Origin of the sequence: Shewanella sp. SP1S2-4, assembly GCF_031932075.1 — a bacterium.
Lineage (GTDB): Bacteria > Pseudomonadota > Gammaproteobacteria > Enterobacterales > Shewanellaceae > Shewanella > Shewanella baltica.
In genome coordinates this window covers 1-41,729 of record NZ_JAUOET010000037.1, presented here as the reverse complement: position 1 = coordinate 41,729, position 41,729 = coordinate 1, and the positions used below count along the sequence as shown (strand labels likewise).

The following is a 41,729-nucleotide window of genomic DNA, read 5'->3' as shown; positions in this document are numbered from 1 at the left end:
CAGCCAGAGTGCTAACCCGTATTCGTATATTTTGAATAACCCGATGAGTGGGACTGACCCGACTGGGTATAGTGCTGTTCGAAGTGGCAATGCATCTGCTTGGCGCACGAATGAGTTGATGGGAGAGTTTGCTGGTACTCCTTTTCCATCAGAGGACAAAATGAGAAGGATAAATGAGATGTTTAAAGGAACATCTCATCTTTTTTCTGCTTCAAATGGGCAAACAAATGATGAGAATTCCACTGGGAATAACTCTGGTGAGGATGACAAAGAAGGAGTTGGCATTGCCGTTTCAGAAATCGCAACTGCTGCGGGGGCGGGAAGTGTAGCACTTAGCGCTATTGAACATATAACAAAAGACAAAGCTCTTGTACCTCCAGCAGGAGATTATAAATCAACAAGCCAATCCAGAGGGCTAGGTAAGTTAGAAAAGGTTAAATGGGGTAAGGCAAATCAAATTCCACTAAAAAATATCACTTCATTTTCTTCGAGAACTGGAGGTCTTTTAGGGGTTGCTGCTGCATTTGCATCTGCAATGGCAAATAAAAATGCTCTCATTAGCGGTGATATTACGGAAACAGAATATGATGGAAAACTTATCTCTGATTCTGTAATGGCACTTGTTTCTATTAGGGGTGGGAGTGGTGGTGCTTTAGCAGGAGCTGCATATTTTGTGGCTGATTATGTTTTTTCAAAAGATGATGTGAATGGTTGGATCATGATTAAAAGAGGTGGATTTCAAGCAATGGAAAATACCCAATTAAATTTTCAAGAACTGGGGCGCGGCATGAAAGGTATTAGGCAAGAGTATTATAATAACCCGAGAGGGCTAATTAATAATGCTTTAGGTGTTAAAGATATAAAACCTAAAGGAAACTGATTATGTGGTTTTTCCGAAGTTTTATTATTGGTGGCTATGCATATTATAGAAATAAAAAATTCGAACATGGCAATGCAGTTACAATGCTAATACTACCATCTTTTGGATTGCCAGCATTGATTATAGGAGGGGTATGTCTTTATTTATGCCCCGACGCATCATTGTTCTTTGATAAATATGCGCTCGAGTTAATATTGATTTTTTTGGTTTTTGGTTTAACTTTAATTTATAAGTTAGATAGATATTTAGAAATTTATAATAATGATGGAAAATTAGCTGATTTAAGGAAAGATATTCGAGTTCACAGTGTCACTGTCTATTTATTACTTATTGTAAATTTTTGTATTTGGTACTTCCTAAGGTAAATGCTAAATGAGAAAATGTTCTAAATTAGACACTAATTATTAAATGCTGTGGAGTGAAAAAATAACTAGGTATAAGTCCAAAAAATACCCAAGCTACTATTCAATATGTTAAAAATGACATAAAATGTATTAGGCGAGAATATGACAGAGATCTAAATGGATTTCTTCATAAATTATTAAGTGTTCAATATATCAGCATTGGTGGGGGGGGGTGATCATGGAGTTTTTTCGAAGTTTTATAGTTGGTGGGTACGCATATTATAGAAAAAAAGGCTTTGGCCATTCTGGAACAGTGTCAATGTTGCTTTTTTCATCATTGGGTTTTGTTTTAATTATTTTTCATGGAATATTGAACTCTAATGGCTTTAGTTTTTTCTCAAACATTAACTATTATGGTTATGTTTTTTTAGTCTTTTTATGTTTTTTATGGTTGTACATTAATGCTCGGCTTTGTAAATTTTTAAAAAAATATGAAATTGATTTTGATTCTAGTATAGGTGCTAAGGAAATAAAATTTCATAGCTATATAACTTATTTTTTAATTGCAATATTTATTTTTGTTCGGGTGTTCATTTAACCTGCTTTTAGTAGACCATGCAAAAAGCGGGGACAGCCACATCTTTTTGTGTTTTTCAGTTCCTTCTACTAGGCTTTAAATTATCCTGATTTTGTCTGTGTGGAGTTTGTGATGACCTCGGCCAGAAGACAGTTAATTGATGCCAATGCGACGCCTTTTTATCATGTGATAAACCGCTGTGTTCGTAGGGCTTTTTTGTGTGGTGAAGATAAGCTCACTGGTCGCAGTTACGAGCATCGACGTGGCTGGATTGTCGATAAAATCAAAGCCTTGTCCGCGATATTTTGTATCGATATTTGTGCCTATGCGGTGATGAGTAATCACTATCATTTAGTGCTTAAAATTGATGTCGACAAGGCCAAATCGCTAACGCAAAAAGATATTATTCGTCGCTGGTGTCAAATTACTAAAGGCCATGCTGTCGCGACTAAGTATATGAATGGTGATGCTTTAATCGACGGTGAAGTGATATTACTTGATCGCTTACTTGCAGAGTGGCATGAACGATTAAGTAGTATCAGTTGGTTTATGCGCTGTTTAAATGAACAAATTGCCCGCAAGGCCAATCGTGAAGATGAGTGTAAAGGCGCCTTTTGGGAAGGCCGTTTTAAGTCGCAAGCGCTGTTAGATGAGCAAGCCCTGCTCGCGTGTATGATGTATGTGGATTTAAATCCAATCAGAGCAGGCATTGCCGATTCTTTGCAATCCTCTGATTTTACATCGATTCAGGAGCGAATTAACTCGCTAAACACCCCAAATCATCCATTAACCCTCCCTGTGCCACAAACTGACTTCTCAACTAATGAAGCTCATATTCCCCACAAGTCTCTCGTCCAATTCGATGGCGCAGCTCACCTGAATCAGCAAGTGGGTATTCCCTTTCACTTTGCCGATTATCTCGAACTGATTGATTGGACAGGCCGCGCCATCCGCCTTGATAAGAAAGGCTATATCGATAATCAACGACCGAAACTACTCAATGAATTAGGTATAGCGCCCGATGCGTGGCTCACATCAGCCAAAGAGTTTCGTCGTCAATACAGTGGCATAAGTGGTCGATGGGATAGCATGTGTGCATTTAAAAAGCAGCATAACAGCGGCAAATGGTGTAAAGGTAAAGCCTCAAGCCAAACGTTACATCCTTAAGTTGCTCACGACTCAGCGTTTAGGATTATTTTTGTTTATCCGAAATGGAGAGAATTTCGCGCAAAACATAGCACGCTTTTGTCCGAAAGCTTGCTAGGTATCTCCTTCATACAGACTGGTTACACTAGTGCCCAAAAGGTGAGCCATGGTGATTTGCGAGACGACCGTCCGCCCCATGGACGGGTCGGTCGAGCATCCACGGATGGACTTGCTGCGCGTCGACGGGTCAATGCCATGGCAAGCCTATATGCATGGATTTCAGCCAATGCTAACCCACTAAAAAATAAAACTAAAAATGCAGGTCCTACGGCACTACTTTCCAACAGATTTCAGTCCCCAAAATATGTTGCGTATATATTTTCAATCCACGGTTCCGCTAATGCTAGAAAGTTGAGCTAATGCTATGGCACGCCTATCAAGACTGCTATCTCAACAGCTATCAGCAGTCATTGCACAAAAAAATAGCGATAAACCCTGTGAGTTTATCGCTATTTTATTATCTTGTTATGGCTGCATTCAAAGAGCGCTACATCACGCTTAAATGCTGATAATCCAGCCATTATAGGCCGCACCATTGCTGATGCGGCAATGGCTTACTTAACTATTTCCATCTCGGCTAATAGATTGTCGGCATGATCTAAATACTTCATTACCCACAACATATAGCGGCTATCCACTTGGATTGAACGGTTGATGTTATCGTCATATGCCCAGTCGCCGATAATACTTTCATACACACCATCGAACAGCAGACCGACTAATTCAGCGCGGCCGTTTAGGGTGGGTGAACCTGAGTTACCGCCCGTGGTGTCTAACGTCGACAGGAAGTTAACCGGTACAGAATCGATGGCTTTCACATAGAAATCACCGTATTGCTTCTGCTTAATCAGCTCTAACTCTTTTTTCGGTGCATCGAATGGGTCAACACCTGTGTCTTTTTGCACTATGCCTTCAAGGCGAGTGAATGGCACAGCCACTAAACCGTCTTTTGGCGAGTAGCCTTTCACATGACCCACAGTGACACGCAGGCTTGAGTTTGCATCGGCATACACAGGTTTACCTTGCTCAAGATTGTAGGCAATGATGGCATCCATGTACTGCGGGCGCACTTTCATCAGCTCGCCATCCAGTTCTTTTTCTTTCTTTTCTTCTGCCATATCTGTGTCATACATAGCCACGGCGAATTGAATGAAAGGATCTTTAGAGGCTTTAAAATCGGCAACGGATTTATCCATCCACGCCAGACGCACGTCTTTTTTGCCTAACTCAGTTTTGGCGTACATTTTGTCTAAGGTTTTCGAAAGCTTAGCTTCGCTGAACTTTTTATCGATACCAAAGGCTTTATCCAATGCAGGTAGACGTTTGTCCTCTGGCAGTGCGGCGTAACGTTTCAGCATATCGAATAACACGGCTTTATCGACGCTTGGCGCATAACGACGATCGATACGCTCCATGCTTGCTTTGAGGCGAGTCATATCACGTTCTTGGAAGCCAGGTTCACGCTGCATATCCGGCAGTTGTTTCTCGTTCGCTAAGCGATACAAGCTGCGCGCCGTTGGCAACATAGTCGTGCTACCAATGTAGCTTAAGATCATGTCACGCTCTTGATGCGCTTTACTCTTGGCAATTAACGCATCTAATTCCGCTAAGGTTTTACCGTATTTTGCATCACGGCTGCTGTCTTTAGCGATCCACGCTGCAAGCTCAGCTTCGCGGGCTTTACGGTCCGCCAGCATGGTGGATTTGCCATAAAACTCGATCATTGAGGTGAAGTTTTTCGCGTAGTTTGCAAGGCCAGCAATTTGACTCTCGTACTTAATACGTTCGTCACTGCCCTCTGGCGCGGTATCTTTAATGATCTCAATAAAGCGCTCGCGCAATAACTTACCTTCTGGATAAGCCCACTCGAACTGATTTTGTACTTCATTGGCGGTGCGATATCGGTTGGTGCGACCTGGGTAGCCAGCGACCATGACAAAATCGCCATCGCTCACGCCTTTAGCCGATACTTTTAAGAAGCTTTTGGGCTCGTATGGCACGTTATCGCTACTAAAATCGGCAGGTTTGCCCGCTTTCGACACATAGGCGCGGTAGAAAGAAAAATCGCCGGTGTGACGTGGCCACATCCAGTTATCGACGTCGCCGCCGTATTTACCCACGCTAGCGGCTGGGTTATAGACTAAGCGTACGTCGCGGATTTCCAGTTGTTTAACCAGATAATATTCAAGACCGCCGTGGAAGCTATAAACTTGGCAACGGTAGCCGTCTTCTTTTTCGCATTCAGCTACTAAGGCTTTTTCTTGGCTTTCAACGCCTTGATAGAAGTCACTGCCTATTTTGCCTTCAAGCCCGCCTTTAACGCGCTCAGTCACATTGGTCACATCTTCGGTCACGTACACACGTGAACCCGGTGTGGCAGGTAATTCATCGGCGAAGGTCTTAGCTAAAAAACCATCTTGTAGCAGGTTTTTTTCTGGGGTGGAGTTGTATTGAATCGCACCATAGGCACAGTGATGGTTAGTGACCACCAAGCCTTTTGGCGATACGAATGACGCGGTACAGCCACCAAGGCTGATCACTGCGTTCATTGGGAATTCGGTGAGTTTTGAAATCGATTTTGCATCAATTTCTAGCCCTTTTGCTTTAAGCTCATCGGCCATAGCGGGCAGCTGATGGGGCTGCCACATACCTTCGTCAGCCTGAGCGCCAAAACTGGCGGCCACGGCAACTGTGAGTAACCATTTTTTCATTGTGTTAAGTCCGTTTTATGTGAATGAAGCCACGCGCAAGCTGGGCCATGTTCTCGTTTTAATCGTGTTGTTTTTATCTTAAGTCACTGTATTAAAACCCAGCATCACTCGCTTTAAAACCTAAAAAGCAAAAAGTCAGGCCGGGGCCTGACTTTATCACATCGGATACACTCTATAACAGACTCAGAAAAATTCGCTTACAAAGCAAATACATTCCATCAGCTACATTCCATCAGCGTTACCCCGCGGCGTTCGCTACAATGCTGACGCTAGCCGCGAATTAAATACCAAGCCGTTAGATTGCAACAAATAGCTGGGCGCCCACAATCACAGCGCCTAACAAACCTGCCATCACTAAGCCCGCAGAACCACCCGACACTTGATAACCGCCCGGTTGTGTTTGGCGTTGACGCAATGCCATCACAATTGGCAAGAAGATGATCATCACCACCAATGGCACAGCTGCGAATCCCAGTACCGCCACAAAGCCTTCTGGCAGATACAGAGCACATAATACTGGCGGAATGAAGGTTAACAACCAGGTCTGCATACGGCCGGCAAGCGTCTCTTTTGCACGGGTTAATTCGGCGACAAAGTCATACAGGCTTAAGGTCACCCCGAGGAATGAGGTCACTAGGGCTAAATCGGCGAATAACGAAATGCATTTGCTGATCCAAGGCGTATGGGCAATTTCCTGTAATGCCGTCACTAGTGACGGTAATGAACCTTCGAAACCACTGACTTCATAGCCGCCTACTGTGCCTAAGGTCACTAACAACCAAAGCACATAACAAGCGAGTGGAATCGTCGAACCGATTAACAATACCTTGCGCAGTGAAACTGCATCGCCATCCAGATAACGCACTAAAGTGGCAATACAAACGTGGAAACCAAAAGAGGTAAACACTACGGGAATCGCCGCCATCCAACTGCTGGTCATCGACTCGGCAATCGCGCCCGTTGCCATGCTGGCAATACTGACTTCAGGCAGGAGAAATAACACCACAACCACCAGCAGTAAAATCATTAACGAAAACAGGAAGCGGGACACTTTATCGACCCAAGCCACACCGAGCGCCGCAAATCCGCCGAGCACTAGGGTAAACAACAATACGGCGACTTGATTATCGAGCACGATATCAAACATGTTCTTCGCTTTAAGCACTAATAGCGATGACCCACCGGTGAGATAAGCGGCGGTCAAAGCAAATAATAAACTTAAGAAAGAAGCGCCTTGAATTATCTGGCCTTTTTTACCCAGCAATTTACCCGTAATGACATGCAGATTATCACCCACGCCAGTGCGTAAGTTAATTTCGAGCATCAGTAATGAGGTATAGGCAGATACGCCCCAAATAACGACGAGTAACACTAACGCCGGAATAATACCTAAAGCCGCGGTAGCTAAAGGTAAGGCTAACATACCTGCGCCAATGGCCGTCCCGGCAACGATGGCGATCGAGCCTAACATTTTTGAATTCACACAATAGTCCTGTTCAATGATTAATTATTATTTTATTTGAGTAAGATTTGAACCGATAAAGCCTTGCGTCTTAAATCGAAATAAGCAACACATCACTTAAAGCAGCTTCAAAAAGCATCCAATCGGATCTCATTCCTGCAGATCAATTGGCCCCAATAGCTTTTGAATATTTCAACCCAGTAGCCATTGAGGCTAACTAAATCGGTTGCATAAAAGTGGCATGACTTTCAATTGTGATAATCCTAATAACAACATAGGTAAAATAGATAGTTTGGGACATTAACAGAGCCAAACCCAGTGGGCAAGCCAGTTGTGAACAAAGATAAGTCGCGCACTGTACGGTAACAACTTAATAGCGCTGTGATAAACGAAAACATACAAGCCAACAAAATCGCTACCTTTGTTGGAAATACGTGGGGTTCAGCATTGTGGGGGAATCGAGGTAAAACGTGTACTTTGACTGTTGCTAGCGCGCTAAATATGGGCTTAAACATATTCGCTGTGTTTAAGCCCAATCACATCATGTTGAGAATCGATTAACTCAAGATGCTAATTTACAGCTCAGTCCACGCCATAGTCCAAGAAGCGCCAAAACCTGGCTCAAATCCTGTGGCAGAAGCCGACCACTGCATGCAATAGCCGCTATAGGGGAATGGCTTACATTGATACACTTTGCCATTTTTAGGCTGTAACACTGTAGTGCCCGCAACGTAACCTTTGACTCCTTCAGGGAAGGCAAAATCCGCTTCTGGCGCTGGTGCTTGATCCTTTAAGAAAAGATCAAAGTTCTGCTGAATAACATCACCTTGTTTAGGCTCAGCTTTAACCTGCAAGTGATAATGCCCTGCTTTAGGCGCAACCACGTCTAACACTAAGCTCGCGCTGGTATTGTTAACGGTTTGACTGACAAAACCCGCAGCCGTACCATCGTGGCTAAACAAATACGCTGACACTAACATTTCAGCATTGCTGGTGACGTCAAAACGAACCTGCGCCGCGCCGTCGATAATTTGATAATCGTCAGCAAGTGAAGTGACTTCTAAGCTGTTGCCCGGTGCGGGCGCCAGATCAAATCCCACTTCAACACGCTCAATACCTGAAGTCGTCGCAGTAAAAATGTCGTTTTTGCCATACACAGGCTCAATCACACCTGATGCATTTTTTTGTCCCGCTTTTAACTGAGACTGCTGGGCATTAATCGCGCTAGCTAATAGGAAAGGCCAGTTTTGTTTATCACCTTGAGTCGCATCGCTAATGGTAATCACTGTTTGCTTAGCCGGTTGCTCACCATTGGCATCGAACACTCGAGTCATCACTTTATCGCCAGCTTTGAGATCGAGTGACGGATTGATGTCGCCCACATCGAACCATTCACCCGGTACGACGGGACCCGAATCCAAGTTCACATCGATAGCATTGTAGAAACTGTTAGTGGTATCACCCACTTCCCACACGGCTAGAATCACTTGATAACCGCTGCGACCTTCTGGCACATAACAGTCATGGGTCACTAACTTAGGCGGCTGCACCATGCCACCATCGACTACGCAGAATGGCGCTAAGTCAAAGCTCGCACGGCTTAAAGCTTGGTTTTGATTCCAATCTTGGCGAGTTAAATAATAACGCCAATTGCGGGTGACATGATTGGCAGTGAACTGCCAACTGAACTTATTCCAGCCCGCTTTGATATCCGTCTTTGACCAACGGCTGGGACTCTGTTCATCTAAAGGCGAGAAAGCACCATTACCCGCACTCGCCAGTTTGCCATCAGCAGGACCTGACTCAGGAAAACCCGATGGTCCTTCAACGCTTTGCGGTTCCCATTGCACCGCGCCACAGTTGGCATTGTTGCCGGTTTTACAGGCATAGGAACGTGACTCTGGCGCCACAACATAACCGTGTGCCTGTGCAGAAATACTCACAAATGTATTTGCCGCCATCACTGCGGCGGCCAATAAACTTAATTTAGAAACAGGGGAAAAAACAGTAGGATTTGCCACTTTAATGCACTCCATTTGCACCCATCTTTGCCAGTATTGGCTTGGGCTTAGGTATAAAAGTGGTATTTGGGCAAACAACAGCATTAAACAGCAGTCGTTTATCTTTCACAGAAATCGAATTCTGCGGCAACTCCGCTATCTTAGTTCACTAAAAAATCCATTTACAACCTTAGACCGGAAGCTTTGCGTCCTAACTTTTCAATTAGTTTGCCAAATACGGTAGGTGTCATCGAATCACTACGAGTTAATAGTATGTAATCAAGTAGAAATGACCTGGCTAAATTAGCAACAAAAGACAACGCTGTCAAAAAATTAACCCATTTATATTCATATAATTACAGAATGTTGCGCGGTATTTTTCTGACACCTGTCAAACATCTATTCGTGTCTACTGCGATAAACTGGTGCTTGAAACCGAAGTTCACTTAGGTATAATGCCCACCTCGCTTCGGGGGAGTAGCTAACTGGATTTCGAGCCATCGTCATCTAGGGTGAACATCAACATACTTGGCCACACGCCATGGTGTTCACAGCAAATCATCGATTTGCCCAGCAAGACCTGAGCACAATGACTGCACCTAGGGGTGGACGGTTTATTGTGCTTATGTCTTAACCACCCCTAAAGGATCACACTTGGAAGCCCTACTTGCCTCAACCTTTACGGTTGCTATTGCCGAAATTGGCGATAAAACTCAATTGCTTGCACTTATTCTCGCCGCAAGATTTAAACATAAAACCGCCATTATTTTAGGCATTTTTCTGTCAACGTTATTCAACCATTTTGCCGCCGCTTGGATTGGCCAATGGGCGATTAACTGGGTCAGCCCAGATCTTGCCCGCTATTTAGTTGCCGCGTCGTTCTTCGCGATTGCCCTTTGGGTGTTAATCCCAGATAAAGTCGATGCTGAAGAGAGCCGTTTCTATAAAATGGGCCCCTTCCTCGCCACCTTTATCCTGTTTTTCATCGCCGAGATGGGGGATAAAACGCAAATCGCAACGGTAGTGTTAGCCGCAAAATACGATTCATTAACTATGGTGGTTGCAGGCACAACCTTAGGCATGCTGCTTGCCAATGTACCTGTGGTGATCGCAGGCCATTTCAGCGCCGAAAAATTACCTATGTTGTGGATACACCGCGGCTGCGCCGTATTGTTCGCACTGTTAGGCGTAGCAACACTACTGTTCTAGATCATTGATCATATTAAATTAAGGCAACAAAAAGGCCAGTGATAAACATCACTGGCCTTTCTACTTACAACGGTTGTATTGAGATAAACAGTGTCGACTTAGAAACGCAGTTTATAAGCCTAATGCCGTTTTAATCCGTTGACCGTAATCCGCATCTGCTTGAGTAAAATGCGCCACCATACGTTGCTGCACATCTAAACTCGCTTGACTTAATGAACCTGAAATCGTTGCCACTAGGCGCGCTTTCTCCGCTTCAGAGAAGATGCGATACAAATTACCCGCTTGGGTATAATCGTCTTGGTTATAACGACTGTAACGCGTCGCTTCACCTTCTAAACGCAATGGTGGTTCGCTAAAGTTTACTGGCTCAACCAAAGCATCAGCAGTGCTGTTCGGGCCATAGTTTGCCGAAGCGTCGCCACCCGTTTGGCTACCATGGTAAGGGCATTGCGTGCCCGCCATCGCACCTGCACGTTGATGATGATTTGCCTTAGCGGCATGCGGGCAGTTCACTGGCAATTGGTTGTAGTTAGCACCAATGCGGTAACGCTGGGCATCGGCATAGGCAAATAAACGTGCTTGCAACATCTTGTCGGGTGAAGCGCCGACGCCAGGAACCAAATTGCTCGGTGCCAATGCCACTTGCTCAACTTCGGCAAAATAGTTTTGTGGCAGACGATTCAGTTCTAATACACCAATCTCAAGTAATGGATAGTCGCTATGCGGCCAAACCTTAGTTAAATCAAATGGATTGATATGGTAAGTATTGGCATCTGCCTCAGGCATAATCTGCACATTAACCGTCCAACGCGGGAAGTTACCATCAGTAATCGCCACCACCATATCGCGCTGGGATGAATCGGGATCGATCCCTTTTAATTTATCAGCCTGTTCATTGGTTAAGTTGACCACACCTTGCTGGGATTTAAAGTGGAACTTCACCCAGAAACGCTCGCCCTTGGCATTCCACAGCGAGAAAGTATGTGAACCATAACCGTGCATTTGACGGTAGTTGGCTGGAATACCGCGATCCGACATCAAAATGGTCACTTGATGCATGGCTTCAGGATTCAATGACCAAAAGTCCCACATAGCCTGCGGATCTTTTAAGTTTGTCTTAGGATTACGCTTTTGCGTATGGATAAAGTCTGGAAACTTAATCCCATCTCGTAAGAAAAAGGTCGGCGTGTTGTTACCCACGATATCGTGATTACCACGGGCAGTATAAAAACGTAAACCAAAACCGCGTGGATCGCGCTCAGCATCGGCAGAACCCATTTCGCCACCGACGGTTGAGAAACGAATAAAGGTTTCGGTTTGCTTACCAACGCCATTGAAATGGTCGGCAATAGTGTAATCGCTTAAATCTTTAGTGAGGGTAAATGTGCCGTAAACGCCAGTACCTTTGGCATGCACGATACGCTCAGGGATACGCTCACGGTTGAAATGGGCTAACTTTTCAATTAAATGCCAATCCTGTAATAGCAAAGGACCGCGTTCACCCGCCGACAGTGAGTTTTGATCGTCGGCCACTGGGGCGCCGTTTTGGCTCGTTAAGTACTGACTTGTTTGATGTTGTTGACTCATGCCCTGCTCCTTAGTCTTGATTGCTGGTTAACCAGGTTTCAATTAAATCGTAAATGGTGGCCATGGTTTATCTCCTTGGCTGGCGACGTGTTGTCGATGGAGCAAGAATAGAGAATCGCCAACAAAGAATAAAACGATTAAACTAGATTCGTGCAATCTATAAAAAAGATTAAAAGAAAAATATCAAAGTCGATAAACGATTGCGCGGACTCACAGCCAATGGTCCGCTCACATCACTAAGGTGTGGCTGAAAAACCAAATGGCTGCTCGCAGGGATGAAGCAGATTACTGTAAAGCTGAGTGCGGTACAAAAAAGCAGAGAAAGATAATGCGCTGCCATTAACTGGCGGGTGAGCCGGCTTCGCGGTAAAGCTTAACCAGATAATAAGTGTCTATCAGTACGATAAAAAAGTTAACTAAGGCAACAGGATAAGCCCCAATTGCCACGCCGTAGGCCACAAATAATGCCGCACCGATAAGATTCCACCAGCGCAGTTTTTTGATGTTTGACATCATCAGTGATATTGCAACGACCACAGACGCTAAATAACCAACCCATTCCCAAATTGTCGCGTTATCCATATCCAATCCCTATTCATATATTATTTAAATCAAACGATTGATACGCCATTCACACCACAGGTAATAAGCTGGCTCATTGCATTTAGCGTTTAACGACAGCCGCCGTCATCCGTGAAATACAGGTCAGTTCACCGGCGCTGTTATGGATTAACACTTCCCATACAGAGCTGCGTTTTCCTAAATGAATAGGCTTAGCCGTAGCGGTTAATAGCCCATTACGGGAAGCCCGTAAGTGGTTAGCGTTAATTTCTTGACCGACACAATAGTACTGCTCAAAATCCACCGCAAAATTTGCCGCATAACTGGCAACGGTTTCAGCAAGCGCAACATTCGCGCCGCCATGGACTATCCCCAAAGGGTTATGCACCGCAGGGCTCGCTGGCATAGTGGCCTTCATGTAATCGTCGCCAATTTCACTGATCTCAATCCCTAAGGTCTGCATCAAGGTGCCTTTACCGCCCATACCGGCATCTAAACGCGCGCAATCCTCTAACGTGACAGCTCTAAACCAAATACTCATTGCAACTTCCTAGTCAATAAAACCAATCAGCAGTTTACTGCGAAGTGGATGAAGTTCAACTAGTTTGCGCTAAGCCAGTCCCGTCAATCTCGGCAAAAATAAGACTCAAACTAACCATTGTTTAGTAACACTCAGCCGACTAAACCAGACGAGAAACAATCCCCAGAACACCACCACACTCGGCATGATTAATGCGTCAGCTCCTAGCACCACAGCCGCTTGTTGAATGCAAAACACATAGCTCATTTGCAACAAAACCGCGATAAGTGAGGCAACCAGCACTTTATAGGCAAGGGATTTTCGCAATAACAACAATAGGCAGCCCAGAACGCCCGACACCACAGCAAAGCCAAATACCGCATCAACTAAAGCCGGCGTGGTCTCATAGAGTTTGATTTGATCTGGGCTCATTTGCGCCAAGGCATCCGGCGTCATGGTCATTTGGATCACAAAGGCCATCAGCCCCATGATATTCCACAATAAACTGAGCGTTGCGACAAAGTAAAACCACAGTGGCGCCTTCGCTTTAATGGTTTTCAGCGGATTTGAGACTGTATCCATACTCACTCCTAATAAAAACTGAAAAAAACAACTAAAAAAGGGATGGCGAACCATCCCTTCGTTTCAGTCTAGCTCACAAATAACACTTGTGAGTTCACCCGTTACACAGGTTAACGGCGACGACGTTGTAAACCAAACAAAGACATCAGTGCTAAACCTAAATAACCCAAAGCACCGCCATCATCTTTAGGCGTAGGCTCAGGTTTTGGTGGCACAACTGGCGCAGGGTAGCTTAAGGCAACGATCACAGGATCGTGGTCCGATGCAGAGAACGCATTTTCAGATTTAGCCAGATCACCAGAGAACTTCTTACCGTATTCAAACAGGTTAGATTCCACTGAGTTGATGTGCCAGTCTTCAATATCCACTAAACGTTTAGCTAAGCTAGCATTGGCTAAGGCATGGTCTAAGTTGCCTAGCTCGCCGTTATAGCTATAAGAGAAAGTGCCTGCACCGTGGGCTTTTGTGTTCAAGTTGATCAGGCCATAACCTTTTTCAATCTTGCTGCCTTGGCGTTCAAATACTTTGCCATCGAGCGTCGTCCACGAAGCGGTCATGATGTCACGATCTGACTTGCTCGCATCAAAGTCAGTCAGTACGCGGATAGGATCTTCCATGCCGTAGGCATTCATATCACCGATGATCAGTAAGTCGCCCTTCACGTCTTTTAGCGTTTCACCCAAGACTTTGGCGGCAGATACGCGGAAAGCATTACACTTGCCCTGTTGATCGGCAGGATCAACTGACTCTTCGAAGTTAGCCCAATCTTCTAAACAGCCTGAGCCTTTAGATTTCAAATGGTTAACGACTACGGTCAGCGACTCATCATGGATTTTAAAGGTTTGCGCTAAGCTGTGACGTTGGTAAGCATCGTTACCTGGATTTGTCTCAGTTTTGCCATCTTTAGTACGAGTCACGCTGCCAGCACTGGCATGTTGCTCAGGAGTATCGATAGCTTGAGCAGCACCTGCTAAGGTCACTTTGCCGCCACGGTATAACATGCCCACAGTGATAGCATCCGTGCCAAAGTACTTGCCGTCATACTTGTCAGCGTCGGTGATTTCAACAAAGCTATAAGCGTTTTCAGGCGTTTGCTTCTCGTTCAGTGCATCGACTAAGTTTTTAATCGCACTCTTCTCACCAAAACCGTTGTTGGCAATTTCCATCAGACCGACGATATCGGCGTTCATGGCAGTAATAGCGCTAACTATTTTAGTACGTTGTAGCACCATTTCTTCAAGCGTTAGGGCGCCACGGTTACTACCTGATGGATTGGTATCACCACCATCAACATCGTTAAAGAAGTTCAACACGTTAAAGCTAGCCACGCGCAGATCGCCCTTAGTGGCGACGCTTGGGGCTTCGGTTCTGTCATCACCACGGATAAAATCACCCGCTGTAATAGTGTTAGTTGCCACTAAACGATAAGCGCCGTAGCTGTAACCAATCACACCTTGCAGGTTAGTCAGTTGGTCGCCCACACGGATATAGCCCGTTTCCACATTGAAATCAGGGAAGTATGGAATTACACCGTCGGCAGGTTTGTAATCAGATTCGATAAAGAGTTGGTTTTCCAGGTTAGATTTAACTAACGCAGTCGCTTCAGCAGAAAGCGCGGGATAAAGCTGTGTCGACTTCATTAGCGGTTCTTTATAAGACACTAACATGTTGTTGCGACGGCCAGCGTAATCATAGCTGAAGGTACGGCTGATCTTAAGATCGCTGCCCGCATCTAAGACCACATTCATGCCTTCATAACGCTCTAATGCTTGCGCTAAGGTTTCGCCATCGGCGACATAGAAAGGCGCGGCAACTGGGACTTCACCCTTAGCGCCAACTTCAAATTTCTTATCGGCTTTAATATCGATTTGAGTTAAGCCAAAGTATTCTTTCACTTTACCCTGCACACACACTTCAACCCCAGGTTGAATTGCTTCAGGCGCCGCTTCACCTAAGAATACAAACACACCATCAGAGGTATACGGTGAGTTATCACCTTTCACTTCTTGCAGATAAAAACCTTTAAACAAGCTTTCGCCACGGGCAGTCACAACACCGCGCACTGTCACTTCGCTTTCAGACTCAAATGCACCTTCTGGTACAAATGGGCTAGACTCGCCCGCACCTTGTACTTGATAAATCGGCACTATTTTAGCGCCGCTGCAGCTAAAGAGCGGCACTTCTGGCTCAGCTGGAGCTTCTAGATAACCTAAACCTGAGAAGGTATCTTTAGGTAATTGTTCCCACTGGGCGGCATTAAATACCGTATTCGCCACTAACGCATCTAATTTACGTTTTAAGGTAACGTCTAATCCCCAACCCGCAGGAGTAGGCACATCGCCAATAATATCGACAACCGCATCATCTTTAACGAGTGCGACCGCATCACCACCATTAAAACTTAAACTGCCAGAGTAACTGTCAACACCTTGGTCAAGCGTGATCACAGCGCTAGAATTTAAAATCACTTTAGTCGTTTTAGGCGCAATGGATTGGCCATCTAATGCCACCATATCTGACGCAACAGTTGCACCATCTTTATAACGAACCAGTTTATAACCCGCGAGATCAATTGCCGTATCGCCGCCGTTATAGAGTTCAATCGCTTTATTGTTTGAGCTACCTTCAACATATTCGGTAATCATCACATCTGCGCTTGCCATCATAGGCAAAGCTGCTGCGACAGCTAAAGAAATCGCCGTTAACTTATTAACATTATCCATATCATCAACCCCATTATTATAATATTGCCGCTAACTTCTATTAACGTGCGGGCGGATTATTTCAGAGTTGAATGCTTAAAAAAAGAGGGCAAGATCGCACATTGCCAATGTAACACATTGATGAGTAAATGATTATGGACATGACACTGTTCACCTAGCAGAACAAGGTGATAATTCGAAAGTATTAGCCAAATAAAAACAAACAGTAAGAGTAATACACATATGCTCAGCCAAAGCATTAGCGCGAACAAATAATAACCAATATTTTAATGTGATATTTTGATGATATTTTTCGGTATGGTATACCCAATAAAATATAAAGAACGCGGCGCTTTAACAGATGACTGATATCATTAAAACGTAATTTAGCCTTCATCATTTTGAAATAAATCCAACGCTAAAACGAACTAGATTTAATGATTAATATCATCCATTGGCATAGCCGATAGATATTGATGGTTGCTATAAAAAACTAAACATGAGTTAAGGCTGCAAACCTTGTATAGCACGGCAATAAATTAAGCATTAAAACAATAATGTGATTTTTACAGACAAAAAAATACCGCTCATTTAGGAGCGGTATTTCACTTACTGCGTAATAAACGCGGCAGTTAATTCATTACTTTTTAGCTGCTGGTTCAGCGGCTGGCGCTGCAGATGCTTTCTCAACTGATTTCAATTCAACTTCAAAAATCAGTGTGGAATTGGGTGGAATAGTACCAGTGTCACGCTCGCCGTAGGCTAAGTTTGCAGGAATAACAAACTTGTACTTAGCGCCAACTGGCATTAATTGTACGCCTTCGGTCCAACCTGGGATCACGCGATTCAGTGGGAACTTAGCCGTTTGACCACGTTTGTATGAACTGTCGAACTCAGTACCGTCGATTAACGTACCTACATAATCCACTTCTACAGTGTCTTCAGCAGCAGGTTTTTCGCCAGTACCAGGTGTTAATACTTCGTATTGCAAGCCTGATTCAGTGGTCACTACGCCAGTCTTAGCTTTGTTTTCTTCAAGGAATTTTTTACCATCTTCGATATTCTTAGCAGAAATCGCAGCGGCTTGTTCCTGACGTTTATCGTTTAACTTTTTATCTAGACCTTGAAGAATGGTTTGCATTTCTTCTTCGGTTAATTTTAATTGGTCATTCAGACCATTAGTGAAACCAGTGACAATCAGAGTGCGATCAACTGGCAGGCCTAATTCTTCTTGCTCTTTGATATGGCCTGACATGTAACGACCGATTGAAGCGCCTACACTGTAAGCTTCTTTTTGAGCTTCTGTCGTTAATTCAACACTTGTACTCGCAGCAGCTGCTTTTTCTTCTTGATTACAAGCAGATAGGCCAATAACGGCCAATGCAACTAACGATAATTTATAAATCGATTTCATTAAAGCTTCCTCAGCATCCTCAAGCGGTTACAATAACCTAAGCGTGACAACTTTATACTAGTTATCTCGGTTATACCAACTAGATTCTTTATGGGTTAACAGTGATTAATGTCACTTGATCAAGTCTAAAGACAGCAACTTAGGGAGCAAGTTCATGAAGAAAAATCTACTGCTGGTAATTTGCACAATTTTTCTGACAGCTTGCCATCCTAAAGCGGAAGACATTAGCGTTCTCACCACGGAACCTAGCTATAGCGCGAGTCTATCGAGCAATGGACAATTCGCCTTAGTCGCCACCCAAAGTAGTGGAGTCCAATGCTGGGATCTCAGCACTCATACACTTAAATACCAATGGATACATGGCGATATCAATACTGGCGTCACAGGTACAGCGATTTCGCCCAACGGACTATTTGCAGCATCGTTAAGCCGAGATTCAGTTGCCATGTGGAGAATAGCCGACGGAAAATCCCTGGGTTGGTGGTCCTTGCCATCATCCGGTGAAAGCGTGGCGGTAGCCGATAATGGCGCGCTACTCATTGGTTTAAATGATGGCTCCGTCATGTCACTCAATGCCGCCCAAAGTGCCTTAATCAAATTTCTGGGACATAAAGATCGCGTCAATAGCGTTTCACTCTCCGCGGATGGCCGTTTAGCATTAACGGGGTCGAATGATATGCAGGCGATTCTTTGGCAGGCGCAAACCGGTCAGCCGCTTCATATTTGGACCTTAGGCAGCCGTATCACTAAAGTGGCGCTTAACGACAGTGGCACGCTAAGTTTTACCAATGGCAGCACAAATGAAGCAAAGATCTGGGATAACACTAGCGGTAAACTGTTAAATCAGTTAGATATTACCCGTCGTCAGATGAACTTTTCCGCGGTGAGGTTTATCAAACAAGACAGCCAGATATTAACGGGAACGCCGGCGCGGGAAGTCATATTGTGGCAACGCGACTCGGGTAAAGAAATCGAAAAATGGCAAGTTGCACTCACTAAAAACAGCCAAAATCGAGGAGCCGTTGTATACTCTGTGGCAATTCGAGATACCAATAAAGTCGTTAGTATCAGTAGCCAAGGCTTAGTTGAGACTTGGCAGCAATAGAGGTTAGTCATGCAAGGCGTACAAGCACAGATTGAAGATCTAGAAACCAAATTGGCTTTTCAAGAGCTCACAGTCGAAGAGTTAAACCAAGAAGTGATCAAATTAAATCGACTTGTGGCTCACCAGCAACACCAAATTCACATGTTAATTGGTAAGTTGCAGGATATGGAACCGAGTAATATGGCGACTCAGGCTGAAGAAACACCGCCGCCACATTACTAAATACTGACGCTTTAAAATAAGACTTTGATTAAAAGACGGTTACCGCAAAATATCCAGGGAATGCGATGTTTAAACATTTGATGCCAAAACAAACCCCGCCAGTATTACCTATAGCGTTAGTGGGTGAAGCTATCTTAGGGCAGACTGCTATTGCAGTGCAGCATTTTAATGCCGAACTTGCGCACCTTGCAGAGCAAATGTCTGCCAGCATGGAAGCCGCCAATGGCGTTGGCATCGCGGCGCCACAGGTTCACAGTCCCTTAGCCTTATTTATTATGGCTTCTCGCCCAAATGAGCGTTATCCCGATGCGCCCAATATGGCGCCTGTAGTCGTGGTTAATCCGCAAATCATTAATGTATCAAGCGAGTTGGTCAGCGGAGAAGAAGGCTGCCTATCCGTTCCCGGTAAAAGATTTAACATACTAAGACATCAAGCCATTGAAGTGCGCTACCAGAATTTACAAGGCGAGTGGCAGCAAACCGAATTAACGGGCTTTATTGCGCGGATTTTTCAACACGAATTTGATCATCTGCAAGGGATCACCTTACTCGAGCGTTCACTTATGCCAGAACAGGCTCAGTCGATCTCAGCCCAGTCCATCGAACAAGGTGAAGCGCAATAATGAAACTGTCTTTGGTTACACCTTTATCTCGCGCGTTTATCGCACCCGCTTTGGCAATGGGGTTGGTGCTAGGTCTATCTGGCTGCGCCTACAACAGTATTTTCATTAATTACCCTTCACAGATTGAACCGCTCAAACAAGAGTTGAATAGTGCAACGCCCTTGGCCGATATCGACAAACTTGCCAGCAATATCAATGGCAACGATGGCCTACTCTATGCTCAAGAAGCGGGCCGTATTGCTCAAATCGCCGGCGATTTTGCGGCCAGTAAAAAGTACTACCAACAAGCGGTCGATGCTTACACCGCCTTTGATGATAAGGCCAAAGTCAGCGTCAGTGATATTAGTGCCACAGCCAGCAGCTTAGTGTTAAACGACAATGCGATTCCGTACCGTGGTCCTGGGTATGAACGCATCATGCTGCACCAATACCAAGCCCTTAACTATTTGTTTAGTGGCGATTACCAAGGTGCTTTAGTCGAAGTTCGTCGCAGTAACGAGTTACAAAGCAGCGAGCAAGAGCGCTATCAAAAATCGCAAAAGTCGGTACAAGCCATGGCGAACGGGACTATCGATGCCGAGGTCAACAAGCTAGGCCAAGCCGCAGGCACTGTGACGAGTTCTTTCTTAAACGCTTACAGCTATTACACCACTGGCGTATTACATGAAGTGCTGGGTGAGCCGAACGATGCCTATATCGATTATCGTAAAGCGGCGCAAATCACCCCAGACAACACCTATTTACAGCAAGATCTGGTGCGTCTCGCCAAGCAACTCGGCATGCCGCAATATGATGAGTTTAAACGTCGTTGGGGCGATGCTAAGCTGCCGAATCCCAAAGATGGCCAAGTGATTTTGATGGTCGAGCGCGGTTTTGTGCCCGCTAAGCAAGCCCTTACCGTACCTTTTACTATCCATGGCAATTGGCAAACTGTATCGCTAGCCACTTACATGCCAAACAATACTTTTGTGCCAGAGACGCAAGTGCAAGGTTTAGGTACAGTGCTGAAAACTGAACCTATTGCCAATATCGATGCCTTAGCCATCACAGCACTCAAAGAAGATCTGCCCGCAACCTTGGTTCGCCAAGTCGCACGTGTCTATGCCAAATCTGAGATGGCCTATCAGGTTGGAAAGAGTGGCAGCCCCGGAAACAATGCCGCCGATATTGGCAGCATAGCGATGCAGATTTTTAACGTAGTAACAGAGCAAGCGGATCGTCGTAGTTGGCTGACGCTGCCTAAACAAGCACAGATCGGGCGGCGTTATTTGAGTGCGGGTGAATACACTTTGCAGTTAGATAAAGCGCCACCGGCAAAAATTGACGTTGCAGCAGGCAAAACCACCTTAGTCTGGGCAATTGATACTGGTAATTACACCCGAATTTATTCAATAATCATTTAGCCTAGCGGTTGTGGTATTTGAATAAGACGTGTGTCATTAAGTTTATACAATCACAAAATGGAACTGACTATGAAACAATTTAAACTGATTTTTGTGCTGGCTGCCGTTATGGGTCTGGCTGCATGTCAATCTAAAGTCGAATATGGCGATGCCACCGAAGTTGAAACCGTCAATGAGAATTTTGGCTCAACGGATCTACAAGCTATTGCAGCCAAGATGGTGGATAGCATGATGACTTTCCCTCCTATCGTGGCCATGACAGCCAATAGCCGTCCGATTTTATTTGTCGACAGCATCAAGAACAAAACCTCAGAGCATATTGATACTGAGTCTGTTACTGACTCTATCAGCAACAAACTATTGCACTCAGGCAAGTTCCGTTTTATCGATATGACTAAAGTAGATTCAGTCCGTAAGCAATTGGATTACCAAAACAACACTGGCATGGTTGATCCATCAACCGCCATCAAGTTTGGTCGTCAAATCGGCGCGCAATACATGTTATACGGCAATTTATCTAGCATAGTTAAGCAAGACGGTAGCACTAAAGACGTGTACTACAAGATGACAATGCGTTTAATGGATTTAGAAACAGGCCTGATCGAATGGTCTGATGAAAAAGAAATCCGTAAGATGAAGTCTAAGTCTTTCTTAGGCATGTAATTGTCTCAGGCGCTGACTGTCGCCAAACAGAAATCCCAAGAAGCCAGCTTAAACGCTGGCTTTTTTTTTACATTTTTAACATTGGTTATCCTAGGCAAATAAGGTAGTGTACTCGGCCAAAATACACTGCAATGATGCTGCTTCAAATCGGCGCTGGCACGAGGGATCATTTGCCACTCAGGCAGCCCCAAACATCCGATATTGAAAGTAAATATCCAAGCAGAAAACAAAACAAATTGTTGAAGGATTCAGTTGTGAACTTGTTTAAAGCCAGTTTTGTTGCCCTTGCCTGCGGCGCATTGATGTCGTGTGCCACCCAAAGCACTCTTAATACGGGTCCACGTGACGCCAGTGCTTACATTAGCCAATATCAGGCCGCGCTGCGCTCGCAGGTTATTTCCGATGTTCGCTATGAATTAGATTTTCAGCTCACTGGGGAAGCCGAGTTTTCCGCCACCTCCAAAGTGACCTTTCAATTAAGTGAAATACCAAAACAACTGAGCTTAGATTTAAACAAGGCACAGATAAAACGCTTTATCATCAACGGTACCGCCGTATATCCAAACTATAATGGCACTTACATTAGCTTAAATACGCGTCTGCTGACCTCGGGTGAAAACACGGTTGAAGTGCAGTTTACTCGCCCTCACAGCACCAATGGCGAAGGTTTGCACCGTTTTAAAGATCCGGTCGATGGCAAGGTCTACCTCTATTCGCATTTTGAACCCGCCGCCGCGCAGCAAATGTTTGCCGTATTCGACCAACCGGATATCAAAGCCAACTATCAGATTACGGTCACAGCGCCCAAAGATTGGCAAGTGATTAGCACTATGCGTGAAAGCCAAATCACTCCAGCAGGCGCATACAATCGTTGGACCTTCCCTGATACGCCAAAACTCAGTCCGTATAACTTTTCTATGCATGCGGGCCCTTACCACATGTGGCAGGACAGCTCGGGCCGCTATCCGATGCGCCTGTTCGCCCGTGAATCTGTGGCGAATCAAGTCACACCGCAGGATTGGTTTAACTATACCAAACAAGGGTTAACCTTCTTCGATAACTACTTTGGCATTCCATATCCCTTTAAGAAATATGATCAAATTCTGGTGCCTGATTTCCTCTATGGCGCCATGGAAAACGCGGGGGCTGTGACCTTTGCCGAAGATCATTTCCTCTATAAAGCAGCCATGACGGCAGATCAAAAACAAAGCCTAGCCGGCGTTATCATGCATGAAATGGCGCATCAATGGTTTGGCGATCTCGTGACCATGAAATGGTGGAATGGCCTGTGGCTCAATGAAAGCTTTGCCTCCTTTATGGGCACGCTTGCGACTCAGGAGGCGACCGAATTCACCAATGCTTGGCGCACTTTTTACGCTAAAGGCAAACAAAGAGCTTATGAGCAGGACAGCTTAGTCACTACGCATCCAATTGAAGTGCCTGTGGCAACAACCCAAAACGCCTTCGACAATATCGATGCGATCACTTATCAAAAAGGCGCATCGACACTGAAACAACTGCGCCACTTGCTGGGCGACATGGTGTTTCGCCGTGGCGTCAGCAATTATTTAAAACAATATAGTTATCAAAATGCCGAATTAGACGATTTTATCAATAGCCTAGGCAAAGCCGCGGGTCGTGATTTAAGCGCTTGGACTCAAGAATGGCTCTACAGCGCGGGCGTTAACACCATCAAGACGGAATATCGCTGTGAAGCTAACCGCATTAGTGACTTTAGTCTGCTACAGCTCCCTGCAAGCACTGAACTACCAACATTACGCGAACAAAAAGTCCAAGTGGCCCTCTTTACCCAAGGCCGCTACGATTTACGCCATGACGTTACTGTGCCTGTCACGTACAAGGGTGAGCGTACCGAAGTCAAACAACTGATTGGTGAGCGCTGCCCTGACTTAGTCTATCCAAACTTTGATGATTGGGGTTTTGTGAAAGTCGAGCTCGATGACAAATCCTTTAACACTGCAAAACAGCAGTTGAGTAATGTGTCAGATCCACTGCTGCGCTCTATGCTGTGGCAAAGTCTGTGGGACAGCGTTCGTGAAGGTAAATTGAGCTTAGATCAATACCTAAGCACAGTATTTGTTAACGCGCCTGCTGAGACGGACTACACGATTGTCGGTCAGATCATCGATAGCATGTTGCGCTCGAAGCAGTATCTCGCACAAATCGCACCTATTCAGCAAAACTACGCTGAGAATGCAGTCAAAGGCTTAAGCCAGATGAGCCTTAGAAAAGCGATGGAAAGCAAAGGCGATAATGACTTCCAACGTATTTGGTTCGATGCGTATGTCAGTTTAGCCAGCGACAGGGATTCACTGCGCCATCTAGCACAACTCGTTGACGGCGAGACAAAAATTAAGGGGTTAACCTTAGATCAAGATTTGCGCTGGGCGATCATCACCCAGCTCAATCGCTATGATTTCCCTAACGCGCAGCAACGTTTAACCAAAGAAGCGGCCAAGGATAATTCGGACTCAGGCGAGAAAGCAGCGCTTGCGGCGCAAGTGATCCGCCCTGAGGCCGCGGCAAAACGTCGCTGGCTAAGTAAGGTTCATCGAGACAGCCTGCCTTTCTCTAAGCAACGTATTATTATGCAAAATCTTTATCCTGCTGAGCAGAAACTATTGAGCGCGGCTACGGCGGAAGAACGTTTGGCGAGCTTAATGGATATGGACAAAAAAGGTCCCGTATTTATGCGTAACTACAGCCACTTCCTCGTTCCAACCGATTGTAATTACAATAGTATAGCAGCGCTAGACAAGGTGCTTGATCGTCAAACGGGATTATCAAATATCACTCGCCGCAATCTATTAGAAACCCGTCAAATGGAACAACGCTGCGTGTTGATCAAAAGTAAAATGACCCAATGATATTTAAGCCATTTTAGAATTAAAAAGGAGCTTCTAGAAGCTCCTTTTTTGTGCGGTAATAGATGGAAGCTAAGCTCGAAACATAACAAAAAGTAACGCAAACAACTTAACGTTAAATAAACAAGCTAGCATTCTGAATCAATTAATCGCAATCGAAAAACGGTAACATAGTTAATTATATCGTTAGCGAGAATCGGTATGTTTTAATGGCTTAGTGACGGTAAATAATGATATTCGTCATCTGTAAAATATTATTTTCTCTTCGATTCAGTCTTCTCAGTTTATCGAGTAAGCATTAATAACAAATGGCTTACCTAATCGTTATTTGCATAAAAATCATGCCATTATAAAGCGACTGATTTATGGGCGTCATGTCTAAATTTATTACTATAATTTCTCAATGCTTTAATGTTTTGTCTCTTACAGCCGCTATACTAAAACAACGTTAGAGCGCTAACGGAATATAAAGGAATAGATTATGCGATCGACACTCAAAACACGACTGCTGTTTAGCAGCCTCTCCGCGGTACTGATCACTATTGCTGTACTCGTAAGTATCTCTAGTTATTTCATTAGAAATAATGCGTTAGAAAACACTCAACATGAAATTGATCAACTGGCGAATACCTTTTCATCCGGTATTGGTCAATGGATGCAAGACAGAAAAATGGCCATTACCAGCCTAAAACAAGCCATTGAAGCCGATCCGAGCAAAAACGTCACCCCTCACTTGCTGCAAGCGCATACGGCGGTGGACTTTGCCCTCACCTATTATGGCGACGAGCAAGGCAACATGTATCGCCAAGATCCGTCTCTAAATACCGCGAATTACGATCCCCGCGTCCGCCCTTGGTATATGGACGCTAAAGCCGCCGGTAAAATGATCATGACGGCGCCCTACGTCAGCGCCACACTGAAAAAACAAGTCGTGACCATTGCCGAGCCTGTGATGGGATCAGGACAGCTGATAGGCGTGGCCGCAGCGAACTTAACCATAGATCAATTAACCGATGCTGTGCAGCGCCTCGAAGTGCCGGGCGAAGGTTATACCTTGATGGTCGATACTGCGGGACTCATCATCAGTCATCCCAATAGCCAGTTCAATACCCAGCAACTCACAAAAATTGATAGTAATTTTAGCAATAGCTGGTTATCACAGCGCACCAATGCCAATACCATGGAAGAACGTACCCTAGATGGCACCACTAAGTTAGTTTATGTCGCGGCGATACCTTCGACGGACTGGGCGTTGATTTTCGTGATGGATAAAAAAGAAATTATGTCTCAGGCAACCGATCTTGCCTGGTGGATGTCGGCCGTAGGTGTCGCCCTATTAGTACTCTTTGGTTTGATTTTAATCGCCATTTTCAAAATCCAATTCAAAGATCTCGAACGCGTTGCCCAAGCACTCAATGATATTGCCGAAGGTGATGGTGACCTAACAGTGCGCATTCATACTGCCAACAGTCACGACGAAATTGGTATGTTAGCTTCGGGCTTTAACCGCTTTGTGGAACGTCTCCATGGCATGATTTCCCGTATGCACAAGATTGCTGGTCAACTTGAACATCAGGCCCAAGGCAGCAGCGCTTCGGCCACGGACAACAGCCAACGCATTGAAGTCCAACAAGATGAAGTGACTATGGTCGCCACGGCTGTCACCGAAATGGCCAGTGCCACCGAAGAGATTGCCAGCAATGCCGAGCACACAGCACAAACTGCGCAAAATGCTGTCGGGCTTTCGAATCATGGCCACAAACAAGTCGCCCAGAGTCAGCAATCTATCCGTAATTTAGCCAGTGAAGTTGAAACTGCCGGCCGAATTATCGGTGAGCTGAATGAGCACTCACAGAAGATCAACAGTATTCTGTTAACGATCAGTGGCATCGCCGAACAAACCAACTTACTCGCACTTAACGCGGCCATTGAAGCCGCACGAGCGGGTGAACAAGGCCGCGGTTTTGCTGTGGTTGCCGACGAAGTGCGTGTACTGTCACAACGCACTCATTCATCGACCCAAGAAATTCAAGCGATGATCGAAACCCTCCAACAAACCGCCGGCAAAGCTGTTAAATCTATGACTCAGAGTCATGAAATGGCAGAAACCAGTGTGGCCGATGCTAATTCCGCCAGCGAAAGTTTGTTGCTGATCAGTAAAGCCATTAATGACATTTCAGATATGGCGAGCCAAATTGCCACGGCAGCTGAAGAGCAAACTTCAGTCACCAGCGAAATTAACCGCAATACCGAGTCGATTCGTGAAGTGTCGGAGAATCTCTCGATTGAAGCGCAAACCTCTATGGTGCAAGCGCAGGAACTCGCCCACTTAGCCGCGTCATTACAGCAAGAAGTGAATCGCTTCAAACTGTAGAGTCATCACGGACTCTATACCGTGATACGGTAAAACCGCTACATACAATAATGCCCGCGAATGTCACTGACATTCGCGGGCATTTCTTTACACATTCCAGTAATTCAAACTCTTGCGCTTGAACGTCTCAATCAAACTCACACTATCTTAGTCGCCTTGTTTTCAAGGTTATTTAACTCGCTGTCTTCTAACTCAGTGTCTTTTAACTCAGCGCTCTTTAACTCAGGAGCCGCAGTCAGAGGATCTGCATGCAGGTTTCTCAGCCCTTGATAGCCCATTTCAATGCGATTGCCCCCATTCTTCTTGGCCTTATACATGGCTGCATCCGCACAGGAAAGTAACTGTTTTTCGTCCGTGCCGTGCTCTGGATACAGGGCAATACCGATACTCGGCAGAATATGGATTTGCTGATCGGTAAGCTCAAAGGGTTGATTGAGGACTTGTAATATTTTTTGCGCTGCCAACAGGGTATTTTGTGCCGAATCAACGCGCTCGAGTAAGATGACAAACTCGTCGCCCCCAAAACGCGCTACGGTATCTGAGCCCCTTACACAGCTGACAATACGTTGCGCTGTCACTTGCAGCAATAAATCGCCCACACTATGACCAAAGTTATCGTTCACCCACTTAAACTTATCTAAGTCTAAATAAAGTAAAGAGAAATAACTTGATTCCCTATGGGCTCTGGATAGCGCCTTTTGAAACCTGTCGTAAAAAAGCTCACGATTGGGCAACAGGGTTAGCTGATCATACAGCGCAATATGCTCTAATCGCGCAAGCATTTGTCGGCGTTCAATCGCAAAGGCAATTTGCGTAGAAACAAACTCCAATAGCTCACGGTCTTGGTGCGTATAAGAAGCCGAAGTGGGCAAGCTATGCATCATCAAGGCACCGATAACACCTTTTTGCAGCTTTAGCGGCACACCCAACCAACTTAAATTGCCATTACCCAGCTCTTCACGAATGGCTTGGGGATACTCAGATAAGGTCACGGGACACAGGAGTAAAGACTCTGCACTGTGGATCACTTGTTCGGTGAACAGGCTGAAACTTGCGATATCGACCAGTGAATTATCACCCGCAGCGGCTTTATAGGGGAAACTGAGTTCATTTAAATCTTGATCGTACAATGCGATGGCAAAGTTTGCCGCGGGCAGCAATTTTGCAATGATTTCATGGATGCGGCGATATAGGGCTAGCAAGTCCTCAGCGACATGCACAGCTTCAGAAATCTCATACAGTGCAGCTTGTCTGCGTTCGGCGTTTTTACTCTTAGAGATATCTCTGGCGACCGCGACGCGTTGTTGGTAAGCATCGGACCAGCGTGCGGACCACAAAATATCGACAATGACGCCGTCTTTACGCACATAACGGTTTTCGAAATCGACCTTATAGCGGCCAGTCATAATCTCATTGGCGGTTGCGAGTGTGCGCTCTCTATCCTCAGGAATAACAAGATCGAGCATCTGCATGCCAATCATTTCTTCTGGGGTATAGCCAAAAATGCGTTCTGCCCCGGCACTGACAAATTCAAACCGCCCAGCTTTATCGACGACGCAAATAGCATCCAAGAGAAGGTCGATAAAATTGCTTAGGGAAGTGTAGCCATCATTATTCACGCAGTTCTCCAATAAACGTCTGTCTTTGGCTAAGTCTTAAACTCGATCATAAGCATAAAAATAGTAATAACGCACTATTAGAGTAGGTTAATTTTCAATGTCATTCCAGAGTTGGCCAAGTTAAGTCCGGCTTTTACAGGATTAAATGCACAACAAAATCAAATACAATACCTCAAGCCATCAGCGGCTCGATTTGACTCTAGACTATTAGTATCGGCACAATGCCCCCAAACCCTAGCCTACATAAGGCTAGGGTTTGGGGGCAAATGTGAATAAAATTTAAGGAATTTAGTTTTGGATGAGTTGCGTTCTGGGTTAGATAAACCCAGCCATTTTCGCCTTGGCCTAGCCATGTGGTCACACTCGAATTGGCAAGAGAGTGTCTATGGCCATGGGATTAAACAAGCGGAGCGACTCGCCCGTTACGCCACGATATTCAACACTGTCGAAGGTAATACCAGCTTCTACGCGACGCCTGCACAGCAAACCGTGATGAACTGGCACAGTGCCACGCCCAATGATTTTCGCTTTACCTTCAAGCTGCCGCAAACCATTACTCACCAAAGACTATTGCAACACTGCGGCCAAGAATTGAAGGATTTCTTCCAAGTAATGGCGCCATTAATCGATAAAACGGGGATCTGGAAAATTCAACTTCCCGCCCATTTCGGCCCAGAAAACTTACCTGTGTTAGCACAATTTCTCAATCAAGTCCCCCAAGGATTAACCTATGGCGTTGAAGTCAGGCATGCAGCGTTTTTTGCGAAGGGAGACGCCGAGCGCGCACTCAATCGATTACTTATCGATAAAAAAGTAAATCGCATCATCATGGATAGCAGGCCCTTGTTTGCCCTGCCGCCCAGCAACGCCGCCATTATCGACGCCCATAAGAAAAAGCCGCGGGTGCCAGTGCATGCGATTGCCACCGCCAATAATCCTGTGGTGCGCTTTATCGGCCAACCAGACGATGCCGTAGCACAACTCGCGCAGCAAGGTGTTAGCGCTTTGCCTAAGAATAACGATGCCTTTTTTGATAATTGGCTCGCACAGCTCCCGCTGTGGCTCGCAGAAGGTCGAGAGCCCTATCTGTTTATTCATACTCCCGATAATGAAACCGCGCCTGAACTGGCCATCCGTCTCTATCAAACCTTGCGCAGCCAAATTGCAGCGCAGATTCAACTCGCCGAGCTAAGCCGACTTGAGAAGATACCTGAGGAGACAAGTACGCAGATGGGACTTGCTTGGTAAAAGGGCGCGAGGTAAAACAGACGTAAGAAGAAACCCACGGCAAGCTCGCCGTGGGTATATACCCAAACAACCTGAAGATGCAGGATTCAGCGGGAGTTTAACGCACTTTAGGCAAGGCGGTTATTTGCGGACCTAGTGGGCTAAGTTAAAAATAACCAACACGGCATAAAGTGCGTTAAAACCCGCCGGGACGGAGCGCCTAGGGCACTCCACTTCCGTGTTGCATCAATTCAAAAGGTAGCCGACATTCTGTCATTGATGCGCCTTGAATTGAAGCACCCTAGGCGCTCTGAAACTCGTATCTTCAGGTAGCTTGGGTATAGATTAAAAACAGCTTGAACTCGGGATAAATAAGTTATTCATTTGTTCAAAATCAAGGGCAATGACTTTATATATGAAGCCATTATCAGCGGCAATAACCGCATCTTTTGGCTGTTGCTGAAACGGCTTTGCCTTAATTGAATTTAACAAAATTGGATTGAGCAAAGTGCCATAGGCTCGTAAAAATGAAGCTGGACCAGTGGAAAAACGCTGCACACCTGCTGTAAATAACTCGTCGATATCCATCTGCTCATTCAATAGCATAAAATTCAGTGGCATATCCACAGCGGTAGACAAGCGCTTGGCGGTCTCGACCTTGGTCGCGCCAGGGATAAAGCCGCCATCCGCGCCAGCAGCCTGATATTGAGTTAATCTATCGATAGTCATAGCGACCGCGGCATCACCACTGGCTAAGCCCAGTAAATACACATCGGTTCGCGCATTAATAAATAATCCTTGGCAACGAGGATGGGCGCGAATAGCTTTAATTTTTACCACCATCTCAGCAACACCTGCACTGCCATCCTCAATATTAATCCCTGCTACGCCAAGCTCAGCGAGCTGCGCAACAAAAGCAGCAACCTCATCGGGATCTTGGCTATAACCAGATTCAATATCTATCGTCACGGGCACTCGGCTCAGCCGTAGGATATTGTTCACTGCGTCCAATAAAGCCGCCTTAGGTAGCGCTTGGCCATCGGGATAACCGAGCGACCAAGCCAATGCCGCGCTACTGGTCGCAATCGCACGGGCGCCCGATGCTTGGATGATGGCCGCACTGGCAGCATCCCAAACATTGGTTAATATCAGCGGCTCTGATTGTTGGTGTAGTGCTTTGAAAAGTATTCGAGATTGCTCAGCCATCTTATGTCCTTGTTAGTGTTGAAGACTCAACTCTAACAAGATGGCTTAGGTCATTATCGCGGGAAACGGCACTGAACCTAAAAGCCAAGCGCTCAAGGCTTGGCTATGTGAGCATTCCGCTTGAGTATTCTTGGCTAACCCCAAAGTGCATTGGCAAGGATAAACACGCACGCAGAGAGCAACATAGTAATAGGAAGCGTCAGCAGCCAAGCGAGCATGATTTGCTTAATTGTTTGGATCTGAAGCCCCGAACGATTAGCCACCATAGTGCCCGCAACGGCGGAAGATAGAATATGAGTCGTCGACACTGGCATGCCCGTCATACTGGCAATCCCAATCGATACGGCAGCGGTGACCTGTGCGGCAATGCCTTGGCTGTAGGTCATACTCGATGAACCAATTTTCTCCCCCACGGTATACACAATCCGTCGCCAGCCCACTAGCGTGCCGCAGCCCAACGCAGTCGCAATGGCAATAATCACCCAAAGAGGCGCATATTCAGTGGTGCGGGTGAGATCCTTGCGCCACTTAGCCAATAAAGTCAGATCTTTCGCGGGGAGCTCTAACTTCGCCACTTGGCGAGCAGTATCATCGATACACAGGAGTAATCGACGCACCTCGCGCCGCTCTTGTACATCCATGTCTTTGTAAGTCGAGACTTTTGCCAAGCGGCGGTCAAGTAGCGACATCGCAGGTAATACATTTTCAGATGAGCAATGGGCCAGCATATATTCGGGGACGTTTGCTGAAGCGCTAAAGTCGATCACATCAGCGATCACGGCTTGGTTACGATCGTAAATCGCCATAATGCGCCGATTGGCATCTTGAGTTCGTTCCAAATCATAGGGTTGACTGCCCATGTCCAAGGCAAAATACGCCGGAGCCATACAGATCAGCACTAGCATCACTAGGCCTATGCCCTTCTGCCCATCGTTCGAACCATGGGCAAAACTCACCCCCATAGCAGAGACAATTAAACTCGCCCTTGCCCAAAATGGCGGGTGTTTTTTGCCATTAATCTGCATCTGCTCATCGGGAGTGCGGTGAATTTTATGTTTCTGCCAGACGTATTTCATGATGAGTAGAAAAATCCCCGCCATCACAAAACCTAAAGTCGGCGAAATGATTAAGGACAACATGATCTGCGAGGCCTTAGAGACATTAATGCCCTGCAAGATAGGCTGATGATTCATCCAAGCGAACGCGCCGCCCACACCCATTATCGAACCTATCAAGGTATGGGAACTCGATGCCGGAATACCGAAATACCAAGTGCCTAAGTTCCAGATAATTGCCGAAAACAGCAAAGAAAAGACCATCAATAAACCTTGGGTCGAATCCATGCCGAGCAAGGAATCTACGGGCAACAAATGCACTATCGCATAGGCCACACCTAAGCCACCTAGTAGCACACCCGCAAAGTTAAAGAGCGCAGAGGTAACGACCGCAAGATTGGCTGGCATAGCCTTGGTATAAATAACCGTCGCCACCGCATTGGCCGTATCGTGGAAGCCATTAATGAATTCGTATGCCAATACAAACAGTATCGCAAGCACTAAACCCACAGACCAAGCAAAGCCTAACGTTGTGAACATTTCAAACATAAAATACTGACCCATGGCGAGAACGCCCACAGATTACGCCCAAGTTTGGCCTCTTTTACAGTGAAAAATTATTTAGATTGTCAAAAAGTGAATTAGTCCTCAATAACTCAGTAGCATGCTTGCAATTAACACTGGCTTGATTTTATTCGGCCAAATGAATATCTGTGCCGCGAAAAGGGGCAAAACATTGATTCAATGTTAAATAATTCAACTAAAAGCAGTATTAAACGTCATAAATCGTAACAGGATTATATCCCATGATCGCCTAACCGAAATCGCTGTGGCGTCATCCCAAAACGCCCCTTGAAAGCTTTAATATAGGATGAATCATTTTGATAACCAATTTGGTGGGCCACATTCTGTATTGATAGGTCAGTGGCCAATAACGACAGCGAATAGATCAGTCGCAAATGTTGACGCCATAATACGAATGAGGAACCAAACTCCCTCACAAATAGCCTCGACAATGTTCGTTCCGATGCCCCAACCATCTCCCCCCATTTCACCAAAGAGAAATCTAAAGCTGGCGTTTGGGTTAAATGCTCAAAAATCAATTTTAGGCGTCTATCTTTGGGTATCAGTAACTTAAAAGTCTGTCCTCCCGCACTATTAATTTGATCGTATAGCACCTCAAGCAAACGCAGTATTGGCGCCTGAACCATTGGCTCAACATTTATTGGGGTATTAAAAGCACATTGTTTTCTGAGTGTTAACACTAACTCCCTTAGAAAAGCACTCATAGCGACAGGTTTAATCATGGCACCATAATCTCGACCATACATAGGATTCAGATAGACGCCAATAAAGCAGGTATCAGTAATCGCAACAGACTCATGTATCACCCCTGCTGGCACAAAAAGCGCTGTGGTATGGGGAACTAAAAACAGTGCGCCATCTGCCTCTGTCTGTAACAGGCCTTGAAGTGGAAAAATAAGCTGATGCCAACAGTGCTGGTGTAAAACATCCACATAACCCTTCTGCATCTCAATCGTTTTTACAAAAGAAGGCATATTAGGCGCTTGCTCAATAATGGCGTTAATCGAATCGAGTTGGCGACTTAGCATTATTACTTGTCCATATAACGTTATTCAGCCAAATAAAAAGGATTGTAGCATAGCGTTATCCCATAAATGACACAGGAAAACTCAATGCAGATTCATTGCATTATCCATGAAAGCTATGAAGGTCCAGGCTATTTTAGCGATTGGGCCGCAAGTAAAAACTACAAAATGAGCTTTAGCAGAGTCTATCTAGGTGAAGCTTTACCCGAAAATAGTGATGGTTTTGATCTGTTAATTATCCTCGGTGGCCCCCAGTCTCCCGCAACATGCCAAAGTGATTGTCCATATTTTGATAGTCAAGCAGAACAAAGACTTATCAGGCAAGCTATCCAGACAAATAAAGCCGTTGTGGGGGTTTGTCTTGGGGCACAGTTAATCGGCGAAGCATTAGGTGCCCGTTATCAAAAGAGTCCACATGCCGAGATTGGTTACTTCCCCATTGAACTGACTGCGGCAGGAAGAGGTGATATTAGCCTTAAGACATTTTCGACAACTGAAGTGGTCGGCCACTGGCATAACGATATGCCGGGCCTCACTCCCGATTGCGAAGTGCTCGCCACAAGTGAAGCTTGTCCGCGGCAAATTGTACGTTACACACATTTAGTTTTTGGATTTCAATGCCATCTTGAATTTATCAGTAGCCAATTAACGCCATTAATAGCCCAAGAACATGCTTTTTCCAGTACACAAAAAATGCCATATATTCAAAGCCCAGAGTTCATCTTGAGACAATCAACGACTCGAATGAATCAGTTGCTGGGGCATTTTTTAGATAATCTAGTCTTAACCTATCAAGCCGTATAAATCCAAAAACTGAAGATGCAGGATTTAGCGGGCTCAGCCAAAACAAAAACGCCAGCTAAGTTAGCTGGCGTTTTAGATTAATGACTCACGAATCGCTTATTGCAGATGACCCGCATTGTGCAATTCACGATCATCCTTAGCAGGCGGATTCCACTGATACATCCAAGTTTCAGACAATGGCTGGCCATCGACTTCTAAATAGACTCTCAGGTTAATCGGCTCAGTGCCGTCTCCGGGTGGCACTACGTCAAACATAGCGCGGTAACCATTAATCGAAGCTAACGGACGGGCAGATTCAATTTCGACTTTACCTTCAGATGCAGTGATCACAGCTTTAACTTGGGTATCTTTGCCTATCATAGGCAAAGTGCCGCCGGCGAAATCCACCACAAAACGCTTACTGTAGTATTTGCGTTTCTGGCCAACTACGCCACCAATCCCAGTGAAAGTATCGACAACACGAGCACGGGGTGATTGAACTGGTGGAATGCCGCCCCAATACATGTTGTAGCTATACAGCAGCTCTTGACCCGGCACAATCGGCTCAGCAGGATTCCAGAAAGCCACTATGTTATCGAAGGTTTCATCCAGTGTTGGGATTTCAACTAACTGCACTGAACCTTTACCCCAACTGCTTGTTGGTTCAATCCACAGGCTTGGGCGTTTATCATAAAACACGCCGTCATCCTGATAGTGATCGAAGTTGCGGTCACGTTGCAGTAAACCAAAACCTTTTGGATTTTCATCGCTATAGGCGTTGAATCGTAGGTTTTCTGGATTACCTAGCGGACGCCAAATCCATTCACCATTACCCGTATGCATGGCTAAGCCATCGGTATCATGGATTTCTGGACGCCAGTCGTAACCGGTGCGGCGATCGTTCTCACCCACCATAAACATACTGGTCAGTGGCGCTACGCCTAAACGTTCAATCGCTTTACGTGGATAAACAGCCACATCCACTTTCATTTTTAAACGCTCACCCGGTTCGATATCGAAACGGTAAGCACCTGTCACACTCGGAGAGTCTAACAAGGCATACACAGTCGTGATGTTCGATCCTGGTTTAGGTTTTTCTAACCAGAAGTCGGTGAACATTGGAAACTCTTCAGGTTTTGGCAGCGCAGTATCCACCGCTAAACCACGAGCCGACAAGCCGTATTGCATCTCATGACCCACAGCGCGGAAATAGCTGGCGCCAAGGAAAGCGACAACGTCACGTTCCCAATCGGTATTGAACTGCATACGGAAACCCGCAAAGCCAAGATCCTTAGGCAACTGACTGCCTTTCACCTTTGACTTACCGTAATCGAACATAGAAGGCGAATAGTCGATTAACTTAGCCTTGCCTTCATTCAATTCATAAATGTGAATTGGCGTGTCGAAATACAGCCCTAGGTGGAACAGCTCGGCGCGGAACTCAGAGTCCTGATCGCGCCACAGTGCAGCTTTCTTCTTAAAGTGGAATTGCTGGTAATCATCCCAGCTCATGCCTTGAAGGCTTTTAGGCAATTCACCTTTATGGCTTTCGTAGGGTTGCGCAGCCATAGTTCGGGCATAGCCCTTAAGCCAAGCGTAACTGAACTCTTCACCTTCTTGTGGTGACGCCTGCTTACCCGCCGCACACGCCGAAAGACTCAGCAATACGCTACAGGTTAACAATACGCTGCCAACCATGCGCTGCAAACGGCCGCGACGAGAGGAAGATTGGGCTTCAATCGAAGGTACTGTCACCATCGATTGTTGGTAAACGTTTCTTTGTTCGGGAAATAAATTGGGTTGCATAAGCAGACTCTGAATTGGTGTAACTTCCTGACACTTCCCTGCAAATCTAACTAAATTTGCAGCGATGGCCCTGTGGAGAACTGTTGATGACAGAGGTAACAATACAGCGATCAGCAACAATTCGCCAGAATCTAACATACTTTCTGTCGAATGGAATATCGCATGCTAGCTATTTTCAATCTTGAAGCCTATTTATGAAAATATGATTAAAAAATTCCGTTATTTACTGAATTAATGCTCATAAAATCCTTACAGCTAACAGGGTAAAGTACTGTTCTAATAACATTGGGTACCGCATAGCATCAGCCTATGGTCTTAAAATCATGCAAGTCGCCGTAGCGGTGGCCAGTAATTTTCCATCCTGCGTTTTTAGCGTGCCTTCCGAAATTCCTAAGGACTTAGACAGATTAATCACTCTGCCCTCGGCCACTAACACTTGATGCTTAGGCACAGGTCGAATCATTTTAATATTCAAATCGATAGTACCGTAACCCACACCCGCTTCAAGCAAAGTGTGCACAGCGCAGCCAGTAACAGAATCCAGTACAGTGGCAGCGAAACCACCATGAACGCCGCCTAGCGGATTCAGATGCTTATCATCGGCTGTCGCATTAAACAGCACAGAGCCTTCTTCGGCTCGAATCAATGACATGGGCATAGTCTGGGTGATAGAAGGAGCAGGCAGTTCACCCTTTGCCATTGCCTGTAAAATAGCTAAACCCGACATTTGCTGAATGTTCATATCCCTACCCTAAATTGATAAACGCCGTTACAGATTAATAAAAATGATCGCGTAACCAGTGAGAGTTAGGCGATCATTTGACTGAAAAATCCACTTAAGCACTAGACTAACCTTCAAGACGACAAGGCTTAAATCGGGCCCATTTGTCACTTAGATAAGACTTACAAACTAAAGCTAAACTCAGCGCAGCTCAAACCTGTCTAAGTTCATTACCTTAGTCCAAGCCGCGATAAAGTCATCGATAAAGCGCAGCTGCGCATCGCTGCTCGCGTATACTTCTGCAAGTGCACGCAGCTGCGAGTTAGAGCCAAAAATCAAATCAACCCGCGACGCCGTCCATTTTTGCTGGCCGCTAACGCGATCAACACCTACAAACCTATCCTCCGCTTTGGAAGTGGGTTTCCATGTCGTCCCCATATCCAGCAAGTTAACGAAAAAGTCGTTGGTTAAAAACTCTGGGCGCGTGGTCAATACACCCGTTTTAGATTGATCGGCGTTCGTATCTAACACTCGCAAGCCACCGATGAGCACTGTCATTTCCGGCGCGGTTAATGTCAGTAACTGTGCCCTATCGACCAATAACTCCTCCGCCGATAGCGAAAACTGGGTGGGATGATAATTTCTAAAGCCGTCAGCTACAGGCTCAAGTACCGCGAAATATTCCACATCCGTTTGCGCTTGCGTGGCATCCATACGACCCGGCGTAAATGGAATCGTCACTTCAACCCCCGCATTTCTGGCCGCTTGATCGATACCAACACAACCTGCCAGCACAATTAAGTCAGCAAGGGAGATTTTTTTACCGCTTTTGTTGAACTCAGACTGAATAGTTTCAAGTACTTTCAGTACTTTAGCGAGTTGCTCAGGCTGATTCACTGGCCAATCTTTTTGCGGCGCGAGGCGAATTCGGGCCCCGTTCGCACCACCGCGCATATCAGAACCGCGATAGGTCGAAGCAGAGGCCCAAGCGGTTGCTACGACTTCTGAAATCGTTAATCCTGAACCAATAATCTTACTTTTAAGATCCATGACATCCTGCTCATCAACCAAGGGATGGTCAACCGCAGGGATGGGATCTTGCCAAAGAAACGCTTCGGCTGGCACTTCAGGACCCAAATAGCGTGTGCATGGCCCCATGTCTCTGTGTGTCAGCTTGTACCAAGCCTTTGCAAAGATCTCAGCAAACTCATCAGGATTTTCAAAGAGCCGACGCGATATTTTCTCGTAATCAGGGTCGAAGATCAGTGCAAGGTCAGTGGTTAACATGGCCGGCACATGGCGTTTTGAAGCGTCGTGCGCATCCGGAATCACCCCTTTACCCGCGCCATTTTTAGGTATCCACTGATGCGCGCCAGCTGGGCTCTTAGTCAGTTCCCATTCATAACCGAATAGATTTTCAAAGAAATTATTACTCCATTGGGTTGGCGTTGAGGTCCAAGTCACTTCAAGACCACTGGAAATAGCATCGCCACCTTTACCGCTTTTGTAGCTACTCTTCCAGCCTAGCCCTTGCTGCTCAATACTAGCGGCTTCAGGCTCAGGCCCGACTAATGCAGCATCACCAGCCCCATGGGTTTTACCGAAAGTATGGCCACCGGCAATCAGCGCCACAGTTTCTTCATCATTCATCGCCATGCGGGCAAAGGTTTCGCGAATATCGACAGCGGCAGCGAAAGGATCGGGGTCGCCATTCGGTCCTTCAGGATTAACATAAATCAGCCCCATTTGTACTGCAGCAAGAGGATCTTCAAGATCCCGCTCACCAGAATAACGCTTATCGTCTAACCACTTATCTTCGGTACCCCAGTAGACATCGACTTCTGGCTCCCAAATATCCACCCGCCCACCGGCAAAACCTAAGGTTTTGAATCCCATAGATTCCAGCGCGACATTGCCCGTGAGGATTATCAAATCGGCCCAGGAGATTTTATTGCCATATTTTTGCTTTATTGGCCAGATAAGCCTGCGGGCTTTATCGAGGCTGACGTTGTCAGGCCAGCTATTTAACGGCGCGAAACGTTGATTACCGCTGCCCGCTCCGCCGCGTCCATCACCAGTGCGATAGGTGCCAGCGCTGTGCCAAGCCATACGAATAAATAGTGGTCCATAGTGGCCAAAGTCCGCTGGCCACCAGTCCTGTGAATCAGTCATTAATGCGAGGAGGTCTTGCTTTACCGCGGCCAAATCGAGGGATTTAAAGGCTTCAGCATAATTGAAGTCATCACCCATAGGATTCGACAAGGAAGAGTGCTGATGCAGAATATCGAGCCGCAGCTGTTTAGGCCACCAATCTCGATTCGTGGTGCCACCAGCAGAATGATGCATAGGACATTTGTTCTCAGACATAACGTGCTCTCCTTCTGTTCGCAAAAAATATTCAAGTAAATAAAAACTAAATGACTTTTGCTGCATGTTTGTACTGCATAACGTTCTCTATCACCGACTAATCGTTTCAATAGAGAAACAAAAACCAGTCTAACGACCTTACCTTACCTCTAGATGAAACGCGATGAATCATCCCATTAAATAATGTTCAGCAAACATTCCCCTTTATAAATTAAGATATTAAAGGATAGTCAAGTTACTGCGGATCATAAAAAAAACAAGGGCTGCAAAATGCAGCCCTTGTGTCTAAATGGTCAAACTTGGTGTAACGGACTAGTTGACGTCTGCCACCGGTTTGCGTCGGTTGTGCGCAATAATCAGCACGACTAAACAGATAACCCCAACTGCGATACCCACAGGCTGGCTCAAAGGTTGGGGTAAACCCAGACCAATACCCGCTGTCATAATGTAAGAAACTGTGACACTAGTACCGCCAATCGCTGGTAAGCTAACAATCCAATGGAAGGTCCCGCGATCAAACAAATACTTAGTCGCTAACCACAACACACTGGTTGATAGCAGCATATTTGAGAAGGCAAAGTAACGCCAAATCAAAGAGAAATCGATCTTCGTCATAAAATACGCAATGGTCAGAATAGGCACAGCAACCAATAAACGATTACGCATACTTTGCGGAATATGGAAGGCGTCGATAATCGTCAGTCGCAGCGAACGGAACGCAGTATCACCAGAGGTGATCGGGAAGATAGCCACGGCCACAATCGCCATAATGCCGCCCATCACACCGAGATACGTAGTCGCCACTTGGTTAACTACTAAACCTGGACCACCTTGGTCGAGCAAACTCTTAAGCTCAACATAACCACCAGGGAAAGCCGCGATACCCGCAGTAGCCCATACACAAGCAACAATACCTTCAGCAACCATAGCGCCATAATACACAGGACGCACATACTTCTCGTTGGTCAAACAACGGGCCATGATGGGCGCTTGCGTCGAGTGGAAACCACTGATCGCACCACAGGTAATAGTCACAAACAACAGTGGCCATACCGGCAATCCGTCTGGATTTGGCTCAAGTAACTCGTTGTTGTAGTGACTGTGATCGAAATAAGCAAACACATCACCCATTTCAGGTAACTGCGGTGCATTGAGCATCAGGGCAACCGCAATAGAAACCGTCATCACTATCATCAACAAACCAAATGCGGGATACAATTTAGTGATGATTTTATCGATCGGCAGCATAGTCGCCAAAAAGTAATAGGCTAAAATCACAAGCACCCAAAAGGTGTTATTGCCAAAGATAGTATCTTTGAAATAATCGAGATTACTCAGCAAACCTGCAGGGCTCATGATGAAGACCACGCCCACAAAAAACAGCAGCATGGCGGTAAACAGCAACATCACGCCTTTAAAGTAGATATTAAAGTAATGACCAGCTATCTCAGGCAAACTCTTACCGTCTTCTTTAATGCTGAGCACGCCAGAAAAATAATCATGCACCGCACCGCCTATAATGTTTCCCAGCACAATCCACACCAAGGCAATAGGACCGTATAAAGCACCGAGGATCGGACCAAAAATAGGCCCCACACCCGCAACATTGAGGAATTGGATCAGAAACGCTTTAGCTGGATGAACAGGCACATAATCAACACCATCTTCGAATTTTGCCTGTGGCGTCTTAGCTTTAGGATCGATACCCGCTTGACGTTCAACAAAGGGGCTATAGAACTTGTATGCAAGCACTAAGAGTGCGATACAAATAAAGAAAATTAACATTATTTAATTATCCATACTTTAGTAGGAGGTGATTTAATGGAGAGTTTCATTGAGTTAGTGACTGAGGTCAAGCAACACCCTATTAGACTAATGTCGGGTTGATTATCTGAAACTGCCACAGGAGTGGGCATAGGTGAATAAATGCGTTTAAAAATAGTTCATCGTACTGTTTATAACGTCAGTGATGTAGCCTGCTATTTTGGCATTCACTGATTGCCGCGTCTTAACCCCCTCACCCTAGGTCTTCCCGTAAATATTCTCTACCAATAATGAAATTAACACAGCCAATATCGTGTATAACTGGTGACGGGATGCCCGCAGCTTGGCGAGTATTTCCTGACATCCCAATATGAAACTCCAAGTTAAAACCACAATCGACACTCACAAACTAAACCCGCAATCTACAGTACAATCGATAGCCACACCTGAAACTCACTTGCCACTTGATGATGTTCATCTAACCTATTTTTAGGTTACTAATGGTTCGACTCTAGCAAGCATCATTTTTAGCTATTTTAGA

General features: G+C 45.6%; 29 protein-coding genes and 1 riboswitch. Of the genes, 12 read left to right on the top strand and 17 right to left on the bottom strand.

Annotation, left to right across the window (positions count from 1 at the left end):
• Positions 1–880, top strand: an 880-nt coding sequence (locus Q4Q52_RS20845) for a hypothetical protein (RefSeq protein WP_311991562.1), incomplete at its 5' end; no start/stop codon positions are given.
• A 1,053-nt stretch (positions 881–1,933) separates the two neighbouring features.
• A complete protein-coding gene (locus Q4Q52_RS20840) occupies positions 1,934–2,968 on the top strand; it encodes a transposase (RefSeq protein ID WP_311991561.1) in 1,035 nt (344 codons plus the stop codon).
• Positions 2,969–3,561: 593 nt separating this feature from the next.
• On the opposite strand, the gene Q4Q52_RS20835 is transcribed toward Q4Q52_RS20840, so the two are convergent.
• From Q4Q52_RS20835 to gbpA, 3 genes are all read right to left on the bottom strand, one after another.
• Positions 3,562–5,718, bottom strand: a complete 2,157-nt coding sequence (locus Q4Q52_RS20835) for a S46 family peptidase (protein WP_311991560.1) — start codon at positions 5,716–5,718, stop codon at positions 3,562–3,564.
• A gap of 295 nt (positions 5,719–6,013) precedes the next feature.
• Complete coding sequence (locus Q4Q52_RS20830; RefSeq protein ID WP_311991564.1) at positions 6,014–7,189, bottom strand: aromatic amino acid transport family protein; 1,176 nt, start codon at positions 7,187–7,189, stop codon at positions 6,014–6,016.
• Between the two features lie 566 nt (positions 7,190–7,755).
• On the bottom strand, positions 7,756–9,201 hold the full coding sequence (gene gbpA, locus Q4Q52_RS20825; protein ID WP_311991559.1) for an N-acetylglucosamine-binding protein GbpA: 1,446 nt from the start codon (positions 9,199–9,201) through the stop codon (positions 7,756–7,758).
• A gap of 122 nt (positions 9,202–9,323) precedes the next feature.
• Positions 9,324–9,423: riboswitch (cyclic di-GMP riboswitch) on the bottom strand.
• A 411-nt stretch (positions 9,424–9,834) separates the two neighbouring features.
• On the opposite strand from gbpA, the gene Q4Q52_RS20820 reads away from it, so the two are divergent.
• Complete coding sequence (locus Q4Q52_RS20820) at positions 9,835–10,389, top strand: TMEM165/GDT1 family protein (protein ID WP_311991558.1); 555 nt, start codon at positions 9,835–9,837, stop codon at positions 10,387–10,389.
• 111 nt (positions 10,390–10,500) lie between these two features.
• Here Q4Q52_RS20820 and katB read toward each other — a convergent pair whose 3' ends face one another.
• The 6 genes from katB to fkpA form a co-directional block, all read right to left on the bottom strand.
• A complete protein-coding gene (gene katB / locus Q4Q52_RS20815) occupies positions 10,501–11,976 on the bottom strand; it encodes a catalase KatB (RefSeq protein WP_311991557.1) in 1,476 nt (491 codons plus the stop codon).
• 339 nt (positions 11,977–12,315) lie between these two features.
• The gene (locus Q4Q52_RS20810; RefSeq protein ID WP_311991556.1) at positions 12,316–12,558 is read right to left on the bottom strand and encodes a YgjV family protein; all 243 of its coding nucleotides are present in this window, start codon (positions 12,556–12,558) and stop codon (positions 12,316–12,318) included.
• Between the two features lie 82 nt (positions 12,559–12,640).
• On the bottom strand, positions 12,641–13,078 hold the full coding sequence (locus Q4Q52_RS20805; RefSeq protein ID WP_006080418.1) for a PaaI family thioesterase: 438 nt from the start codon (positions 13,076–13,078) through the stop codon (positions 12,641–12,643).
• Positions 13,079–13,183: 105 nt separating this feature from the next.
• Entirely contained in the window at positions 13,184–13,639 is a 456-nt protein-coding gene (locus Q4Q52_RS20800; protein ID WP_063884117.1) for a hypothetical protein, read from the bottom strand.
• 110 nt (positions 13,640–13,749) lie between these two features.
• The gene (gene exeM, locus Q4Q52_RS20795) at positions 13,750–16,362 is read right to left on the bottom strand and encodes an extracellular exonuclease ExeM (RefSeq protein ID WP_311991555.1); all 2,613 of its coding nucleotides are present in this window, start codon (positions 16,360–16,362) and stop codon (positions 13,750–13,752) included.
• A gap of 619 nt (positions 16,363–16,981) precedes the next feature.
• Entirely contained in the window at positions 16,982–17,755 is a 774-nt protein-coding gene (gene fkpA / locus Q4Q52_RS20790; RefSeq protein WP_300480982.1) for an FKBP-type peptidyl-prolyl cis-trans isomerase, read from the bottom strand.
• A gap of 154 nt (positions 17,756–17,909) precedes the next feature.
• On the opposite strand from fkpA, the gene Q4Q52_RS20785 reads away from it, so the two are divergent.
• From Q4Q52_RS20785 to Q4Q52_RS20755, 7 genes are all read left to right on the top strand, one after another.
• Positions 17,910–18,860, top strand: a complete 951-nt coding sequence (locus tag Q4Q52_RS20785) for a hypothetical protein (protein ID WP_311991554.1) — start codon at positions 17,910–17,912, stop codon at positions 18,858–18,860.
• A 9-nt stretch (positions 18,861–18,869) separates the two neighbouring features.
• A complete protein-coding gene (locus tag Q4Q52_RS20780; RefSeq protein WP_006080410.1) occupies positions 18,870–19,082 on the top strand; it encodes a SlyX family protein in 213 nt (70 codons plus the stop codon).
• Positions 19,083–19,147: 65 nt separating this feature from the next.
• A complete protein-coding gene (gene def / locus Q4Q52_RS20775) occupies positions 19,148–19,705 on the top strand; it encodes a peptide deformylase (protein WP_311991553.1) in 558 nt (185 codons plus the stop codon).
• Positions 19,705–21,108: a hypothetical protein gene (locus tag Q4Q52_RS20770; RefSeq protein WP_311991552.1), complete on the top strand. Its 1,404-nt coding sequence runs from the start codon at positions 19,705–19,707 to the stop codon at positions 21,106–21,108. The genes def and Q4Q52_RS20770 overlap by 1 nt, the downstream gene beginning before the upstream one ends.
• Before the next feature lie 69 nt (positions 21,109–21,177).
• A complete protein-coding gene (lpoB, locus tag Q4Q52_RS20765) occupies positions 21,178–21,771 on the top strand; it encodes a penicillin-binding protein activator LpoB (protein ID WP_311991551.1) in 594 nt (197 codons plus the stop codon).
• A 254-nt stretch (positions 21,772–22,025) separates the two neighbouring features.
• Positions 22,026–24,659 (top strand): aminopeptidase N, encoded by a 2,634-nt coding sequence (gene pepN / locus Q4Q52_RS20760; RefSeq protein ID WP_311991550.1) that lies wholly within the window; start codon positions 22,026–22,028, stop codon positions 24,657–24,659.
• A gap of 478 nt (positions 24,660–25,137) precedes the next feature.
• Positions 25,138–27,030: a methyl-accepting chemotaxis protein gene (locus Q4Q52_RS20755; RefSeq protein WP_259509496.1), complete on the top strand. Its 1,893-nt coding sequence runs from the start codon at positions 25,138–25,140 to the stop codon at positions 27,028–27,030.
• Between the two features lie 137 nt (positions 27,031–27,167).
• Here Q4Q52_RS20755 and Q4Q52_RS20750 read toward each other — a convergent pair whose 3' ends face one another.
• Positions 27,168–28,649: a diguanylate cyclase domain-containing protein gene (locus Q4Q52_RS20750; protein WP_311991549.1), complete on the bottom strand. Its 1,482-nt coding sequence runs from the start codon at positions 28,647–28,649 to the stop codon at positions 27,168–27,170.
• Between the two features lie 294 nt (positions 28,650–28,943).
• Between Q4Q52_RS20750 and Q4Q52_RS20745 the strand changes: the two genes are divergently transcribed.
• Positions 28,944–29,897, top strand: coding sequence for a DUF72 domain-containing protein (locus tag Q4Q52_RS20745; RefSeq protein WP_311991548.1), 954 nt, complete (start codon positions 28,944–28,946; stop codon positions 29,895–29,897).
• A gap of 324 nt (positions 29,898–30,221) precedes the next feature.
• Here the strand turns inward: Q4Q52_RS20745 and Q4Q52_RS20740 are convergent, their stop codons facing one another.
• The 3 genes from Q4Q52_RS20740 to Q4Q52_RS20730 form a co-directional block, all read right to left on the bottom strand.
• The gene (locus tag Q4Q52_RS20740; protein WP_311991547.1) at positions 30,222–31,082 is read right to left on the bottom strand and encodes an isocitrate lyase/phosphoenolpyruvate mutase family protein; all 861 of its coding nucleotides are present in this window, start codon (positions 31,080–31,082) and stop codon (positions 30,222–30,224) included.
• Between the two features lie 134 nt (positions 31,083–31,216).
• On the bottom strand, positions 31,217–32,686 hold the full coding sequence (locus tag Q4Q52_RS20735; RefSeq protein WP_311991563.1) for an inorganic phosphate transporter: 1,470 nt from the start codon (positions 32,684–32,686) through the stop codon (positions 31,217–31,219).
• 248 nt (positions 32,687–32,934) lie between these two features.
• On the bottom strand, positions 32,935–33,750 hold the full coding sequence (locus Q4Q52_RS20730; protein WP_311991546.1) for a helix-turn-helix transcriptional regulator: 816 nt from the start codon (positions 33,748–33,750) through the stop codon (positions 32,935–32,937).
• Between the two features lie 84 nt (positions 33,751–33,834).
• On the opposite strand from Q4Q52_RS20730, the gene Q4Q52_RS20725 reads away from it, so the two are divergent.
• Positions 33,835–34,551, top strand: a complete 717-nt coding sequence (locus Q4Q52_RS20725; RefSeq protein ID WP_311991545.1) for a type 1 glutamine amidotransferase — start codon at positions 33,835–33,837, stop codon at positions 34,549–34,551.
• Between the two features lie 96 nt (positions 34,552–34,647).
• Here Q4Q52_RS20725 and Q4Q52_RS20720 read toward each other — a convergent pair whose 3' ends face one another.
• The 4 genes from Q4Q52_RS20720 to Q4Q52_RS20705 all read right to left on the bottom strand — a co-directional run bounded on the left by Q4Q52_RS20720 (position 34,648) and on the right by Q4Q52_RS20705 (position 41,209).
• Positions 34,648–36,336, bottom strand: coding sequence for a glucan biosynthesis protein (locus Q4Q52_RS20720; protein ID WP_006083981.1), 1,689 nt, complete (start codon positions 36,334–36,336; stop codon positions 34,648–34,650).
• 307 nt (positions 36,337–36,643) lie between these two features.
• Positions 36,644–37,078, bottom strand: a complete 435-nt coding sequence (locus Q4Q52_RS20715) for a PaaI family thioesterase (RefSeq protein ID WP_106651469.1) — start codon at positions 37,076–37,078, stop codon at positions 36,644–36,646.
• 180 nt (positions 37,079–37,258) lie between these two features.
• The gene (gene katG / locus Q4Q52_RS20710; RefSeq protein WP_311991544.1) at positions 37,259–39,424 is read right to left on the bottom strand and encodes a catalase/peroxidase HPI; all 2,166 of its coding nucleotides are present in this window, start codon (positions 39,422–39,424) and stop codon (positions 37,259–37,261) included.
• Positions 39,425–39,736: 312 nt separating this feature from the next.
• Positions 39,737–41,209 carry a carbon starvation CstA family protein gene (locus tag Q4Q52_RS20705; protein ID WP_311905189.1) on the bottom strand — a complete coding sequence of 491 codons (1,473 nt, stop codon included), beginning with the start codon at positions 41,207–41,209 and terminating at the stop codon, positions 39,737–39,739.
• Between the last annotated feature and the right edge of the window lie 520 nt (positions 41,210–41,729).

Excerpts from the sequence above, each read along its gene's own strand:
- Q4Q52_RS20840 (WP_311991561.1), top strand. The coding sequence starts at position 1,934 with ATGACCTCGGCCAGAAGACAGTTAATTGATGCCAATGCGACGCCTTTT.
- Q4Q52_RS20835 (WP_311991560.1), bottom strand. The coding sequence starts at position 5,718 with ATGAAAAAATGGTTACTCACAGTTGCCGTGGCCGCCAGTTTTGGCGCT.
- Q4Q52_RS20830 (WP_311991564.1), bottom strand. The coding sequence starts at position 7,189 with ATGTTAGGCTCGATCGCCATCGTTGCCGGGACGGCCATTGGCGCAGGT.
- katB (WP_311991557.1), bottom strand. The coding sequence starts at position 11,976 with ATGAGTCAACAACATCAAACAAGTCAGTACTTAACGAGCCAAAACGGC.
- Q4Q52_RS20810 (WP_311991556.1), bottom strand. The coding sequence starts at position 12,558 with ATGGATAACGCGACAATTTGGGAATGGGTTGGTTATTTAGCGTCTGTG.
- Q4Q52_RS20805 (WP_006080418.1), bottom strand. The coding sequence starts at position 13,078 with ATGAGTATTTGGTTTAGAGCTGTCACGTTAGAGGATTGCGCGCGTTTA.
- Q4Q52_RS20800 (WP_063884117.1), bottom strand. The coding sequence starts at position 13,639 with ATGGATACAGTCTCAAATCCGCTGAAAACCATTAAAGCGAAGGCGCCA.
- exeM (WP_311991555.1), bottom strand. The coding sequence starts at position 16,362 with ATGGATAATGTTAATAAGTTAACGGCGATTTCTTTAGCTGTCGCAGCA.
- fkpA (WP_300480982.1), bottom strand. The coding sequence starts at position 17,755 with ATGAAATCGATTTATAAATTATCGTTAGTTGCATTGGCCGTTATTGGC.
- Q4Q52_RS20785 (WP_311991554.1), top strand. The coding sequence starts at position 17,910 with ATGAAGAAAAATCTACTGCTGGTAATTTGCACAATTTTTCTGACAGCT.
- Q4Q52_RS20780 (WP_006080410.1), top strand. The coding sequence starts at position 18,870 with ATGCAAGGCGTACAAGCACAGATTGAAGATCTAGAAACCAAATTGGCT.
- def (WP_311991553.1), top strand. The coding sequence starts at position 19,148 with ATGTTTAAACATTTGATGCCAAAACAAACCCCGCCAGTATTACCTATA.
- Q4Q52_RS20770 (WP_311991552.1), top strand. The coding sequence starts at position 19,705 with ATGAAACTGTCTTTGGTTACACCTTTATCTCGCGCGTTTATCGCACCC.
- lpoB (WP_311991551.1), top strand. The coding sequence starts at position 21,178 with ATGAAACAATTTAAACTGATTTTTGTGCTGGCTGCCGTTATGGGTCTG.
- Q4Q52_RS20755 (WP_259509496.1), top strand. The coding sequence starts at position 25,138 with ATGCGATCGACACTCAAAACACGACTGCTGTTTAGCAGCCTCTCCGCG.
- Q4Q52_RS20740 (WP_311991547.1), bottom strand. The coding sequence starts at position 31,082 with ATGGCTGAGCAATCTCGAATACTTTTCAAAGCACTACACCAACAATCA.
- Q4Q52_RS20735 (WP_311991563.1), bottom strand. The coding sequence starts at position 32,686 with ATGTTTGAAATGTTCACAACGTTAGGCTTTGCTTGGTCTGTGGGTTTA.
- Q4Q52_RS20730 (WP_311991546.1), bottom strand. The coding sequence starts at position 33,750 with ATGCTAAGTCGCCAACTCGATTCGATTAACGCCATTATTGAGCAAGCG.
- Q4Q52_RS20725 (WP_311991545.1), top strand. The coding sequence starts at position 33,835 with ATGCAGATTCATTGCATTATCCATGAAAGCTATGAAGGTCCAGGCTAT.
- Q4Q52_RS20720 (WP_006083981.1), bottom strand. The coding sequence starts at position 36,336 with ATGCAACCCAATTTATTTCCCGAACAAAGAAACGTTTACCAACAATCG.
- Q4Q52_RS20715 (WP_106651469.1), bottom strand. The coding sequence starts at position 37,078 with ATGAACATTCAGCAAATGTCGGGTTTAGCTATTTTACAGGCAATGGCA.
- katG (WP_311991544.1), bottom strand. The coding sequence starts at position 39,424 with ATGTCTGAGAACAAATGTCCTATGCATCATTCTGCTGGTGGCACCACG.
- Q4Q52_RS20705 (WP_311905189.1), bottom strand. The coding sequence starts at position 41,209 with ATGTTAATTTTCTTTATTTGTATCGCACTCTTAGTGCTTGCATACAAG.